We start from the raw sequence: 57,671 nt of genomic DNA on the forward strand, positions 1-57,671 counted from the left end.
GATGCCGACCTTGCCGCCGGAAAGCGCAAAGAGCAGCAGCGTCATGCCGACGGCGAGGGCGATGAGGCCGGTAAGCGCGGTCATGGCCGCGACCTTCAGCGTCAGCGGCCCCCTCGGCTTCACGGACGGGATCGGCAATTGCAGGAGGATGCTGAGGCAGAAGGCGGCGACGCCGACGCGCAGCAGCGAGGCGAGGACAGGGTCGATGCCGGTCGCCATGACCGGCCGGGCGACGATGGAGCCGATGGCCTGGCCCGTCGCCGCGCCGATACCAAGGGCCACGCCGATCCACAGCGGCCCCTTGACGGTCTCCCACTGGTGCATTTGCGCCCGGCGCTTGCCGAAGAGGATGGCGAGGAACACGCCCGCTGCGGTCACCGCGATGCCTGCCACGGCCAGCGGCGGCAACGTTTCGCCGAGCGCCAGCCAGCCGAGCAGCGCGGTGATCGGCGCATTGAGGGCGAAGAGGATGCCGGAGCGGCGCGGGCCGAGGCGATTGAGCGTTTCGAAAAGCAGCGTGTCGCCGATGAAGATGCCGATCAGCCCCGACAGGAGGAGCGGCCCGGCATTCGCCGGCTCCAGCTCGCGCCAGACGCCTGTGGCGAGCACATAGAGCGCCAGAAGGCCGGTGACGAAGATCTGGCGCGCCCGGTTGAAGGCCGGCGCGCCGAGATGGCTGGCCGGCCCGGCCGAGATCAGCCCCGTCACGGCCCAGCAGGTCGCGGCGCCCAGTGCAGCAAGTTCATGGATTGGCATGGTTTTCCGATATGTCGTCTGGCTCTGGCGATGGTTGTTGCGCCCGCGCACCGTTTAAGCGCGGCCGGGCAGGCCGCGTCCAGCGCCGTTTCCGTCAATCAACAGGGTGTTGGGCTCCCTCAGCCGGCGGCATAGTCGGCATCGGTGACGTGCTCCAGCCAGTCGACGACCTTGCCGTCCTTGACCTCCTGGAGCGCGATATGGGTCATGGCGACGGCCGGGGAGGCGCCGTGCCAGTGTTTTTCGCCCGGGGCGAACCAGACGACGTCGCCGGGGCGGATCTCCTCGACAGGCCCGCCCGCGCGCTGCACGCGGCCGAGGCCGGAGACGACGATGAGGGTCTGCCCGAGCGGGTGCGTATGCCAGGCGGTCCGCGCGCCCGGCTCGAAGGTCACCTGCGCGCCCTGGACCCGCTCCGCGTCGAAGGGGTTGCAGAGCGGATCGATGCGCACGGTTCCGGTGAACCAGGCCTCCGGGCCTTTCGCGGATGGGCGCGTTCCCGCGCGTAGAATGTCCATGGGCTCTCTCCTGTCGCTCGATGTGCCGGCCCAGTCTCTGGATAGCAGCGGGAGGCCGGCAAGAACAGCCCGCGCATCGTCATGGCCGGCGGGATATGGTAGAACCGGCCGAAAGGCGGGCCGGCGGCGCCGTGCCGGAGCGATTGCGCGGGAGGTCTCGAATGACGCTGCAGGATCCGATCGTCATCGTCGGCTCGGCCCGCACCCCGATGGGCGGTTTTCGGGGCGATCTGGGGGGCGTTGCCGCGCCGGAACTCGGGGCGGCCGCGATCCGTGCGGCGCTGGCGCGCAGCGGCATCGCGGCGGAGGCCGTGGATGAAGTCGTGTTCGGCTGCGTGCTGCCGGCCGGCCAGGGGCAGGCGCCCGCCCGTCAGGCGGCGCTCGGCGCGGGCCTGCCGTTTTCGGCCGGCGCGACCACCGTCAACAAGATGTGCGGCTCGGGCATGAAGGCGGTCATGCTGGCGCATGATCTCATCGCCGCCGGCAGCGCCTCGGTCGCCGTCGCCGGCGGCATGGAGAGCATGACGAACGCGCCCTACCTGCTCGACCGCGCCCGCGGCGGCTATCGCATCGGGCATGGCCGCATCCTCGATCACATGTTCCTCGACGGACTCGAGGACGCCTATGACAAGGGTCGTCTGATGGGCACCTTCGCCGAGGATTGTGCCGAGGCCTACCAGTTTACCCGCACGGCGCAGGACGATTATGCCATCGCCTCCCTGACCCGCGCCCGCCAGGCCATCGAGACGGGTGCGTTCCAGGCGGAGATCGCACCTGTTGCCGTGAAGGCGGGGCGGGCCGAGGCCCTCGTCGAGCAGGACGAGCAGCCCGGCAAGGCGAAACCGGAGAGGATCGCGACGCTGAAACCGGCCTTCCGCGAGGGCGGCACGGTGACGGCGGCGAATGCGTCCTCGATTTCCGACGGCGCGGCCGCGCTGGTGCTGATGCGCCGCTCCCGGGCCGAACGGGAGGGGCTGGCTCCACTCGCCACGATCGTCGGCCATGCGACGCATGCGCAGGCGCCCCATCTCTTCGCGACCGCGCCGGTCGGCGCCCTGCGCAGGCTCGGGGAGCGCACCGGCTGGAATCTCCGGGACGTCGATCTCTTCGAAATCAACGAGGCCTTCGCCGTCGTCGCCATGGCGGCGATGCGCGATCTCGATCTGCCGCACGACAAGGTCAACGTCCATGGCGGGGCCTGCGCGCTCGGCCATCCCATCGGCGCATCGGGCGCGCGGGTACTCGTCACGCTGCTGGCCGCGCTGGAGCGCCACGGCCTGAGGCGCGGCATGGCGACGCTGTGCATCGGCGGCGGCGAGGCGACCGCGGTCGCGGTGGAGCGGTTGTAAGCCGTTGTGGGCAGGAGAGGCGTATCAGATGCCGCCCATGCAGAGGTATTTCATCTCCAGATAGTCCTCCAGCCCGTGGCGGGAGCCTTCGCGGCCCATGCCGGATTGCTTGACGCCGCCGAAGGGCGCGGCTTCCGAGGACATGCGCCCGGTATTGATGCCGACCATGCCGTATTCCAGGGCTTCGGCGACCCGCCAGACGCGGCTGAGGTTGGAGGCGTAGAAATAGGCGGCGAGGCCGTAGATCGTGTCGTTGGCCTCGCGCACCACCTGATCGGCATCCGTGAAGCGTATGATGGGGGCGAGTGGGCCGAAGGTCTCCTCCTGCGCGATGCGCATGCCGCGGGAGATGCCGGTGAGCACGGTCGGCGCGAAGAAGGTGCCCGCGCCGGCGATGCGATTGCCGCCACAGCGGATGCGGCCGCCCTTGTCCACGGCGTCGGCGACATGGGCCTCGATCTTGGCGAGCGCCCGCCCGTCGATCAGCGGGCCGATGGCGGTGTCGGGCGCAAAGCCGTCGCCAACGGCAAGCGTGCCGACGCGGGCGGTGAACTTCTCGGCGAATTCGTCGTGGACGCCGGCCTGTACATAGAGCCGGTTCGCCGAAACGCAGGTCTGTCCGGCATTGCGGAATTTTGCCTGGATCGCGCCGTCCACGGCCGCATCGATATCGGCGTCGTCGAAGACGATGAAGGGCGCGTTGCCGCCGAGTTCCAGGCTGAGCTTCTTCACCTGGTCGGCGCATTGCCGCATCAGGAGGCGGCCCACCTCCGTCGAGCCGGTGAAGCTGATCTTGCGCACCTGCGGATTGAAGCAGAGTTCGCGCCCGACGCCATCGCCCTCCGCCGCATAGACGAGATTGACCACGCCGGCCGGAAAACCGGCCTTGCCGGCAAGCGCCACCATCGCGCCCGCCACCAGCGGCGTCTGCTCCGCCGGCTTCAGCACCACCGTGCAGCCGGCTGCCAGCGCCGGCGAGATTTTTCGCGCGACCATAGAGGCCGGGAAATTCCAGGGCGTGATCGCGCCGACGACGCCGATCGGCTGCTTGATGACGATCATGCGCCGGTCGCGCGAGGGCGCGGGGATCGTCTCGCCGTAGACGCGGTTGGCCTCCTCCGCATACCATTGCAGATAGGCGGCGGCATGCGAGACCTCGGATTTCGCCTCGGCGAGAGGCTTGCCCATCTCGGCGGTCAGGATGGCCGCGAGGTCGTCCGTATGGCGGACGATCAACTGGTGCCAGCGCCAGAGCGTGTCGGAACGCTCGCGTGCCGTGAGGCCGGCCCATTCGGCCTGCGCCTCGCCGGCCCGGTCGATGGCGGCCCGGGCGCCGTCCACGCCCATGTCCGGAATGTCGGCCAGATGCTCGCCGGTGGCGGGATTGACGACCGCGAAGGTGGGCGTGCCGTCGGCAAGGCCGAGCCAGGCGGGATCGACGATCGCGCCGAACAGCTCGGGGTTCTTCAAGCGGCGGATGAGGGTGTGCGACAGGGCCAAGCGGTGTCCTCCCGATGAGGCGTCATTGACGAAGCAATAGGAGACCAGCCGGCCGCCTGCAATCGGGACGAGGCATCGAAACCGTCTCGGAGACAATATCGTCCGGGGCCCGGCCTGCAAGGCAGGCCCGGGCGCTACGGGAATAGGGCTGCGCGAGACGGCGGCAAACTTGATATTGCGCCTGCTTTCGGCAAGATGGCGGCCGGGTCAAGGAATGGCGGTGGGTTCGTTCGAAGGAGAGGCGGTGAGCGCTGGATCGGGAAGGGAGAAGCGCGCCGTCGCCGCGCAGGTGGCCGGGCGGATGACACGGGAGGCATGGGTCGAGGCGGGTGTCGCGGCGCTTGTCGAGGAGGGCATCGCCAATGTGAAGATCCAGACCATCGCAAAGCGGCTTGCGGTCTCCCGCTCCAGCTTCTACTGGTTTTTCGCGGATCTGCAGGACCTGCAGAAGGAATTGCTCGCCTATTGGCTTTGCAAGAACACAAGCCCCATCATCGAGCGCGCCCTTCGCCCGGCGTCCACCGTGACGGGGGCGGTGTGCCATATCTTCGAATGCTGGGTGGACCCGGCGCTTTTCGACCCGCGTCTCGATGCGGCGGTCCGTTCCTGGGGGCAGGTGGACACGGCGATACGTCAGGCTGTCGATCAGGCAGATGAGCAGCGTGTCGAGGCGCTGACACGCATGTTCTCGCGCTACGGCTACGCCGCCGAGGAGGCTTTCATCCGCGCGCGGGTCCTCTATTTCACACAGATCGGCCATTACACGCTCGGCATGCGCGACGACCGCGAAATGCGCCTGCGCCTCCTGCGCGCCTATCTTCTCAGCTTCACCGGGCAGCAGGCCCTGGACGACGAGATTGAGGCCTTCGCGGCGCTGATGCGGCGCGTTCAACCCGGCGGTTGACGCTTTCCTTCGCTCTGCCGCAAACTTCTGGACATAAGTGTCCAGAGGCGCTATCGATGATGGCAGACCGGATGCATGGCATCCTTCTTCCTTTCCGGGGTAGCGCATGAAGCAGCACTTGGCCGCGCCGTTCCATCACCGTCCGCCGGCATGCGCGGCGATGGGCGTCCTGCGATGACGCGGCATTATTCCGCTCTTTCGCTCTTCAAGGAGGGGCTTTTCGGCCAGAAGGGCTGGCAGCAGGCCTGGCGCTCGCCCGAGCCGAAGCCGCGCTACGATATCCTGATCATCGGCGGCGGCGGACATGGTCTGGCGACGGCCTATTACCTTGCCAGGACGCACAATATCCGCAACGTCGCGATCATCGAGAAGGGCTGGCTCGGCGGCGGTAATACCGGACGCAACACGACCGTCGTGCGCTCGAACTACTTCTTCCCGGAAAGTACGGCGCTCTACGACATGGCGCTGCGCCTCTACGAGACGCTCGGCCGCGACCTCAACTACAATATCATGCTGTCGCAGCGCGGCATTATCACGCTCGCCCATAGCGAAGCCGAGATGGAGATGGCGGCGCGCACCGTCAACGCGATGCAGATCAACGGCACGGACGCCGAACTGTTCGATATCGAGGACGTGCGGCGGGTCCTGCCGCTGCTGAACGTTTCGCCCGGTGCGCGCTATCCGGTCTTCGGCGGCGTCTGGCAGGGCAGGGCCGGCACGGCGCGGCACGATGCGGTCGCCTGGGGCTATGCCCGCGCCGCCGACCGGCTGGGCGTCGACATCATCCAGTCCTGCGAGGTGGAGGAATTCATCGTCGAGGGCGGGCGGTGCCGTGGCGTGAAGACCAGCCGGGGCGAGATCCGCGCCGAACGGACGGGCATGGTCGTCGCCGGCCATTCCTCGCATCTTGCGGCGAAGGCCGGCTTCTGCCTGCCCATCACCTCCTACGCCCTGCAGGCCTGCGTTTCCGAGCCGGTAAAGCCCGTGCTCGATACCGTCGTCCTGTCGCCCGGCACCGGCACTTATGCCAGCCAGTCGGACAAGGGCGAACTGGTGCTCGGCGGCGCGCTCGACCGGGTGCCTTCCTATGGCCAGCGCGGCAACCTGCCGGTGCTGGAGGATGTCGTCGCGGGTCTCCTCGAAATGTTCCCGAGCTTCCGCCAGCTTCGGCTGATGCGGCAATGGGCCGGCATCGTCGACGTGACGCCCGATTCCTCGCCGATCCTCGGGGAAAGCCCGCTGCCGGGCCTTTTCCTCAATTGCGGCTGGGGAACCGGCGGCTTCAAGGCCATCCCGGCCGGCGGCACGCTGCTCGCCCATCTGCTCGCGACGGGAAACCATCACGATGTCAGCCGCCCCTTCGATCTCGACCGCTTCACGCGCGGCCGGCTGATCGACGAGGCGGCCGGCTCCGGCATCGCGCATTAGGAGGCGTCCATGCAGCTTTTCCCATGCCCCTTCTGCGGACCGAGAAGCGAGAGCGAATTTCATTTCGGCGGCGACGCCGGCAACCATCGCCCGGAAGGTTTTCGCACCGTGACGGATGGCGCGTGGGCCGCCTATCTCTATGAGCGCAACAACCTGCGCGGGGCGGCAAGCGAGATCTGGATGCATATGGCCTGCGGCGAGGTGTTCCGCATGGAGCGGGACACCGTGAACCATCGCGTGGCGGGGACCCTCGCGCTTGGGCAGGGAGGCGGCGATGACGGCATGGCGCACTGACGGCGGCTCGGCGATCGACCGGTCACGGCCGCTTTCCTTCACCTTCGACGGCCGGACGGTCGAGGGCTTTGCCGGCGATACGCTTGCCTCGGCGCTTCTGGCTGGTGGCGTTCGCGTGCTCGGCCGCAGCTTCAAGTATCACCGCCCGCGCGGCCTCTGGGGCGCGGGTGTCGAGGAGCCGAACGCGCTGGTCGATATCGCCGGCGGCATGCCGAACACGCGCGCCACGCTGGCGCTCGCCGCCGATGGCATGGCTGTGCGCAGCGTGAATGCCGAGCCGAGCGCGCAGAAGGATCGCCACGCCTTCCTCGATGTGTTCTCGCGCTTCATTCCGGCCGCCTTCTACTACAAGACCTTCATGTTCCCGGACTGGCACCTTTTTGAGCCACGCATCCGGCAGATGGCGGGCCTCGGGACAGTGGACGTGGCGGCGGGCGGTCCTGCCTTCGCCGAGCAGGTGAACCATCATTGCGACGTGCTGGTGGTCGGCGCGGGGCCTTCAGGCCTTTTGGCCGCACGCACGGCGGCGCGCGCGGGAAAACGCGTCGTGCTCTGCGACGATGGCCGGCAGGTCGGCGGCAGCCTGCTTTTCCGTGAGGCGACCATAGAGGGGCGCCCCGGTGCCGAATGGGCGCGGGAGGTGGCGGCCGAGCTGGAGCAGACCGGTGCCCTGGTGCTGACCGGCACGACGGCCTTCGGCATTTACGATCACCACCTCGTCGGCCTCAGCCAGAAGGTGGAGGGTGACGCGTCGGATCGGTTGTGGCGTGTCCGCGCGGCGTCGATCGTGCTTGCCACGGGCGCCATCGAGCGGCCATTGCCCTTCGGTCACAACGACCTGCCGGGCGTCATGTCCACGGAGGCCGCACTGGTCTATCTCCGTCGTTTCGGTGTCGTCGCGGGCCGCAGGATCGTCGTCGCCACGAACAATGGGCTGGCCTACGAGACGGCGCTGGCGCTCGCGGCGGCCGGCGCCGAGGTGACCGTCGTCGATTATCGCGCTGACGCCCCGTCGCCCGCCGGACTGCGGGTGCTGAAGGGCGTGACCGTCGCGGCCGCGCTCGGCCGTGGGACGGTGACCGGCGTCAGGCTTTCCGACGGTACGGTGATGGAAGCGGATGCGATCCTCGCCTCGGGCGGTTTCACGCCGACGGTGCATCTCTTCTGCCAGGCGCAGGGCAAGCTGGACTGGCGCGACGATATCCTCGCCTTCGTTCCCGGCCGCCCTGTCGATGGCGTCGAGGTGGTGGGCGCGGCGGCGGGGCGGTTCGCGCTTCCGGCCGTGCTTGCCGACGATACGGCGCAGGAGCTCGGCATCGTTGCGGCCTGGCCGAAGCCGGGGGCGCGGGAGCGGGTCTGGATCGACCTGCAGAACGATGTAACGGCCAAGGATGTGGAGCTTGCGGTGCGGGAGAATTTCGTCTCCGTCGAGCACCTGAAGCGCTATACCACGCTCGGCATGGCCACGGATCAGGGCAAGACCTCCAATGTCAACGGTCTGGCGCTGATGGCCGAACTGACGGGCCGGCGCATCCCTGCGGTCGGCACGACGACCTATCGGCCGCCCTTCACGCCGGTTCCCTTCTCCACCTTCGCCGGCGCGCGGTCCGGCACGCGCATGAATCCGCTGCGCCGCCTGCCGCTCGAACGGGAGCATCGCGCTGAGGGTGCCGTTTTCCGCGCCTATGGCGGCTGGCTGCGCCCGGCCTTCTACGGCCCCGGCGTACCGGACGAATGCATCCAGGCGGAGGCGAAGGCCGCACGTGAGGGCGTCGCGCTCTTCGATGGCTCGCCGCTCGGCAAGATCGAGGTCATCGGGCCGGATGCCGCCCAATTCCTCGATTTCATCTATTACAACACCATGTCGACGCTGGCGCCCGGTCGCTGCCGCTACGGCTTCATCCTCACGGAGGCGGGTGTCGTCTATGACGACGGCGTTCTGGTCCGGCTCGACGAGAACCGTTTCGTCGTTTCCTGCTCGTCCTCGCATGTATCGGGCGTGCACGGCCTGCTGGAGGAATGGCGGCAGGACCGTTTCGATCGGCGGCGGGTCTTCATCCACAATGCGACGGCCGAAATGGCGACGCTGACGGTGACCGGCCCGCGGGCAAGGGACCTCATGGAGACGCTCGGCCTCGATCTTCCGCTCGACGATGTGGCCCTGCCGCACATGGCCGTGGTCTGCGGCCTGCTCGATGGCGTGGCGGTGCGGATCGCCCGCGTCAGCTTCACGGGGGATCGATCCTACGAGATTTCCGTGCCGGCCGACAGCGCCGCGGCGGTCTGGGCGCGGTTGCGGCAGGCGGGCAAGGCCTTCGGCGCGACTCTGCTCGGCCTTGAGGCGCTGATGATCCTGCGGGCGGAAAAGGGCTATATCGTTGTCGGCAAGGATACCGACGGCACGAGCCGGCCGATGGATTTCGGCCTGACCGCGCCGCTGGAACGCAAGAAGGTGGAATTCATCGGCCGTCGTTCACTGGTCACGGAAGACGCGGCGCGGCCGGATCGCCGCCAGTTCGTCGGGCTGGAGACGGTCGACGGCCTGGGGCTGCTGCCGACGGGTGCGCATGGCGTGGAGCGGGAAGCGGGCAAGACGCGCAGCACCGGCTACGTCACGTCGAGTTATTTCAGCCCAGCCCTGCAGAGGCCGATCGCGCTGGGATTGATCGAGCGCGGCCTCGCCCGCATGGGCGATATCGTCGAGCTGCAGCATCTGCGTGAGATCAGGCGCGCGCGTATCGTTCCTTCCTGCGCCTTCGATGAGAGCGGGAGCCGCCTTCATGTTTGACCTCGCCCGCAAATGGCAGCCCGAGCCGGATTGGGCCGATGCCTGCCTTGCCGGTCCCACCCTGCAGGTCCGCGCTTTGGGGCATGTCGGACAACGCCTCGTCAGTGGGGATGTGGAGGGCTTCCTCGTCCGCCACGATCTGGGACGGGACATCGGTGCGCTCGGATTGGCCCACGGGGACCGCTATGCGGTACGCGTCGCGCGCGACCGGCTGCTCGCGGTCGGGCTTTCCGCGGTCGAGCTATCCGATGGATGGCATGACGAAGGCCATGCGGTCTCGACTGTCGGTGCGGCCATGCGCGTCTTCGAGGCGAGCGGCGCAGGTGTCCGCGATCTCCTGGCGCGGGCGGTGACGGTCGATCCGGATCACCCCGGCCCTTGCGCCGCCATGCCGTTCGGCGGCGTGATGGCCGTGGTCTATCGGCATGGCGATGCCGGGACCCTGCGCATTCATGTCGACAGGGGGCTTGCCAGCTATCTTTGGGAGTGGTTCGAATGCCAGCCACTCCTGTCGCAGGGGTAGGAATGTCATTCTGGAAGGAGCGACCCGCGCTGTTGCGGGCACAAAAGGGAGTTGAGGATATGAGACGCATTCTGATCATCGGCACGGCGCTTGGCCTGCTCATGGGCACGGCGGCGCGCGCGGAGGACCTGACCTTCGCCGTGGCCGGCCCGCTGACGGGGCCGCTCGCCACGATCGGCGACCAGTTCAAGCAGGGCGCGCAGGCTGCCGCCGACGCCATCAACGCCAAGGGCGGCGTGATGGGCCGCCAGATCAAGCTGCAGTTCGAAGACGACCAGTGCGATCCGAAGCAGGCTGTGTCGGTCGCCAACCGCATCGCCGCCGCCGGCATCAAGTTCGTCGATGGCCATGCCTGCTCCGGCTCGAGCATCCCGGCCTCGGCGGTCTATGCCGAAAACGGCACGCTGATGATGAGCCCCGCCTCCTCGAACCCGGTCATGACGGACGATGCGGCCGCCAAGGGCTGGACGAACATCATGCGCCTCTATACCCGCGACGATGCGCAGGGCGCCTTCATCGGCCCATGGATCGCCAAGGAATATGCCGGCAAGAACGTCGCCGTCCTGCACGACAAGACGGCCTACGGCCAGGGCGTCGCCGACGCGGTGCGCTCCACGATGAATGCCAGCGGCCTCAAGGAAGTCCTCGCCGAAGGCATCAACGCCGGCGAGAAGGACTACAACGCGCTCGTGACGAAGCTGAAGGACGCCAAGGTCGACGTCGTCTATTTCGGCGGCTATCACCCGGAAGCCGGCCTCATGCTGCGCCAGGCGGCCGAACAGGGCTACAAGTTCCAGCTCATCATGCCCGATTCCATCGCCTCGCCGGAATTCTGGCAGGTCGCCGGCCCGGCCGGCGAAGGCACGCTGTTCGTCTTCCCCTCCGACCCGCAGGCAAAGCCCGAGGCGAAGGAAGCGGTCGAGAAGATTTCCGCCGGCGGCTTCAAGCCGGAAGGCTTCACGCTCTTCTCCTATGCCGTGATCCAGGCCTTCGCCCAGGGCGTCGAGCGAGCCGGCTCGGACGATCCGACCGAAGTCGCCAAGGCGCTGAAGAACGGCCAGCCCATCGACACCGTCGTCGGCACGGTCACCTTCGACGAGAAGGGCGATCTGAAGAACGCCAGCTACGACATCAACCGCTGGAGCAATGGCACCTACGCTCCGATCGCCAAGTAAGAGCGCAAGGCAACGCGACTATGGAAGGCCCGGCTGGTTGCCGGGCCTTCTTCATGCAGACGTGCCAGCGCGATCGCGGCCCTTCCGTAATGTCCGTTGGCCAAGCGCCGGAAAGGTCAATAAATCCTGAACGCCGCCCATCGGAATTGTCTTCCGCACGCCGCGCTTTCCTTAAGTATTTCTGGATATAAGAGGTGAAGTCGTCCATCGTTGAGGAACCTTGCAACGTGTCGTCGCGGATCGACGCCGGAAGGCGGGCAGGGCTGAACATTTATCTGCTGGCGTTGGCGCTCGCCTGCCTCGTTCCGGTGGTCGCGGTCTCCGGCTTTGCAGCCTGGCGCACCGGCGCGGCATACAAGAGCACCGCCGCCACGCGCCTCAGCGATACCGCCCTGACGCTGGCGAGCGCCATGGAGGCCGACATCGAGGGTCGATACACGGCCCTCAGCACCTTTGCCGCGCTCTGGCCGCTGACGACGCAGACGGGCGAACTCGTCCTGCGATCGAGCCGCTTCGAGGGCATCGGTCTCGACGGCGAGGTCGAGATCGTCGAATGGGACCACGGCATGCCGAGAGGCGTGCACAGGGCGCCGGTGCTCGACGTGGCGATGCAGGCGATCAGCCGGGACATGCCGGCCATATCCAACCTCGTGCCCGGACGCACCGCCGCCGACCACCGGATTTTCCTTGCGCTGCCCGAAGGCGACGGCCGGCAGCGCGCGGTGGTGCTGGCAATCTCCCCCACCCAGTTGATCCGTACCCTTCAGCAGCGAAACGAGGCGCTCGGCAGCATCCTCGTCGCCGTGACGGATGGAAACGGGCGGATCGTCGCGCGCTCTCACGATCCCGAGCGCGCTATCGGCAAGCGGGCGCCCGATTGGGAGAAGCTGGAAGCGCTGGGCACCGATAGCGGCTGGTTCGAAGCCAGGACGACCGAAGGGCAAAGCATCATCCTTGCCTTCGAGAAGCTCCAGAGCACACCCGGCTGGACGCTGGTCGTCGGGGAACCCCTCGATGTTTTCAATGCCCGCTGGCAGGATCCGCTGCTCGGCCTGATCCTGGGCGCGCTCTTTGCGGTCGCTCTTGCAACCGTCGCGGCCATATTGATCGGCCGGCTCATCCTGCGCCCCGTGCGCGCGCTGGCGGCGCACAGTATGGCGATAGCGGAAGGGCAGCAGCCCGTCGGCCTCTCCGCCATCCCGTCTTCGTCCGTCCGTGAGTTCGAAACCCTGCGCCTGAGCGTCGAGGCCGCCGAACGAACCATGCGGGAAGAGGATCGCCTTATCCGCACCGTGGCGCAGGCCGGCGCGCTCATGCTGTGGCGCTGGACGGAGAGCGACGGCCTCATCTGGGTCGAGGGCTGGGAGAAGCTGACCGGCATGCCGGACGGCGAAGCCCTCAAGGGCGGCTGGCTGGACCGCGTGCACGCCGACGATCGCCAGCGGGTACTCGATGTGGCGGGCAGGCAGGTGGAGAAGCGGGCGCTGGTCGACGTCGAATTCCGGGTGTTCGTGGATGGCGGCCGCTGGCTGTGGGTGCGCGGCAGGGGTGGTCCGGTCTTCGACGACAGCGGCAAGGTGCTTCAATGGGCGGGCGTTCTGGAGGATATCGATGCGAGAAAGCAGGCGGAGGCGCAGATCGCCCATATGGCGCACCATGACGCCCTGACCGGTCTCGGCAACCGAATCCTGCTGCGCTCCCGTCTGGAACAGGCGATCGCGGAGGCTGCCTCCGGACAGGTCAGCGCTATCCTCAGCATGGACCTCGACCGGTTCAAGCAGGTCAACGACACATTGGGGCACCCCGTCGGCGACGCGCTGCTGTGCGCCGTTGCCGGGCGGCTGCGGGCCACGACCCGGGAGAGCGATCTCGTCGCGCGCATCGGCGGCGATGAGTTCGCCATTATCCAGACCGGCGCCCCGCAGCCGGAATCGGCGGCGGCGCTCGCGCACCGGCTGGTCGAGGCGGTCGGTGCGCCCTACGAAATCGACGGCCACGTCGTCGAGATCGGCACCAGCATCGGCATCACCTTCATCGCTACGGCGGATATCGATGCGGACGAATATCTCAGCCGGGCGGACAAGGCCCTCTACTATGCCAAGCAGGACGGCCGCGGCCGGGCGACCCTCTACGAGGAGGGGCACATGACGGACGAAATCAACCGCCTGCTCGCGAAGTTCGACAAGCTGAAGCGGCGCCACCAGGACGCCGCCTGAGAGGTCCGGTACGCCACGCTATTCGGACGAGGACGCGATGGTCGCGCCGAGGCTGCGGTGGGGCTGGACCTCGATACTGATCTGGTCGCGCCCGCGCATCTTGGCGGCGTAGAGCGCAAGGTCCGCCCGGCGGTAGACGTCGCCGGGGTCGTCGCTCCGCGCGATCCAGGCGAGGCCGGCGGAGAAGGTGTAGCGGAAGCTCGCCTGCTCGGAAACGGGCCGGGAATGGCGTACGGCCACCAGCATGCGCTGCACGATGGTCTCCGCATCCGCCATCGTCGTGGCCGGCAGGATGAGCATGAATTCCTCGCCGCCAACGCGGCCGAGTATGTCCGTCTTGCGTACATGGCGCTGGATGGTGATGGCGAAGTCCTTCAGCACTGCATCCCCGACGCCATGGCCGAAGCGATCGTTGATGTATTTGAAATTGTCGATATCGAGGACCGCAAGGCAGCCGACATCCCCATCGGCCTCGCCGGGGGAGCCGACGAGTTCGCCGAGCTTGCCCATCACGTAGCGGCGGCTGGGAAGTCCGGTCAGTTCGTCGGTCTGGGAGGCCTTGATTGCGAAGTCGCGATCCTGCCGCAGCGCGCGCTCGTCCGCCCGGATGGAGCTTATGTCGCTGGCGACGCAGAGCATCCAGCCGTCCGGCTGCATCGTCTCGGTCATCCAGAGCCAGCGGCCGTCGTGCAGGTCGGTCTCGAAGGCGCGGAAGCCGTTCTTGCCGCGGCGCGCCTGCGTCGAGCGCAGCCAGGACTCGAAATCCGCCGCCGCGATGACCGTGCCCTGGCGGGCGTGATAGTTGCGGCGCATGAGGTCGGACCAGAGTAGGTCCTCCCCGTCCGATACGAACCAGGCGGCGCGAAAGGCCCGGTTGGCAAACCGCAGGCGATCTTCCGGGTCGAAGACCGCCACGAAGTTACCGGCATGTTCCATCAGCCGCGCCAGTTGCAGCGTCATTTCGGTAGCAGCCAAGACATCATGTCCCCAGGGTGATTCCTGCATGAAATCTAGGTGTGTTCGCTGAACAAAACGTTAGAGCGGTTTTCCTCGCCGGACGGGTCTTGTCCGGGAACGGCACATTTTCGGATGTTCGGGGAGGCCTCGTCTCAGCGCTCGAAGGGTTCTCCCAGCGAGGCGACGCCGTTGAGCTTCAGGAGGCGGCGGTCGGCGGAGATAATGCCGAGCACGAGGATCGTCACGAGGTAGGGCAGACTGGAAAGAAGCTGCGAGGGCAGGTTCAGGCCGGCGGCCTGCGCGGCGAGGCTCATCAGCGACACCGCGCCGAAGAGGCAGGCGCCGAGGAAGACGCGGCCGGTGAGCCAGGTGCCGAAGACGACGAGCGCGATGGCGATCCAGCCTCGGCCTGCGATCATGCCGTCGGCCCACATCGGGGTGTAGACCGAGGCGGCATAGGCGCCGGCGAAGCCCGCCATCATGCCGCCGAAGGCGACGGCGGCGACGCGCACGGCGATTACCGGATAGCCGACCGCATGCGCGGCCTTCGGGTTCTCGCCGACGGCGCGGATGACGAGGCCGGTGCGGGTGAAGGCGAAGGTGGCCCAGACGGCGAGTGTGGCCAGCAGCGACAGCCATACCACGATATCCTGCACGAAGAGGCCGCCGATGACCGGCAGGTCGGCGAGGCCTGGAATGGCGATCTTCCCGATGCCCTTGATCGTCAGGCTCTCGTAGCTCTTGCCGAAGAGGGCCGCGAGGCCCTGGCCGAGAATGCCGATGGCAAGGCCCGTCGCCACCTGGTTGGCGCGGAAGCCGAGTGTGATGAAGGCGAAGACCAGTGCGAGCAGCGCGCTGCTGACTCCGGCCGCGACGAAGCCGAGGACATGACCGCCACCGTGGTAGACGATGACGAAGGCGACGACCGCGCCGAGCGCCATCAGCCCCTCGACGCCGAGATTGAGCACGCCGGCGCGCTCCACGACCAGTTCGCCGAGCGCGGCGAGCAGGAAGGGCGTGGCGGCCGCCAGCATGCCGGCCAGGATGAATTCGACGGCGCTCATGGGGTGCTCCGCGCCGCGGCGTGCGGCCATTCGAGGCGATAGCGCACGAAGGCCACGGCCACCAGATAGGCGAGCAGCAGGCTGCCCTGGAAGACGCGGACGGCGGCGATCGGCAGGTTGGCCGAGACCATTGCATTGTCGCCGCCGATATAGATCGCCGCCATCACCAGCGAGGAGACGATGATGCCGATGGGATGCAGGCCGCCGAGATAGGCGACGATGATCGCCGCGTAGCCGTAGCCGGTGGAGATGGAGCGCTGGAGCTGGCCGAGGGGACCTGCGACCTCTGCCGCGCCCGCAAGGCCCGCCGCAAAGCCGCCGATCAGCAGCGACAGCCAGATCGCCCCGCCTTCGCTGAAGCCGGCATAGCCGGCCGCGCGCGGCGCAAGCCCACCCACCTGCAGCTTGTAGCCCATGAAGCTCTTCTGCATGAAGACCCAGGCGGCAAGCGCCAGGGCGAGCGCGATGAGCAGCGAGACGTTGACCCGCGTGCCGGGGAAGAGCGTCGGCACGATGGCGTCGTACTGGAACATCACCGACTGCGGGAAGTTGAAGCCGGCGGGGTCCTTCCATGGGCCGAGCAGCAGGTAGTAGAGAAGCTGTGCGGCAACGAGGCTGAGCATCAGCGAGACCAGGATCTCGTTGGCGTTGAGCCGGACGCGCCAGAAGGCGGTGATCGAGGCCCAGAGCGCGCCGCCGAGCGCGCCGAGCAGCAGCATGGAAGGCCAGATCCAGCCGCCCGTCGCCTGCGGGAACCAGACCGGAATGGCGGAGGCGAAGATCGCGCCGAGGATGAACTGGCCTTCGGCACCGATATTGAACACCTTGGCGCGGAAACCGATGGCGAGGCCCTGCGCGATGAGCAGCAGCGGCCCGGTCTTCAGCAGCACTTCCGAGAACGAGGACCAGGAAAGGAAAGGCTCCAGCAGCATGGCGTGGACGACGGCGACAGGATCGCGGCCCATCAGCATGTAGAGACCGAGATTGAGCGCTATGGCGACGGCGAGCGCCAGCGGCGGCGCGAGCAGCGTCGCCTTCAGCGAGGCGCGCTGGCGGCGCACGAGGGTGGGCAGGAAGCGCGGGCTCATGCTGTCGCCTTTTCCGGCCTTGCGCCGATCATGTAGCGGCCGATTTCCTCCACCCTGGTGTCGCGCTTCACGAGCGGCGGGCTGAGGCGGCCGTGATAGAGGACCTGGATGGTATCGGCGACTTCGAACAGTTCTTCCAGCTCCTCGGAAATGACGAGGATCGCCATGCCGGCATTGCGCAGCGCCACCAGCCGGCGGCGGATGGCCGAGGCTGCGCCGATATCGACGCCCCAGGTCGGCTGCGCGACGAAGAGTAGCTTGGGCGCCAGCATGATCTCGCGGCCGACGATGAATTTCTGCAGGTTGCCGCCGGAGAGCGCACCGGCCTCGGCCTCAGGGCCGGGCGTGCGCACGTCGTAGTCGCGGATGCAGGCATTGGCGAAGGCCGTCGCCTGCGCCCTGTCCACGAGGCCGTGCTTCAGGAGCTTCAGCGGATGGGCGGTGAGAAGGCCGTTCAGCACCAGCGACATTTCGGGCACGGCGCCGCGGCCGAGCCGGTCCTCGGGCACAAAGGCGAAGCCGCGCTCGCGGCGGGCGGCCGGACCGAACGCGCCGACATCCTCGCCCATCATGCGGACGCGGCCGGCCTCGGCCCGCGCCAGCCGGGTTTCGCCGGAAATCAGCGCGGCAAGCTCGCTCTGCCCGTTACCGGAGACGCCGGCAATGCCGACAATCTCGCCCGCGCGCACCGTGAGGTTGATATCGGAAAGGGTGACGGCGAAAGGATCGTCCGGCGTGTGACTGAGGCCGTCGATCTCGAGCTGCTTCGCCCCGCCGGCCATCGGCTCGGCAGGCATCGGCTCGGGCATGTCGCGGCCGATCATCATGCGGGCGAGGTCGTGGGCGTCGTGTTCGCGCGGGTCGATATTGCCGGTGACGCGGCCGGCGCGCAGGATCGTCGCCCGGTCGCAGATCGCCCGGATCTCCTCCAGCTTGTGCGAGATGAAGAGGATGGAGACGCCGCCGTCGCGCAGGCGCCGGAGCGTATCGAAAAGCTTGTCGACGAGCTGCGGCGGCAGAACCGAGGTCGGCTCGTCGAGGATCAGCAGTTTCGGATCGGTCATGAGGCAGCGGATGATCTCCACCCGCTGCCGCTCGCCGACCGACAAGGCATGGACATGGGCGAGCGGATCGACCTCAAGCCCGAAATCCTGGCCGAGTGCACGGATGCGCTCGACGAGGTCGGCCTTGCGGCCCGGCATGACGAGCTGGATGTTCTCCACCACCGTCAGGGTCTCGAACAGCGAGAAGTGCTGGAAGACCATGCCGATGCCGCGCCGCCGGGCCTCGGCGGGCGAGGCGAGGGCGAGCGTGTCGCCCTGCCAGAGGACGGTGCCTTCGTCCGGTTGCTCGACGCCGTAGATCAGCTTCATCAGCGTCGACTTGCCCGCCCCGTTCTCTCCGAGGATCGCATGGATCGACCGGTCGGCCACGTCCAGGTCGATCTCCTGGTTGGCCTTGATCGGCCCGTAGCTCTTCGAAATGCCGCGAAGCGACAGGAGGGACTGCAACATGGAGGCTTACTGCGGCAGCGGCGTGGTGACGCCCTTGACGTGCCAGTCCATGGCGACGATCTCGGCGTCGGTCATGACGACGCCGGCCGCCACGCCCTCGCTGCCGTCCGCCTTGGTGAGCGGGCCGGTGAAGGGCGAGAAGCTGCCGTCGGCGATCTTCGCCTCGGTCTCCTTGATCTTGGCCATCATGTCGGCCGGGACGGCCGGGTTCCAGTCGACGACCTGCACGACCTTGTCGGCAACGCCGAGGAAGGCGTTCGCGCCCTTGAAGGTGCCGGCAAGATGCGCATCGACCGAGGCCTTGAAGAAGGGCGACCAGTCGGTGGCGACGCAGCCGAGATAGGTCTTCTCGGCATATTGCTTCATGGAGGAGTTGAGGTTGAAGGAGAAGACGCCGGCCTCCTCGCAGGCGGCCACGACCGAGGGCGTGTCCTGTGCGTTGGAGAAGATGACGTCGCAGCCCTGTGCGATCAGCGCCTTGGCGGCTTCCTGCTCCTTGGCCGGGTCGAACCAGGAATTGACCCAGACGACGGAGACCTCGATATTCGGGTTCACGGCCTGCGCGCCCAGCGCGAAGGCGTTGATGGAGGTGATCAGTTCCGGAATGGCGAAGGCCGAAACGGAACCGAGCTTGCCGCTCTTGGAAAGGGCGGCGGAGGCCATGCCGAGCAGGTAGGTGCCCTGGAAATACTTCGCGGCGAACGGCGAGAAGTTCGGTGCGACCTGATAGCCCGAAGCGTGCAGCACGGTGACGCTCGGATCGCGGCGGGCGATCTGCAGCGCGCCGTTCTGGTAGCCGAAGGAGCCGGCGATCAGGAACTTGTTCCCGTCGGCGACGGCCTTGGTCATGATGCGGTCGGCGTCGGGGCCTTCCATGATGTTTTCCAGCACGGTGACCTTCACCTTGTCGCCATAGGCGGCCTTCACCGGCTCGAGGCTGGCGGAAAGGGCATGGCCCCAGCCCACGTCGCCGATGGGCGAGGGCACGACGAGCGTGATGCCGAGCGGTTCGTCGGCGGCGAAGGCGAGGCGGCTTCCGAGTGCGCCGGCAAGGCCGGTTGCGGCAGCGGCCTTCATCAGGTTTCTGCGGGTCAGGTGGGTCATGATTGTTCCCTTTGTTGATTCTTTCAGAATTCCACGGTGGCGAGCGCCGCTTCGGCATTCGCGGCAAGCTCTGCCTCGTCGAGGCCCGGAAACGCGCCGTCCTGCCAGACGATGCGGCCGTTGATCATCGTCATGTCCGTCGCCATGCCGATGCCGACGCGGGGCAGGAGGCTGAGCGGGTCGTGCCGGGTGCCGACATAATCCATCCGGCGCGTGTCGATGGCGAAGAGATCGGCGGCCATGCCGGGCGCGAGCCGGCCGATATCCGCCCGACCGAGCAGGCTTGCACCGCCCGTCGTGCCGTAGCCGAGGAAATCGGCCGGAACCGGCACGGGATGCTTTCGCGTCGAGGCGACGAGGCATTGCAGCATATAGGCCGAGTGCAGGCAGTGCATCAGGTTGGAATTGTCGTTGGAGGCCGCGCCGTCGCAGCCAAGTCCGATACGCAGACCGAAGGCGGCCATGGCGGGAATGTCGGTCACCTCGGCCCCGACGAGATAGACCGGCTCGGGGCAGTGGGAAACGCCCGTGCCGCTCGCCGCCATGGTCTTCAGCTCGTCATGGGTCAGTTCCCAGCAATGGGCATAGAAGGCGTCCGGACCGGCAAAGCCCAGTTCCTCCAGGTAATCCACGGTGCGCATGCCGTGGCGCGCCGCGATGACCGGGCTTTCGCCTTCGCCGACATGGGTGTGCAGGAAGACGCCGCGGTCCCGCGCCAGCGCCACGGATTCCACGAAGGTCTCGCGGTAGCAGTTGACCGGCTGGCAGGGCGCGACGACGACCTGGCGCATGCTGAAGCGGCCGGCATCGTGATAGGTGTCGATCAGCCGGGCGCAATCGGCGATGAACTCGTCCGTCGTCTCCAGCATGGCGTCGGGAATGGTCGAGCCTTCCGATTTCGGCAGCGTGTTGCCGCCGCGGCCCGCATGGAAGCGCATGCCGAGAAGGTCGGCCGCCTCGAACTGCCGGTCGACCAGCCGTTTTCCGGCATGGCGCGGAAAATTGTACTGGTGGTCGAAGGCGGTGGTGCAGCCGTGCTTGATCAGCTCGGCCATGGCGGTGACGGAGGAATGGTAGAAGCAGTTCTCGTTGAGCTGCGAGAAGATCGGGTAGATGCGGTCCAGCCACTCGATGACCGAAAGCTTCGTCCAGTCGAGATCGGCGCGGTTGCGCACGAAGCACTGGAAGAAGTGGTGATGCGTGTTGACGAGGCCGGGATAGACGAACCAGCCGTCGGCATCCTGAACCGCGGTGCCGGCGGGAAGCGGGCCGGCGGTAAGGTTCGCGCCGATGGCCTTGACCGCCGGTCCCTCGGTCAGGAGATCGACATTGCGGCGCACCGTGGGGCCGTTGCCGTCGTCGACGATCACGGCCGCGCAGTTCTTCAGCAGATGGCCGGCCATTCAGCCCTCGCTCGCTTCGTACTGCGGTTCCGGCTTCAGGTCGTGCAGCCGGTGGATGCCGGGCATCTCGATGAAGCCGGGCAGGGAGCGAAGCCGGCGGGACCAGAGGCGGATCGCCGGATAGGGATCGAGCGGCACGCCGCCGTCCGGGGCGAGCGCCACATAGGGGAAGCAGGCGACATCGGCTACGGTCGGCCGGTCGGCGGCAAGGAAACGCTGGCCGCGCTCGGTCTGCTCGACGAGGCCGAGTTCCAGCTCGCGAAGGGCGGCGATGCCTTGCGACTGGAGCGCGCCGATATCGCCGGGCCTCAGCAGCATCTCGTGCAGCCGTGCGCCGCCGAGGCTTCCGGTGAGCCGGCCGGAGAAGGAGAGCCATTGCTGAATGCGGGCTGCTTCCCGCGGCGTGTCGCCGGCGAGCCAGTCCGGCGCGGCTTCGGCGGCCAGATGGACGAGCATGGCCGAGGACTCGGTGAGCAGCAGGTCGCCGTCCACCAGGATGGGGATCGAACCGGCCGGGTTGAGCGCCAGCAGCTCGGGGCCGCGATGCTCCAGGCCGGGATGGAAATCGACGGCGCGCAGGTCGAGTGTGACGCCGGTCAGCGCCGCCATCAGCCGCACCTTGTAGCAGCTCGGCGAGAGAATGTAGTCGTAGAGCTTCATCATTGCGCCACCAGTTGCGCGCCGTAGGTATAGTTGTGGCGTTTCAGCCAGCGCCGGTAGGCGACGGAGGTCAGGTCCGCGCGGGTCGGCATTTCCATGCCGGGATCGAGCGGCAGGAGCCGTGGCACCTGGTTCTCCAGGATCGAGCGATCCTGCAGGAAGATCGTCTGCTGGAAGTGGATGAGGTCGGTCATCGGCGTGTCGTCGTCGAAGAGCGCCATCCAGGGCCAGACGTCGCAGAGGTCCTCGTCGAGCGGCTGCACGAAGAGCGTGATGACGTCCCATTCGCTCGGCCGCGGCGGGCAGGTCTTGTAGAGGACGGTGGAGGTGGGGGCGGCGACGCGATACATGTATTGCGTGTTGATGCCGCCGCTGGCCGACTTGGCGGCCTGCGGCTGGTAGAACTCCACCTGGGTCGCCCAGACCTCGTCCACGTCCTCGCGGATCTCGACCTTGTATGCCTGCACTTCCGTATGCGGCTCGGCGCCAAGGATATCGGTGTGCACGAAGGGGAAATGGGCGATGTCGAGGAAGTTCTCGACGGCGCGCAAGGGCGAGCAGCGCACGCGCACCACGCCGACATCGACGAAGCGCCGGCCCGGCTGGTCGGCCTCGGGAATCGCGAAAAGCTCCTTTTTCGGCGCGCCCAACGAGGTCCAGACATGGCCGTAGCGCACGCGCACCGGCAGCGCGCGGCCAGTGCTGTCGGTCACGCTGGCGCCGCCATTGCCGTCTGCGGCGACCTCGATCGGCTCACCCATCAGCCTCGTCTTGCGGCCTGACGGCCCGAGCTGGGCGAAGATGCCGACCGGATACCATTCGTCGAGCATGGCGCCTATGGATCCTGCGGTCATTGCGCGGCTCCCTTCTTCTGGAGGTCCTCGGCCGTGCGCCGTAGGCCCTCGGCGGCGCGGGCGGCCGCGATGCGCGCGGCTGGCCCGGCGTCGGCCGCGACCAGCACATGGATGAGTGTCTCACCCTCCCGCGTGGACGACAGCAGAAGGCTTGTGGTTTCCGTTTCCACGAAACCTCCGGCGTTCGCCCGGGCACCGGCTGCGGCCTCGATCGCGGCGATGTCCGCGAAGGCGGTGAGCGAGCGCAGCGGAACGCGGCCTGCAAGAGCCGGCGGCTCCCCGGCCGGCTCGCCGACGGCCACCCAGACCACGCCGTCCGCTTCCGTGACGGGATGGGTGACGGTACGGATCGCCTCGGGTGGCGTCAGTCCCGGATGGGCGGGAATGCGCAGACAGTTGCCGGCCGGGCCGTAGCTCCAGCCGTGATAGATGCAGGACAAAGCCTCGCCGCGCACGAAGCCGTGCGACAGGCTCATGCCACGATGCGGACATCGGTCGGCCGAGGCCGAGACACGGCCGGACTGGCTGCGCCAGAGGGCGAGGGGACCTGCCGGGATATGGGCTGGAATGACGGTTGCCGCCGGCAAATCCGAAGAGAGGGCGACCGGCACCCAGGAGCCTGCCGTATCGGAGTGCATCGTTATATTTTCCAAATTACATCAATCACTTGACCAGTGGTTGCATTGCGCGCTTCCACACGCTTGCGCGCCTGCTTCCTGCACGTTTGCACACCCGTTTCGCCTTGGCAAGAATGATTGAACGGTGGCCGGGCGGCTGGGGCGTTTCTATTCACAGCCGTTGTCGATGGGCCTGCGGCTTATCGTTTCGACCCATACCTCGATGGGGCCGAGCGAGCAGCCGACCTCCATCATGTCGATGAGTTCTGGCGGGCCGGCCACGTCCAGTTCTATCCGGTCGGGACCGGTATGGGATATGGTCTCGAAAAGCCCGAGCCTTGCGGCATGACGCCGGATCCACGGCACGAAGGTCTCCGCGTCGAGTTCGCCGAGGATCGTCATCCGCTCCCGCAGCCGGCTCTGGTTTTGCTCTGTCATGAAAAGTCCCGGATGGTTGCCATCCCCCATCATAGTGCCTTGGCGGGTTTGCGGAAGAGGCGATCGCTTCCTCCACCGAAGACCGGGACGCCGCCTTGCATAACCTCCGGGAAAATGCACCTCTGGCGTCGCGCCGGAAATAATCTCCGTCCGTTGACCGTCTGTGTAGATACGAGGCCCGTCTCAGCCGCGCCGCCATTCGATCCTTTCAAGAAGCTGCATTCATGCCCTCGTCTCTCCCCTTCATCCGCATCGCCGCCGTTTTTCTCTTTACCCTTCTGACCTTTCCAGCCTTCGCGCAGGCTCCCACGCAGGAGGCGGGCCGCCGTTCTGATGCCGTTGCGGCCGAGATGCTGGCGCTTTCCGACAAGGGAGACGTGCAGGGCGCGCTGCGCATGGCGGAGGCGGCGAGCGCTCGCTTCAGGAAAGAGGGCGAGGCGTGGCTTTCCGCAAGCTATGCCGTCTCGGCCGCCACCTATGCGCTGCGCATGGGCGATGCCGCCCATGTGGACGCCGCCTATTATCCCCGCATGCGGTCGCTTCTGGCGATCCTCGAGCCGGTGGAGGAAACGCGGGCCAACCTGCTGATCGAGACGCTGATGGATGCCAAGGGCCGCCTGAAGCAGAGCCGCAAGCAGGACGAACTAGCGGCGTTCTATGAAAAGCGTATCCGCAGGGCGCACGGCGCGGGCACCGAGCCGGATATCGACGCACGGATACGCACGGCCTACAGCGTGCTCGAAAGCGGCCGTCTGGACGATGGCCGCAAGCGGCTGTGCGCGGCGCTCGCCGCCTCGGCGAAGACCGGGCTTCATGCCGTGACGCTGAGACACTACACGGATGCGGCCCGCAGTTTCCACAAGAGCGGCCTCAACGAGGACGCGGCTGCATTGTTCAAGGAGGCGGAAACGACGCCGGCGGCCAGCGCGGATGTCAGGGAACTGGCCGACTTCTACCTCGCCTATGCCGAGTTCCGCACGGCGGTGCCGGACGCGCAGCAGCATTTCGTGCCGCTCTATACGATGGCGACCAATCTCTACGCCCGCTTCTACGGCCATGAATCCGAGCAGCTCATCCATGCGAACGACAAGCTCGCGACGGCGCTTTCCGGCGTCGGGCAATACGGCACGGCCATCGATCTCGAACGGCGCAAATACGAGATCGCGCAGTCCTCGCTCGGCGCGGACAACACGATTACCTGGCGCATCGCCAACAATCTGGCGGATATGCTGCGCGGCCTCGGCTCGCCCTCGCGCGCCCTGCAATACGATCTGGAGGTCCTGGAGAACCGGACCCGCCACTACGGCCGGAACCACTTCAACACGCTGGTCAGCGCCAACAACACGGCGCAGAACTATCTCGACCTCGGCGACCATGCGAATGCGCGCCGCTACTTCTCGCTTTGCCTCGATATTTCAAAGGCTCTCGGCGATCCGGTGACGATAGCCGGCATGGAAGCCTGGGTCGACTATGCCGATCTTGCCTCCGGCGCCCGGCCGCTCGATGCGACCGCCGTCCGCCGCATGAATGCCCTCATCACGGATTCGACCTACCCGGCCATCCTCAGCATGAAGGCGGCCTACCTGCTGGCGGACCATTTCGCGCGGGAAGGCGATGCGGCACGGCGGCTCAAGCATCTGCAGCAGGCCTACAGCATCGCCGCGGGGGAGATGAGCACGGGTCACCCGCTTTCCTTCGCGGGCCGCATCGCCATTGCGAACGCCAGGGCCGAAACCGATCCGAAGCTTGCTGCGGAAGAGTTTTCCGGCATCGACCGCGACATGCTCGCCTGGGTTTACCTGCAGGTCTCGGTCGCCGGCGGCCGGGAGGTGGGCGAGGCTGTGCGCGCCATGGCCGACGACATGCTCTACGATTACGCGCGGCTTGCCGAACGCGACCCCGCGGCCGTTCCGGCCTTTGCCGATGCCGCCCAGCGCTGGCCTTCGCTGGCGACCGACGACGCTGACAACGTGCTGAAGCTTTCCCGCATGATCGACCCGGCGGATAGGCAGACCGCCGGCCTGCTCGACCGCATCGACCGCCTGTCGCGCATCACCCGGGAAACCTTCGCGGCGGATGTGGAGCAGGATCTGGCCTATAGCTATCTCACCGAGACGAAGCGTCTGGAGGGCGAGCTCAACGATCGTCTCGTCTCGCGCTACGATCTCGACCGCGAAAAGGTGCTGGCCAGCACGTTGCCGACGCCGCGCGACCTTCTTGGCGCGGACCAGGCGCTCGTCCAGTATTTCACGACCCGCAAGTGGCGCGCCGACCGGGATGCGGCCGACGCCATCGCCGACACGCGGCTCTATGCCATTGTGTGGCGCAAGAATGCGGCGCCCGTCCTGCGCGCGCTCGGCGATCCGCGCGATCTCCTGGCGAGCGACGCGCAGCTCGTCGCCGCGCTCCAGACGCGCGAGCGCAGCGGCGGAAATCGCGGGCTGCTGGTCGATATCGGCGAGCGTGCCTTCGCCCGGCTGCACTCGCGGCTCATCGCGCCGGTCGAGGATGTGCTCGCGGGCACTGAGACGCTCTTCATCGTGCCGGACGGGCGGCTTTTCGCCTTGCCTTTCTCCCTGCTGGAGGACCCGAAAGGCAAGCTTCTGGAGGAGCGTTTCACCCTGCGGCTGCTGACGGAGCCGGAGGCGCTCTACCGGGCGGTGACGGATGGCGCGCTGCCGGCGCAAGGCCGGGTGGTCCTTGCCGGTGGGATCGATTATGCGAAGGACGGAGAGGCGGGGGCGACGCCCCTGCCGGGCACGCTGCGCGAGGTCGAGGCGATCGGCCAGGCGCTGGCCGGCCCGGGCGTCACGGTGGAGACCCTGACTGGCGGAGAGGCGAGCGAGGCGGCGTTGCGCGCGCGCATGGCCGGAGCGGCGGTGGCCCATCTCGCCACGCACGGCGCCTATGGCAGCCCGAGGAACGGCGGTGCGAGCAATGTCGATACGCTGTGGCAGAGCGAGGTCATCCTCGCCTATTCCGGTGACGCGCGCGCCATGCACCGGGACGAGACCGACGGCCGGCTCTACGCTTTCGAGCTGATGGGCTGGGACCTCTCCGGTCTCGATCTCCTCGTGCTGTCCGCCTGCGAGACGGGGCGTGGCGACGAAGCCTTCGTCGGCGGCGTGCGGGGCCTGCCGACCGCGGCGAGCCTTGCCGGCGCGAAACGCGCGCTTCTCACCCTCTGGCCCGTTGCCGACGACGGCACGGCCGATTTCATGGTGCGGTTCTACGAGCACCTGAAACAGGGGCGGACCTATGCGGCCGCCCTGCGCGACACGCGGCGGGACGCCATCGAGGGGAAAATCCCGACGGCGCACGACCCGCTTGTCTGGGCCGCCTTCGTGCTTTTCGAGAATTAGGGCATTGCCGCGGATGCCGCCCGAGGGGGCGTCCGCGGCGCCGGCCTTAAGCGGCGTTCAGCTTCTTCTCGCAGCGCAGCAGCATGCCGTAGAGGTCGCGGGGCTCATCAGGGTCGGCGAGAAGGTCGAGTTCGGCGAACATGCCGTGCTCGGAGATCTTGTCCCGCACGTAGCGCAGCGCCGAGAAGTCCTCGATGGCAAAGCCGACGCTGTCGAAGAGCGTGATCTGGTCGGCGCTCCGGCGGCCTTCGACCTCGCCGGTCATCACCTGCCAGAGTTCGATGACGGGGTGCTCGGGGGCAAGCTGCTGGATTTCGCCCTCGATGCGCGTCTGAGGCGGATATTCGACGAAGATGTCCGAGCGCAGCAGGATATCCTTGCTGAGTTCGGTCTTGCCGGGGCAGTCGCCGCCGACCGCGTTGATATGCACGCCCGGGCCGACATGGTTGTCCGAAAGGATCGTCGCGTACTGCTTGTCGGCGGTAACGGTGGTGACGATGTCGGCGCCCTCGACGGCTTCCTCGACCGAGGAGCATTCCACGATGGTGAAGCCGAGGCCGGCAAGGTTACGGGCGCATTTGCGCGTTGCCGAGGCGTCGAGGTCGTAGAGGCGCAGCGTGTCGATGCCGAGGAGCGATTTGAAGGCGCGGGCCTGGAATTCGCTCTGTGCGCCGTTGCCGATGATGGCCATGGTGCGGGCGTTCGGGCGGGCGAGGTACTTCGCCGCGACGGCCGAGGTCGCCGCGGTGCGCAGCGCGGTCAGGATCGTCATCTCGGTCAGCAGCATGGGATAGCCGTTGCCGACATCGGAAAGAACGCCGAAGGCCGTCACGGTCTGGCGGCCGTCACGCGTGTTCTTCGGGTGGCCGTTGACATATTTGAAGCCGTACAGCGTGCCGTCGCTGGTCGGCATCAGCTCGATGACGCCTTCCTGCGAATGGGAGGCGACGCGCGGGGTCTTGTCGAAGACCGGCCAGCGGCGGAAATCCTCCTCGATGACGGCGGCCAGTTCCGTCAGGAACCGGTCGATGCCGACCTTCAGGACCAGCTTCATCATGTCGTCGACGCTGACGAACGGAACGACGTTCAGTTTCGGTTCGGTGGTCATGTTTCCTCCAGTAAGAACGGCAGAGTTCAGCCTGCGACGGTCGGGCGATCCATCACCCGCTTGCCCATCAGGCTGGCAACGAGATCGACGAGCAGCTTGGCGGTCTTGCCGCGCTCGTCGAGGAAGGGATTCAGCTCGACGATGTCGAGGCTCGATACGAGGCCGCTGTCGTGCAGCATTTCCATGATCAGGTGCGCTTCGCGGAACGTCGCCCCGCCCGGCACGGTCGTGCCGACGGCCGGTGCGATTTCGGGCTCCAGGAAGTCGACGTCGAAGCTGACATGCAGGAGGCCATTTACGGCGCGGACCTTCTCGATGAAGGTGCGCACCAGGACGGCGACGCCATGCTCGTCGATCACGCGCATGTCGTGCACCGTGATGCCGGTCTTGCGGATGGCGGCCTGCTCGGCCGGATCGACGCTGCGGATGCCGATCATGCAGACGTTTTCCGTGGGAACGGCATGGGCGAGCGCGGGGAAATAGCCTTCGAAGCCCGGCTGACCCGTGTAGTAGGAGACCGGCGTGCCGTGCAGGTTGCCGCTGGCGGTCGTCTCGAGGCTGTGGAAGTCGGTATGGGCGTCGAGCCAGAGCACGAAGAGCGGACGGCCGAGTTCGGCGGCGCGGCGCGCAAGGCCCGGAACGGTGCCGGCGGAGATCGCATGGTCGCCGCCGAGGAAGATCGGCATGCCGGTCCCGCCATGCTCGTAGGCTGCGGCCGACAGTGCCTCGACCCAGGCAACCGTCTCGCCGAGGTGATGCACGGCCTTGTTCGGATGCGGCATCTGGTCAAAGGCGCGCGGGGTGAGATTGCCGATGTCCTTGACCGTGTGGCCCAGTTCTTCCAGCGCCGTGCGAAGGCCGGCGATGCGAAGGGCGCTCGGCCCCATCTCGCAGCCGAGTTGTCCTGCACCGATTTGCAGGGGGGCGCCGATCAGCGTGCAATCCATAGTGTGCTCCCATGTGGTTTTCCCCACTCTAGAATCCTCAAGTGGCAGATTGAATATTGAATTTTGGCATCTCGGAATGCCATATCGATCAAATTGTAAAGCCTGGAGATCAATCTGGCATGGACGACCTCGACCGCAAGATCGTGACCCTGTTGCGCGGTAACGGCCGCCGTAGCGTTTCGGACCTCGCGCTTGAAACCGGCGCTTCACGGGCGACCGTGCGCGGGCGCATCGAGCGCATGGAGCAGGACGGAACCATTCTCGGCTATACGGTGATGCTGCGGGCAGACGCGTTGGAGGATGTCGTGCGCGGCGTCATGATGATCGAGATCGAAGGTCATGTGACGGACCGGGTGATCCGCACGCTCGGTGGCTTTCCGGAGATCGCGCAGATCCACACGACGAACGGCCGATGGGACCTGCTGGTCGAGCTCAGCGCGGCGAGCCTTGCCGAGTTCGATGCCGTCCTGCGCAAGATCCGTCTGGTGCCCGGCATCACGGGAAGCGAGACAAGCCTTCTCCTGTCGACACCCCGCTCCACGAAGGCCAAGCTGTAGTTCGGCCGGCATGGCGAGGCAATTCAGAAAACCTTTATAAGATAATGAATTCAGGTGGTTGAAATTACTTTTCTTTAATGTCTTTACGCCAATTCAATTGCGCCCTAGCGGATGCAAGAAAAGAGCCGCGCGCAGAAAGTAACTATTCCTTAATTTTTCGTTTTACGAAATTATAGAGACGGACTACCCTTCACATCGCCGATCAAGGACGACTGTGGGGAGTTCATATGAGTAAAGTCTCTATCGGTTTTTTCGACGATCATCCGATCCTGCTAGAAGGGTTGGTGAATATCTTCTCAAGGTTCAATGACTTCGCCATCGTCGAGAGAGGTGCATCTGCTGCCGATGCGGTAAGGGCCGCCATGACCCGGCAACTGGATGTGATCGTTCTCGACCTCGCAATGCCCGGTGACGTTTTTGACGCCATCGCGACCATCTGTCTTGAAAGGCCTGATACGAAGACGATCGCCTTCACCGCCTCCGTCGGGGTGGACAGCGCGGTTCGGGCGCTCGATGCCGGCGCCAGCGGTTATGTCATCAAGGGCAGCACCGCCGAGGAACTCTACAGCGCCATCCACGCCGTACTGCGCGGGGAGACCTTCATCACGCAGAGCTTCGCCACGAAGGTGATCAGCGCCCTGCGCGATGCGACCCTGCGCCGGGCCGCGGCCCAGGCAATCCGTCTCAGTATCCGGGAAGAGCAGATCGTGCGCCTTCTCCTGCGCGGCAAGACCAACAAGGAGATCGCGACGCGCCTGCAGATCAGCGAAAAGACGGTCAAGCACTACATGAGCATTCTGATGCAGAAGCTAAGCGCCCGGAACCGGATCGAGGTTGTCCTGGCGGCCCAGCGGCTGAACCCGGACTTCGGCATTTCGCCCGAGATGCGTCGGAACTGACTCCATCATGCGCGGATCGACCGGCAGCGCGGCGGTCACCACCGTTCCGCTGCCGGGCACCGTGGCGACCGAGAGGCTTCCGCCGAGCGCGCGCAGCCTGCGCCGCAGGCCGGTCACGCCAAGGCCGGGGACTTGCCGCGGGGGCGCTTGTTCGCGCGGCTCGCTGCGCGCCGGGCCGTTACGGATGACGATGGAGATTCCTTCGTCGCTCCAGGCGGCCGAGACCTGCCTGTCCGCGCCGCCCGCATGCTGGAAGGCGTTGTGAAGGCTTTCCTGGATGACCCGGAAGATGCAGATCTTGTAGGCGGGGGGAAGCTGGGCGGGCAGCGGGCCGATATCGAGCGCGACGCTCGTGCCGGTCAGCGTTTCGTGCCGGTCGACGGCAAGGCGCACCACCTGCTCCACCGCGAGGTCCTCCAGCTCCGGCAGGACGAGGCCGGTGGCCATGTCGCGCAGGTCATGCACCACCCCGCCCGCCAGCCTGGCCGATTCCGCGCAATCCTCCACGATGCGCCGTGCGTCGGTGCCGACTGTGCTCAGCTTCAGCACCAGCAGCGCGAGCGACTGGATCGGCCCGTCATGCAAGGTCGAGCCGATATCGGTCAGAAGGTCCTCGTTCGCCTTGATCGCCTGCAGCTTGGCGAGGTCGGACTGGCCCCGGAGCTTCTCGTTCTGGCGCGCGAGCGCGCTTGCCTTGGCCGCGCGCCGCTTCAGCCGGTCCCGCTGCTCGACGATAATGCGGTTGCTGCGCCGCGCGAGCAGAAAGAGCATGCCCATCATCATCACCGAGACGGAAGCGGTCGTCGACCAGATGGTGGTATTGGCCGAGGAGATCTGGTCGATCAGCGGCTGCGCGTTCTTGTAGAACTCTCCCACGGCGATGATGGCGCCGGTCTCCAGGCTGTGCAGGGGGGCATAAACCTCGAACAGGGGCATGCCCCGTGCGCCGAAATGCCTGCCTACATCGTCCGATACCTGCTCCACATGGCCGATGACCTCCCCGCGAAAGGCGATCTCGGCGCCCGACAGGTCCGCCCTGGTGCCGATGGTGGCCTTGTCCGTGCTGTAGAGGATCGTTCCGTCGCGCCGCCAGATACGGGCCATCTCGACGTCGTTGTCCACGGTGGCGATATGCATCAGCCTGTCGAGCTGGGCGATGGTCTCGGCAGGAAGCAGCGTGTCGTCCGATATATCCTGGACGAGCGGGGCCACGAAGGCCGTCATGTAGAAGGCGTCGGTCTGCGCGGTGGAGCTGATGCTCACCGCCTTCACATGGGAGCTGACGAAGAGCGCCAGGATGGTCATCATCCCAAGCACGATCGTCCCGGAAATCAACAGGAAACGCGCATAGACGCTGACGCGGAGGGTTTCCCCGAGACGCTTCTGCCAGGACTGCATATCAGACCAAAGTCGCATATCAGGTCAGCCTAAAGTATCCGGTCGCAACATCGCCGAAGGTCCAGTCCGGGCTTGGACCTTCTCCCCTGCCGGCCAGCCCTCGATGGGATCAAGCTGCGAACATCGAACTGGAAGGGGATTTGCCGGGGCAAGCCGCGCCGCTACCGCGACGCGCATTTCGAGCGATCCTACACCAGTCTCCACGAATTTACACCGTCCTCTTGCGGACGGCGCATGTGGTTTCAACCGGCCGTTTGCGCCTGGTGCGCCTGCGGCCCGATTTTCGCGGCCCGAGGGGCATGGAGGGTATCATGGCCATACATCTCAACCAGCACGATCTCACATTCATCCTGAAGCAGATTAAGATCGCCGAAGCCCACTCCAACGGAACGCCGATCACCGAGATCCGGCTGGATGCGCAGGGCAACCCCATCACGGACCGCGCCTGGTACACCAACCCTCTGACCTTCGACGCGGCCGCCGCGCGCGCCGTGCCGGACGCCAAGACGCCCTTCGGCCTGAGGACGGTCGACGGCAGCTACAACAACCTCCTGGAAGGACGCGAACTCTGGGGAGCGGCCGACCAGCCGATGCCGCGTTACCTCGACCCGAACTATATCGACGGCGGCGCGGAAACGCCCTTCTCCCTCGGCCCCGGCCCGCTCGGCCCCGTTACGAATACCAACTATGGCGTCGATGGCACATCCACCTTCCCCGGCACCGGTTTGAATGGCGGCCATACCGGCAATGTCGTGGATACCGATCCGCGCGTCATCTCCAACCTCGTCGCCGACATGAGCGCGAACAATCCGGCCGCCCTCTATGCGGCGCTCGTCTTCGCGGAATCGGCCGATCCCTATGCGGACCTGGCGGAACTGATGGCCGCGCGCGTCACGCAAGCGCAGGCCGCCGCCATGGCCGTCACGGCCCAGACGGCCTTCGACGCCGCGATGACGGTGCTGAACGCCGCCACTACCGCCTATGCGGCCAATGCCGACCCGGCCGCGGTCGCCGGCCTCATCGACGCCATACAGGATGCGGCCACGGGCGTCGCCGAAAGCGGCCTTGCGCTCGACCGCGCCAATGCGCTGGCGGCGGACCCGAATGCCGGTTTCCTCGCGCTCGCCGAGGAGAAGGGGCTGGTCATCCAGAACGGCTCGCTCGTCATCCCGAACGTCGCGCCCGACGAGGGTATTTCCGCGCCATTCAACGCCTGGATGACTTTCTTCGGCCAGTTCTTCGACCATGGCCTCGACCTTATCAGCAAGGGCGGCAATGGTTCGATCTTCATTCCGCTGAAGGCTGATGACCCCTTGATCGCCGGGGCTGACGGAATACTCGGCAATGCCGACGACCTGCCGCCTTCCATGCGCTTCATGGTGCTGACCCGCTCTGAGACCGTTTTCGACGAGAACGGCGTGCCGACCCAGCGCAACACGACGACTCCCTTCGTCGACCAGAACCAGACCTATACCTCGCATGCCTCCCATCAGGTCTTCCTGCGCGAATATGTCATGGGACCGAACGGGCCGGTCGCCACGGGGCGGCTCTTGGGCGGGCAGGACGGTGGGCTTGCCACATGGGACGACGTAAAGGCGCAGGCGAAAAACCTTCTGGGCATCGAGCTGACCGACGGCGACGTGCTCAATATCCCGCTGATCCATACCGACGCCTATGGCGAGTTCATCCGCGGCGCCAACGGGCTGCCGCAGATCGTCACCGGCATCAACCCGGATGGGACGCCGTCGAGCCTTGTTTCGGGCAGCCTGCCGGTTGCGGTCAACACGTTCGCCGCCGGGGCCGTGCGCATCGGCCATGCCTTCCTCGACGACATCGCGCATACGGCCAATCCGTTCAACAGCCAGACGGGCGCGCTGAAGACGGCCGACGCGGACAATGTCGTGAACGATCTCAATGCCGATGGCCGGATCGACGGAACCGAAACCCCGCTGCCCGCCGGCCAGTATGACGATGAGTTGCTCGGCCGCCATTTCATCACCGGCGACGGGCGCGGCAACGAGAATTTCGGCCTGACGGCCGTCCACCATATCTTCCACTCCGAGCACAATCGCCAGACGGTGATCCAGAAGCTGACCATTCTGGAAGAGGGTGACCTCGCCTTCGTCAATGAGTGGCTGGCGGTCGATATCGACGCGGCTGCGCTGGCATCGATCAAGGCAAGCCTGCAAGGCACGATCGACAAGAACGCCTATATTGAGAACAGCCCCCTTGTCTGGGATGGTGAGCGCATCTTCCAGGCCGCGCGCTTCGCGACGGAGATGCAATACCAGCATCTCGTCTTCGAGGAGTTCGCTCGCAAGGTCCAGCCGGCTGTCGATCCCTTCGTGTTCAACTCGGTGACCGACATCAATCCGGCGATCTTCGCCGAGTTCGCCAATGTCGTGTACCGCTTCGGCCATTCCATGCTCACGGACAGCCTGCCGCGGGCGTTCTTCTCCGCAGATGCCGCGACCAACCATCTCGACGTCGTCGACGAGGGCCTGATCAAGGCCTTCCTCGATCCGGTGGATTTCGACCGCGACGGCGGTGTCTCGCATGAGGAGGCCGCCGGGGCCATCGTTCGCGGGCTGACCAATGTGCGCGGCAACGCCATCGACGAGTTCGTCGTTGATGCCCTGCGCAACAACCTGCTCGGCCTGCCGCTCGACCTTGCCGCGATGAACATCGCCCGCGGCCGCGACACCGGCATGCCTTCCCTCAACCAGGCCCGCGAGCAGCTTTTCGCCGCGACCGGCCACAGCTTCCTGAAGCCCTATGCGAACTGGACCGAGTTCGCCGTCGGCCTCAAGAACCCGCTCTCCGTGGTCAATTTCATCGCGGCCTACGGCACGCATGCCGCCATTACCACCGCGCTGACGCTTGCCGACAAGCGCGCCGCCGCGTGGGAATTGGTGTTCGGGGTGGAGGCGGACGGCGTCACAGTGTCCGATATCGCCGACCGGGTCGCCTTCATCAACGGCGCGGGCCAATATGCTACCGACAAGGGCGGCCTCGACAATGTGGATCTGTGGATCGGTGGCCTTGCCGAGAAGATCCTTCTCTTCGGCGGCATGCTCGGCTCCACCTTCACGGCGATCTTCGAGGCGCAGCTCGAGGCGCTGCAGGATGCCGACCGCTTCTACTATCTGACCCGTACCCAGGGCCTGAACTTCATCGATGCGCTGGAAAACAACGCCTTCTCGAAGATGATCATGGCGAATACGGACATCACCATGCCCGGCGCGGACGGCATCCGCGGCACGGCGGACGACGAGGTGCGTCACCATATCGGTATCGATTCCTTCACCAAGTACGACCATGTCCTCGAGGTCAACGTCCAGTACCAGCAGGACTACAACGGCGCGGCAGCCGGCAAGGACCCGCTCGGCAACGACGCGGTGCTCGAGGCGCTCGGCCTCACCAAGGTGGAACGCGACATGCCGACCGCCTTCCAGGGATACTACCAGAACTATCTGCGCTTCTTCGGCGGCGAGCATGTCGTGCTCGGCGGCTCGGCCGGCCGTGACGTGCTGATCGGCGATCTTGGCGACGACGCGATCTGGGGCGATGCCGGCAACGATTATATCGAGGGCGGCCAGGGCGTCGATCTCATCATGGGCGGCGCCGGCGACGACGTGATCCTGGACGAGGGCGACGACGGCGACTTCATCAAGGGCGACGCCGGCGATGATGTCATCTCCAGTTCCAACGGCCTCGATATCCTGATGGGCGGCGAGGGCAAGGACGTCGTCTTTGCCGGCGTGGACAGCACGGAAATCTTTGCCGGCGAGGGCGATGACTTCCTGCTCGGCGGCGACGGCGCGGATTTCCTGCTCGGCAACGAGGGCGACGACTGGCTGGAGGCCGGCGGCGGCTTCGACACCACGGCCGGTGACAATTCCGAGCTGTTCTTCAATTCGACCATCCTCGGCCATGACGTGATGTTCGCCGGTTCCGACGAGCACGATTTCGACGCGGAATCAGGCGACGACATCATGGTTCAGGGCGAAAGCGTCATGCGCAACGAGGGCATGTTCGGCTTTGACTGGGCGAGCTATCAGGGCGCCCAGTTCGACGCGGACGCCGACATGCGCATCCGCATCTTCACGACCGAGGAGCAGGATATCCTGCGCAACCGCTTCGACAAGGTCGAGGCGCTTTCGGGCGGCGACGGCAACGACAACCTGCGCGGCGACGACCGGGCGGCCGGCGACCTGCCGGCGGTGCCGACCGTCAACAACACCGAGGCCCTGTTCTTCAAGGACGAACTCAGCCAGGCCGGACTCGCCCGCATCGAGGGCCTGCGCGCGCTGCTTGGCGACCTCGTGTCGGACGTGCCGGAAGGCAACAGCGAGGCCGTCGTGGCCTTTACCGGCGGCAACATCCTGCTTGGCGGCGGGGGAAGCGACCGCCTGCAGGGCAATGGCGGCGACGACTTCATCGACGGCAATGCGCGGCTCAATGTCCGCATCCGCATCGTCGGTCTCGGCGAGGAGAACGACGCCGATAACGAGATCGCCACGATCTACTCGCTCAAGCATACGTTCACCGGCAACGAGGGGACCTTCGTTCCGATAGCGTGGATCGGCAAGACGATGTTCGAGTTGCTCGTCGCGCGTGAGATCGTACCCAGTCAGATGCATATCGTACGTGAAATCATCGCTAATGACGGTGATGATTCTGATATAGACACGGCCGTGTTCAACGATAATCTGCAGAACGACGACGGCAGCTTCAACTACACGATCACGGCCAATGGCGACGGCACCGTGACGGTCACGCATGTGAATGTCAGCAATATCGACGACGCCGTCACCGGTCGCCCGCTGATTTCGGACGGCGTCGATACGCTGCGCAATATCGAGCGGCTGGAGTTCCGCGATCAGGTGGTCGTGTTCACGCCGCCGCAGCTCTATCTCCAGCGCACGTCGGCGACGCGCTCGGAGACCTTCAACTCGACGAGCTACACGGACAATGACGGCATATGGACCGACGACTGGGCGGAGACCGGCGACGACGGAAGCTCGACCTCGGACAATGGCCAGATCCGCATCAGCAACAACCGGCTCGAATTCGACGGCGCGAGCCAGGGCGTCGGCAACGGTGCGGTCATCCAGCGCGGCGTCGCCGGGCTGGCCGGCGCGGTCTCGGCCACCGTCTCCTTCGACTACGGCGAGAACATCGAGGCTGGCGAGACCGTTCTGGTCGAGTTCTCCCGTGATGGGAACCCGGCCAACCTGCAAACCCTCGTGACCATCGGCAGCACATCCGGCAACAACACCTCCACCGGCACGCTGGCCCTGACCGGGCCGTTCACGGCAGGTGCGTTCATCCGGTTCACGGTCTCGGCCATGGACAACGACAACGACGTCGCCTGGGTCGACAATCTCAACATTACCGGCGTCACCGCGCAGAACGTACACTATCAGGCGACCTTCACGGAGGGTAACGGAACGGCGACCGGGGCTGATGTTCCCATCGCCAGCAATCCGCTGATCGTGGAGAACGACCGGATCGTCTCGGCCCGCGTCGTCCTTACCAATGCGCAGGCCGGCGACAGCTTCGATATTCCGGGCAACCTGCCGGGCAATATCAACAGCAGCGTGCAGGCCATCGGCGGACAGATCGTCGTGACCCTCACCGGCAACGAGCCGAACATCGCCAACTGGCAGGCTGCCCTCCAGGCGATCGAGTTCCGCAACAACTCGCAGACCCCGAGCAGCATCCCGCGCGTCATCCAGGTCACCGTCAACGACGGTTTCCTCGACAGCAACATTGCGACGACGACGATCAACGTCGTTCCCGTCAACGACGTGCCCAATGCGGGCAACGATGCCATCCTGACCAATTTCACCGGCAATTTCAGCGTTCCGGTCTGGATGCTCCTGGCCAACGACACCGACGCCGACGGACAGGCGTTGAACATCACGAATGCGACCGAAGGGCAGGGGCAGTTTGCCGTCGCCCTGGCGGCCGGCGTGATCAACGTGACCCGCACGACGACAGACGCCCGCCAGTTCACTTACACGGTCTCTGATGGCACCGCCACGGATACCGCCAATGTGAGCGTGCAGGTGGACACGACCCCCACCAATGGCGGCAACGGCGCGGAAATCCTGCTCGGCGACGCCGCCGGCACGGTGTTCAACGGCAATGGCGGCAACGATATCATCATGGCCGGCGGCGGCAACGATACGGTCTCCGGCGGCACCGGCGACGACCTCGTCGTCTGGAATGCCGGCGATGGTCGCGATTTCGTGGACGGCGGCGGCAATACCGACACCATGCGCGTCGTCGGCAATGCGACGGCGGAGACCTACAATATCTACACACGCGCCGCCTGGCTCGCGCTTGCCGGGAACACGGCCGCGCAACTGAACGCCAATACCGAAATCGTCATCGCCCGGGGCGCCACGAACAATGCCGCGATCATTGCCGAACTCGACAATATCGAGGAGATCGTCATCGACGGCATGGGCGGCGGCGACACGTTCAATGCGGTCGGCAATTTCGGTGGCACCAGCCTCCTGACCAGCACCATCACGCTGAACGGCGGCAGCGGTGACGATGTCGTGAACTTCTCGGCCCTGTCCTCGGCCCACCGCATCGTCTTCCGTTCCAACGGCGGCAACGATACGGTCATCGGCAATGTCCGACCGCAGGACGTGATCCAGCTTGCGCCCGGCGAGGATATCTCCAGCTATTCGCTGGCAAGCAACGGCAACGGCACGCAGACGTTCTCGAACGGCACGCATTCGATCACCTTCACCGGAACGGTGCCGCCGCAGTTCCAGAACGGTTCGTCGACTGGCGGAACGGCTCTCGACGACGAGGACCTGGAAGATCTGCTCGACATGGTGCGTGATCCCGCCTTTGACCGGGATTCCTCCGGCTACGGCAACAATGCCGGACATCCCCACTGGGGCGCGGGCGGCAATCCGTTCATCCGGCTGACGGAGGCGCACTATACGGACGGTGCTTCGGGAATCCGTGAAACGGCGCTCACGCCGCGGGAAATCTCCGACATCCTGTCGAACCAGGACAATGACGGCAACGGTGTCGAGGAGAGCATTCCGAACAGCTTCGGCGGGACGAGCCTGCTGACCTTCTTCGGCCAGTATTTCGACCACGGGCTCGACTTCGTGGCCAAGGGGCAGCCGGGCTATGTCGCCATCGGCTCCTCCTCGTTCCCGATCGACGCACCGCGCTCCAACATCGTGCCCGGCACGGGCGTCAACGGCGTTCCGGCCGAGTACATCAACAACACCTCGCCCTATGTCGACCAGAACCAGGCCTACGGCTCGCACAACGCGATCACGGACGTCCTGCGCAAATGGGAGGTCGGCAGCAACGGCCAGGCCGTGCAGACCGCCTACCTGCTGGCGGGCGACGTGGACGCCACGGGTCGGGCGCTGCTGCCCACGCTCAGCCACCTGCGCGACAACTACCGCGTGATGACCGGCGGCGGCGAGCTGACATCGGAGGATATCTCCAACTTCGACGGCTCCGGCCAGCCGCTGCTGATCGACTTCATCCCGGTCTATTCCAGCCCGGGCCAGCTCGATCTCGACGCCATCGGCCATTACTTCATCGCCGGTGACGGCCGGGCCAACGAGAACGTGATGCTGACCTCCATGCACACGATCTGGGCCAGGAACCACAATTACTGGGTCGACCAGATCAAGGCCCAGACCGATGGCGCATGGACCGAGGCCGAATATTTCCAAGCGGCCCGGATGATGAACATCGCCGAATACCAGCGCGTGGTCTTCACCGAATTCGCGACCGCCATGGCCGGCGGCTTCGACGGCGACGACGAGCATGGCTTCGAGGGCTACGACCCGGATGTCGATGCCTCCATCTCCGTCGAGTTCTCCCAGGCGGCCTACCGCTTCGGCCATTCGATGCTCAATGAGACGGTCAGCTACGTCGATGGAAACGGCCAGCTCCAGCAGATCTCGCTGGTCCAGGCCTTCCTCAATCCGGGCCAGTTGTCGAGCCTCGGCATCGACGCGCTGATCGCCGGCTCGGTCGAGGTGCCGCATCAGGCGATCGACGTGGATGTGGTCAACGCGCTGCGCAACCAGCTCGTCGGCCGGCCGCTGGACCTTGCCGCCCTCAACATCTTCCGTGGGCGGGACATGGGGATCGCGCCGTTCAACACGGTGCGCGCCGAACTCTACGAGAAGACCCATCTGACGGCGCTGCGTCCCTATACGGGCTGGGCCGACTTCGCCCAGCGCAACGCCATCTCCACTGCCATGCTGGCCAAGCTGCAGCAGGCCTATCCCGACGGGTTCGAGACGATGGACCTGTGGGTGGGCGGTCTCATGGAAAAACCGATGGCCGGCCAGCTCGGCTCGACCTTCGGCTATATCTTCCTGGAGCAGCTCAACCGCCTGCAGCACGGCGACAAGCTCTACTATCTGGAGATCTTCGACGACTCCATGTTCACCGGCGAGAACAGTATCACCTTCGCCGAGATCATCAAGCGCAACACGGGTCTCACCGGACTTCCGGAAAACGTCTTCGACACCGACGGCTCCAATGCCGCGGACAGCGACGACGACGACATTTTCGGCAATGTCGACGATGAGGACGACACACCCGACAACGGTAACGACGATGATGACGGCGACAATCCCGATGACGGCGAGGACGACGAGGACGACGACCAGCCGGACGAGGATGACGACGGTGACGATGAAGACGACGATGAGGAGGAGGATGACGACGACGACGACGATGAAGATGAAGATGAAGATGAAGATGAGGACGACGACACTCCCGGCGGCGGCGATACCGATGACGACGATGATGGCGATACGCTAGACGATGACGATGATGGAGACGGTGTCGTCGTGCCGCCGGCATCTCCCTCGGTTCGTGTCGGAACGCCGGGCGCGGATGTCCTGACGGGCGCTGCCGGCGCGGATACCATCATCGGCCACGAGGGTGACGACGTCCTGACCGGTGCCGGTGGCGCGGATATCATCCGCGGCGGGACGGGCGACGACTTCATCGACGGCGGCGATGGCCGCGACGTCATCTTCGCCGGCGCCGGCAATGACGACGTGTTCGGAGGGGCGGATGCCGACATGGTCTATGGCGAGGCCGGGGATGACCGCATCCTTGCCCAGGGCGGCGACGACCTGGTGAATGCGGGCGCCGGCAACGACACGGTGTTCGGCGGCGAAGGCAACGACCTCTTCGTCGCGGAAGCGGGTGACGGCAACGATACCTACTACGGCGACGACATGAACGGCGGCGTCGGCATCGACACGCTGGACATGGCGTCGATCACCGCGGCGATCACAGCCGATCTCGGCACGGGCTACATGATGCGCGGCAGCGTCTCCAGTACCCAGACGGGCACGGACACGCTCTGGAATATCGAGAACATCGTCACCGGCTCCGGCAACGATACGATCACGGCGAGCGCGGCGGTCAACATCATGGACGGCGGGGCTGGCAACGACACCTTCCGCTTCCTCTCGGCAGCCGATGCCAACGGCGACACGATCCTCGGCTTCCAGCCGGGCGACCGGCTCGACCTGTCGGCCGTGGACGCCAACGGTGCGACGAACGGCAACCAGACCTTCACGCTGGTGACAGGAGCCTTCACCGACCGGGGCCAGTTGCTGGTGACCTACGAGACCCGCGCCGACGGCGACTACACGGTGGTTTCCGGCAATACCACGGGCAATGTCGATGCCGATTTCAAGTTCAGCATCAAGGGAACCCATAACCTCGCGCAGAGCGACTTCAACCTCTGATCCGCAGAGACCAGAGCCGCGGGGCCGCCGACAAATATCTCGTTCGGCGGTTCCGTCCAGCAACAAAGGATGGTTCAGGGGATATCGACATGCACGCCAAGGACGCCAGGAACGCATCGCTGAGCAAGGGGGGCGAGCAGCTCACCCGGGGATTCCGCGGTGTCTTCCTCTTTCTCTTCACCACCTCCGGCATCATCAACATGCTGGCGCTGACCGGCTCCATCTACATGCTGCAGGTTTACGACCGGGCGCTGTCGAGCGGCTCGGTGGCGACGCTGCTCGCCATTTCCCTGCTTGCCGTCGGCCTCTACTTTTTCCAGGGCCTGTTCGACATCATCCGCTCCCAGGTCCTCGTGCGCGTCGGCGCGAAACTCGACCGCAAGATCGCCCCGCTTGCCCATGAAGTCGCGGTCGACATGCCGCGCTTCGGCTTTTCCACCGCAGAGGCGCTGGAACGCGGCCGCGACGTCGATACGGTTCGCGGCTTCCTCGGCAGCCAGGGTCCCATTGCGCTCTTCGACCTGCCGTGGATGCCGCTGTTCCTCGCCTTCGTCTATATCCTGCATCCCTTCCTCGGCGCGCTGACCATCGGCGGCGCCTTCGTGCTCGCCATCCTGACCGTCGTCACCGAGCTGATGACGCGCCGCTCAACCAAGGCGCTGCACGAGGCGGTGATCAACCGCAACACGATCGCCGATTCCAACGCGCGCAACGCCGATATCCTCAAGGCCATGGGCATCGCGCGCCGCGCGGTGCGGCGTTTCGACAAGGCCAACGACGCGCATCTACGGCTGCAGACCCGCACGAACGACATCAGCGGTACCTTCGGGGCGATCTCGCGGGTCCTGCGCATGATCCTGCAATCGGCCGTGCTGGGCCTCGGCGCCTATCTGACCATTCGCGGGGAACTGTCGGCCGGCGCGATCATCGCCGCCTCCGTCGCCTCCGCCCGGGCGCTTGCCCCCATCGATCTTGCAATCGCCAACTGGAAGAATTTCGTCTCCGCGCGGGCCGCCTACAACCGGCTCAAGGAGACGGTGGTGGCGCTTTTGCAGGCGCGCCGGCCCATGCCCCTGCCGGTACCCGTCCGCTCGCTCAAGGTGGAGAACATCACCGTGGCCGCGCCTTCGTCCGGGCGCGTGCTGCTCGCCGATGTCAGCTTCGAGCTGAAGGCCGGGCAGGCGGTCGGCATTATCGGGCCGAGCGGCGGCGGCAAGACGACGCTGGTCAAGGCGCTGACCGGCGTCTGGCCGGTGCTGCGCGGCAGCGTGCGCCTGGACGACGCTGAACTCGAGCAATGGTGCGACGAGGCGCGGGGCAACTATATCGGCTACCTGCCGCAGGACGTGTCCCTCATGGACGCGACCGTCGAGGAGAACATCTCGCGGCTGAATGCGGAGGCCGACTCGCGCCATGTCGTCGAGGCCGCCAAGGCCGCCGGTGTGCATGAGATGATCGTGCGCATGCCGGAAGGCTATCTCAGCCGGATCGGCCCGCTGGGCGCGGCCTTGTCCGGCGGCCAGCGCCAGCGCATCGGGCTTGCCCGGGCGCTCTACGGAGGCCCCTTCCTGCTGATCCTGGACGAACCGAACTCCAATCTCGACGGCGAGGGTGAGGCGGCGTTGGCTGCCGCCATTCAGGGCGTGCGGGCACGCGGCGGCATCGTCGTGGTGATCGCCCACCGTCCGAGCGCGCTTGCGGCCGTCGATCTCGTCGCCGTGGTGCAGAATGGAAAATTGACCGCCTTCGGCCCGAAGGAGAGCATTCTCGGCGGCGAGCAGCGCCGCATGGAACCCTCCGTCGATCCCGATGGCAAGAAGGAAAGGCGCGCACAGGTTTCCGCGCGGTTGCTGGCATGATCATCGAAGCGAAAGGCACCCAGACGGAGCCGAAGCCGGTGCCATCGGCAAGTCGCTACCTCCTGAAGAGCATGGATCGGCAGTCCCATGGTCCGAAGGTGGTTCTTCTCTTCCTCGTGGGCCTCGTCCTCTACCTGAAGTCCATGTTGCCGGTCTGGCTGACCGAGCCGCGTGCCGAGAAGTTCGAGCCTGTCGACGATAGGACGTCGGCGGGCGAGGCGGAGGAGCCGATGGAGGAAATCGAGCCGCTCGCCGCCGCGAAGCGGGCGGAGGAACCGGACGACGCGGTGACGACCGGTTCCGTCCTGCCGAAGGGCACCGTCGGGTCTGCCAGCGCGCAGATTATCGAGCTGTTCGGCGGCTCGGCTCCCATGCCGCCTGCCGTATCGCTTTCGGATTTCCTGACGCCGGAAAAACCGCTGGCGTGGCGCGACCCTTCCCTGCCTTTCGTCCCGGTGGATTCGGCGAACGACAACAGGCGGAGCGGCGGTGCTCCGACGGGTGGCGGTATTCCGGAGATCGACGACAACGACGGCCCGCCGCCGCGCGTCGTGGACGAGGATGATGATGACGACGACGATAGCACCAACCGCGCGCCGCGCGTGACGGGACCGGTCTATCTCATGGACATCACCGGCTGCATCGCCCTGGCGATCTCGCTGTCCGACCTCCTGCGCAACGCCTCCGACCCCGATGGCGATACGCTGGCGATCCGCAACCTTCAGGTCTCCTCGGGCAACCTCGCCGTTTCGCCCGGGGGAGGGTGGGTCTTCCAGGCGGCGGCCCAGATGGAAGGCCTCGTCACCATCACCTATCAGGTGACCGACGGGGCGCTTTCGGTCACCCAGCGGGCGATTTTCAAGGTCGTGCCGGAAAACGTGGTCATCGGCACGGATGCCGACGACCGGATTCTCGGATCGGTCTGCCGTGACACGATCGACGGCCGCGACGGCAACGACAATATCGATGCGCGCAGCGGCGACGACACCGTTTTCGGCGGCGCGGGCGACGACCATATCGTGGCGGGCGAAGGGCACGACACGGTCTATGCCGGCGCCGGCCATGACATCGTGTTCGGCGGGGCCGGCAACGATCGGCTCTCCGGCGGCGACGGCAACGACCGGATGTTCGGCGAAGAGGGCGACGACATCCTCTTCGGCGATGCCGGCGACGACGTTCTTTCCGGCGGCGCAGGCGAGGATATCGTCATGGGCGGCGAAGGAAACGATCTTGCCCGGGGCGATGCCGGGAACGACCGCATCGACGGTGGGGCCGGCGACGACGAGCTTCATGGTGACGCGGGCGACGATGTCCTCCTCGGCGGCGAGGGCCACGACGTGATCCACGACGGGGCCGGAATGGATGTCGTGCAGGCCGGTGCCGGCGACGACCGGGTGGTGGCCGCCCTCGACGCGGTGGCGGATGTCTACGACGGCGGCGAGGGAAGCGATACGCTCGATTATTCCGCCGCGATCGAGGATGTCTTCATCGATCTCGTCAATGGCACGGCCTGCGGCATCGAGATCGGTGAGGATACGATTTCGGGGTTCGAGGCTGCCATCGGCGGGGCGGGCGACGATCACTTCCTGGCCGGCGGGCAGACGCCCGCACTTCTCGAAGGCGGGCTTGGCCGGAACATCTTCGAGTTCGCCCAGGAGCCGGTCGCCGCGGTTGCGGTCTTCGAGATCGCCGATTTCAAGGCGGGCGACAGGGTGAAGATGAAGAAATACGACATCTTCGAAAAGGTCTTCGACGAGTTCGAGAACGAGTTCGCCAAGATCTACGGCGACCATGTCGACGAGGATGATGTGCGCATCCGCTACCGCAACGAATACAACGAGACGGCGGCGACCGACCACACCGTCATCGAGGCCGATTTCGACCGCGACGATACCTATGAAACCACCATCCTGCTCAACGGACGCTATGCGCTGGTCATCGTGGAGGCCATCGCCTGAAGCAGGGCATAGCAAGGGGATATGGCCATGATGATGAAGCCCAACAGCATCCATCCCGCTCCGCTCGAAGAGGAGGAGGACGAGCAGCCGTTCCGTTTCGGCCGGCATATGGCGGCCGGCCTTTCGCTCGCCGTCCTGCTTCTGGCGGGCATCGGCGGCTGGGCGGCGACCGCGGAACTGACCGGGGCGGTCATCGCCTCCGGCTCGGTCGCCGTCGACCAGAAGCTGAAATCCGTGCAGCATCGCGACGGCGGGATCGTTCGCGCGATCGCCGTGCGCGAGGGCGACTTCGTGGAGGAGGGGCAGGTGCTGCTGTCGCTGGAGGACGCCCAGACCAAGGCGGAGCTGTCCATCGTCCGTTCGCAGATGATCGATCTCGGCGCACGCAGGGCGCGGCTTCTTGCCGAGCGCGACGGCCTTTCCCGCATCGATTTTCCGCAAGGTCTGATGGCCGAGGGACCTGAGGCGGACATTGCTATGGCGGGCGAAACGCGGCTCTTCGAGGGTAATCTGGAGCATCGCCGCAGCCAGAAGCAGCAGCTCGATCTCGGCATAGCCCAGATCGACGACGAGATGGCGGGCCTGGAAGCCCAACGTGTTTCCAAGAGCGACGAAATCACGCTGATCTCCGCCGAGCATGAGAAGGTGCAGCGCCTTGTGCGCAAGCAGCTCGTGGAGCACGGCCGCCTCTACACCGTGGGGCGCGACCAGGCGCGTCTTGCCGGCGAGCGCGGCGAGATAACGGCCGCCATCGCGCGCGCCGGGACCCGCAAGAACGAGATCCGCATTCAGATCATTGCGGTAGACGAGCAGGCGCGGACCGAGGCGCAGCGCGAACTCGGCCTCGTGGTGACAAAGCTTTCCGAGCTTCAGGATAGGCGTGCGGCCATCGAGGACCGCCTTTCGCGCACGGAACTGCGCGCCTCCATCTCGGGCGTCGTGAACGAGCTGAAGGTCTACACGGTCGGCGGCGTCGTCAGCCCCGCCGAGGTGCTGGTGACCATCGTGCCGGACAATGCGCGGCTCACGATCGAGGCGCGCATATCGCCCGCCTCCATCGATCAGGTCGCCGCCGGCCATGCGGCGCGCCTGCGCTTCTCGGCCTTCAATCAGCGCACCACGCCGGAGCTGGCGGGAACCGTCGCCCAGATATCGCCGGCGACGAGCCGCGACCCGGCAACGGGCGAGACCTACTATCTCGCCCGGATCGACGTGACGCCGCAGGAACTGGACAAGCTTGGCGCCGCCCGGCTGCTGCCCGGCATGCCCGTGGAAGTGTTCATCTCGACCGAGCGCAGGACCGCGCTTTCCTACTTCGTCAAGCCGCTGGCCGACCAGTTCGCCCGGGCCTTCCGTGAGCGATAGGATGATATGTCCGCCGGCCCCTTCGGGCGCCGGCGGACGGCGTCTCCAAGGTTACTTGCGCGCCCAGATGGCGTGCTCGATCTTGCCCTTCAGTTCCGGATAGGCATCGGGATCGAAGCGCGGCTCGCCGATCTTCTTCTGGTCGAAGTAATCCTTCGTCAGCTTCGCCACGGTGCCGGAGAGCAGCACGATGGCGACGAGATTGACCGAGGCCATCAGGCCCATCGCCGCATCCGCCATGTTGAAGACGACGGCCACCGTCGTATAGGCGCCCCAGATGACCATCAGCAGCACGGCGACGCGCAGCGCGGCGATGGTTCCCTTGTTGTCGAGCTTCAGGAAGACCATCGCATTCTCCGAATAGGCGTAGTTGCCGATGATCGAGGTGAAGGCGAAGAAGAAGATGGCGATGGCGATGAAGTAACGGCCGGCCTCGCCGATATGGGCGACCATGGCCTCCTGCGTCAGCGGCGTGCCGGTAAGTTCGGAGCCGGGCGTCATCACGCCGGAGAGCAGGATCATGATGCCCGTCGCCGTGCAGATCAGGATCGTGTCGATGAACACGCCGAGCGCCTGCACGAAGCCCTGGCTGGCCGGATGGTGCGGCGAAGGCGTGGCGACGGCCGCGATATTGGGCGCCGAACCCATGCCGGCCTCGTTGGAGAAGAGGCCGCGCTTGACGCCGTTCAGCATGGCGCCCGCCACCCCGCCGGCCGCCTGCTCGATGCCGAAGGCGCTCTTGACGATGAGGGCGATGATGCCCGGCACCTCGGTGATGTTCGCCAGCACGACATAGACCGCCATGCCGAGATAGACGACGGCCATGAAGGGCACGACATATTCGGCGACCTGGGCGATCTGCCGGATGCCGCCGAAGATCACCACCGCCGTCAGCACGGCGAGGGCGACGCCGACCCAGAGCTTGTCGATGCCGAAGGCGCCCTGCATGGCGTCGGCGATGGAATTGGCCTGCACCGCGTTGAAGACCAGGCCGAAGGCGATGATGAGGCAGACAGAGAAGATGACGCCGGCCCAGGGCGCATTCAGCCCGCGGGAAATGTAGAAAGCCGGCCCGCCGCGATACTGGCCGTCATGGTCGGTGATCTTGTAAAGCTGAGCGAGCGCGCTTTCCGAATAGGCGGTCGCCATGCCGACGGCCGCGACCACCCACATCCAGAACAGCGCGCCCGGCCCGCCGAGGAAGAGGGCGACGGCGACGCCGGCAAGGTTGCCCGTGCCCACGCGCGAGGCGAGGCTGGTGCACAGCGCCTGGAACGGGGTGATGCCGCTGGCGTCGCTGGCCGGGGCTTTCATCACGGAGCGGAAGAGTTCCGGAAAATGGCGGAACTGGATGAAGCCGAGGCGCAGGGTGAAGTAGATGCCGACCGCGATCAGTCCATAGATGAGGACATAGCCCCAGAAGATGGTGTTCAGGAAATCGATGATGGCGTTGAGAACGGTCACTGTGGCCTCCCTGCAGCACGGACGGCACACGGAGGCCATCGACGACCATACGTGTTCGCCGCTGCATCCGGTGCGCGTGATTTGAGATGAACTGACGTACCGATACTTGCATGGTGGGGACGATGCCGCAACCTGCAAAAAAGAGCCTTGCCGCAAGGCGGGCGAGCCGTTGCGCCATGACCGTCCGGCCGTGTAAGGAAGCGCGTCTTCCACCAGTACGGAACCCATGATGGCTGCGCTCTATGCCGATTACGTCGCGGATCTGAGAACCCTGTTCTGCGAACTGGATCGCCACCCCGATCTCTTCCAGACATTCGATGTGCGTCTGGAGTTGGCGGCGGCGGGCGGGCTTGTCGTCTACGAGACGAGACGGCGCAAGGGGCAGACGGACAGCCTCTACTACGGCCGCGCGACGGCGGACGGCGACAACCGGCAGCTCTCGCAGGCCGCCGCCTTCGCGGCGCTCGACCGCTTCTTCGCGCTCGGGCAGTTCGCCGCGCTTTCCGGCGGCGGGGCGGAGCGGGCGCTGGATGCGCGCTATCCCCATTGCGCCGTCAATTTCTCCTACCGCAAGAAGGGCCAGCCGAGTGCACGGTCCATGCTCATGGTCTTCATCGGTTTCAACGACGAGGCGGATGCGCAGCAATATGTGGCGGCTGCGGAAGGCGGATCCGCCTTCGTGACGGAGCGGCCCTGCCGCGGAGCGAAAGCCTACGAGTGGAAGTAAGGCGGGACCGCCGCGCCGGTGTCATTTCCGGCGCACGTCAAACCCGAGCGCTTCGGCGATGACGATCGTCTGATCGATCGTGATGATCGCCTCCTTGAGCTTGACGTTTTCCGGATCTATCGCCGTCAGGTCGCTGCCGCGCAGGTCGCAGCGCGAGAAGTCGGCGCCGTGCAGCCAGGCACCGGAGGTCCGCGTCCCGGATGGAGCCGCCCTCGCAGACCGCGCCCGTCAGGTCCGTCTCCCGCAGACGGGTGCCACTGAACGTCGCGCGGCGCAGGTCCGCGCCGGGCAGGCCGGTGAAGGACCAGTCCCCGTTGACGACCTTCATATTGTCGAACTGGCACCGGTCGAACATGCTGCCGACGAGCTTGCATTCCGTGAAGATCGTGTCGAAGAAGTTGCACGAGAGGAAGGTGCAGTTCACGAAGGCCGCGCCTTCATGGATGGAGGCGCTGAAGCGCACGCGCCGGAAGGTGCAGGCATTGAAGACGCTGCCGACATTGCGCCCGTCCGTCAGGTCAAGCTCCGAGAAGAGCGTGCTCTCATAGTGCTCCCGTTCGAGTTCCTTGCCGTACCAGTCCGCTCCGGCGATCGTTTTCGTTGTTGGCGGCGGGGGCTCGCCAATCGTCTCTCTGCCATGGTCTCTCCCTCAGCCCGGCGTGTAGCCGTGACGGGCGAAGAAGCGGTCGAGCTCCCGGGGCTGCGGCGCCTCGCCGGTATAGATCGCGATATATTCGGGGATACGCTTCATGCGGGTGGCGATATCCTCGCGGGACTGCATGGAGATATAGCCGATCTGCACCAGATAGGTCGTGCGGGCGCGCACGTCGGCGGCTGCTTCCGTAAAGCCGAAACGCACGAACATGCGGCTGATCGCCTCCAGCCGCGCCTGATCCGCCTGCCGAACCTCCTCAAGAATCTCTTCCGATTGCAGCGCCCAGCTTCGCACCGCGAACTCGAACTGCGCGTCGAACAGGTCCTGGTCCAGCCAGCAGTCGAAGACGTTCAGCATCGCCTCGGCGATGGTCTCCGCATAGGCCTCGGACCGCTTCACCATGTTGCCTGTATTCTTCTCCCGCCAGCGCGCCACCAGCGCGGCCAGCAATTCCTCGCGATCCTTGAAGAACCAATAGAAACTCGTGCGGGAGAGGTTGAGCCGCTTGGCGAGCGGCAGGATCTTCACGGCCTCGACGCCGGATTCCAGTAGGGCATCGTAGGCAGCCTCCAGCCATCCCTCGTGGGAGCCCCGCCAGCCGCTGTCGTTCGTCGCCTGTTCCATGCCTGCTCGTAGCAAATCGGCCACCCTGCCACAAGGGGACTGTACATCTATGTTCTTAATATTGACATAGGTGTACATTTTGCCTTAGCGTCGCGACATCACCCTAGTCGGAGCCAGTCGCATGTCGAATGATCCCCTCCTTCAGCCGTACCGCCTGAAGCACCTGACCCTGCGCAACCGCATTATCGTCACCTCGCACGAGCCGGCCTATCCCGAGGACGGCATGCCGAAGGGGCGCTACCGGGCCTATACGGTGGAGCGCGCCAAGGGTGGCGTGGCGCTGACGATGACGGCCGGCTCCGCGGCGGTCTCGAAGGACAGCCCGCCGGTCTTCAACAACCTGCTCGCCTACAAGGACGAGATCGTGCCGTGGATCCGCGAGATGACCGACGCCGTGCACGAGGCGGGTTCGGCCATCATGATCCAGCTCACCCATCTCGGCCGCCGCACCCGCTGGGACAAGGGCGACTGGTTGCCGGTGCTTGCCCCCTCGCACCAGCGCGAGGCCGCGCACCGCGCCTTTCCGAAGAAGCTGGAGGATTGGGATATCGAGCGCATCATCAAGGACTTCGCCGACGCTGCCGAGCGCATGAAGGCAGGCGGCATGGACGGCGTCGAGCTGGAGGCCTACGGCCACCTTATCGACCAGTTCATTTCCCCGCTCACCAATGAACTCGACGGCCCCTATGGCGGTTCGCTCGACAATCGCATGCGCTTCTGTTTCGACGTGTTCCGGGCGATGCGCGAGCGGGTCGGCGAAGATTTCATCCTCGGCGTGCGCTACACGGCCGACGAATGTCTTCCCGGCGGCACGGGCAAGGCCGAGGGCCTTGAAATCTCGCGCCGTCTCAAGGAAAGCGGCCTCATCGACTATCTCAACGTCATCCGCGGCCATATCGACACCGATCCCGGCCTCACCGACGTCATCCCCATTCAGGGCATGGCGAGCGCGCCGCATCTGGATTTCGCCGGCGAAGTGCGTGCGGCCACCGATTTCCCGACCTTCCATGCCGCCAAGATTCAGGACGTCGCGACCGCCCGCCACGCCATCGCCGCCGGCAAGGTCGACATGATCGGCATGACGCGCGCGCACATGACCGACCCGCATATCCTGCGCAAGATCATCGAGAAGCGCGAGGACGACATCCGCCCCTGCGTCGGCGCGAACTACTGTCTCGACCGCATCTATCAGGGCGGTCTTGCCTTCTGCATCCACAATGCGGCGACCGGCCGCGAGGAGACGATGCCCCACGTCGTGGCGAAGGCCGCAGCCCGCAGGAAGGTCGTGATCGTCGGCGCGGGGCCGGCCGGGCTGGAGGCGGCGCGCGTCTCGGCCGAGCGCGGCCATGAGGTCGTCGTCTTCGAGGCGGCGAGCAATCCCGGCGGCCAGATCCGCCTGACGGCGCTCAGCGAGCGGCGGCGGGAGATGATCGGCATCATCGATTGGCGCATGAGCCAGTGCGAGAAGCTGGGCGTCACCTTCCACTTCAACACCTGGGCGGAAGCCGACACAGTGCTCGCGGAAAAGCCCGACGTGGTGATCGTCGCGACGGGCGGCCTGCCGCATACCGAGGTGCTGACGAAGGGCAACGAACTGGTCGTCTCCTCCTGGGATATCATCTCCGGCGACGTGAAGCCGGGAACGAACGTGCTGGTCTATGACGATGCCGGCGACCACGCGGCGTTGCAGGCGGCGGAGGTCGTCGCGAAGACCGGTGCGAAGGTCGAGATCATGACGCCGGACCGCGCCTTTGCGCCGGAGGTCATGGCGATGAACCTCGTACCCTATATGCGTGCTTTGCAGAAGCTCGACGCGACCTTCACCGTCACCTACCGGCTGGAGGCGGCGGAACGGCGCGGCAACCAGCTCATCGCCCATATCGGCAGCGATTACGGCGGGGTTTCGAAGGAGCGCGCCGTCGACCAGATCGTCGTCAATCACGGCACGGTGCCGCTGGACGATCTCTATTTCGAGCTGAAGCCCGGCTCCATGAATCTGGGCGAAGTCTCCTACGACGAGCTGCTGTCCGGCGCACCGCAGACCGTCGAGCGCAATCCCGATGGAGCCTACCAGCTCTTCCGCATCGGCGATGCCGTCGCGGCCCGCAACACTCATGCGGCGATCTACGACGCGCTGCGCCTCGCCAAGGATTTGTGAGCTAACTGGCGGCCCGGCGGGCCGCCAGTTTCTCGATCCAGTCGGCGCCGATCCGCCAGCGCTTCAGCACGGAGACCGGGTCTTCCGCGTCGAGCCGTGAACAGATGCGGTAGACCTCCAGCACCTCGGGCGTCATTTCGCCGCGTTGGCAGAAATACATGGCTGCCGCATAACGCGCCCGTCCGGACCATTCGGAACCGGGCGGCATGGAGATGATCTCCCAGTTGCGGCGGGTCTCCTCGTCCATCAGCGAAGGCCCGGCGGGGTCGCCGTGCGGCGCGCCAGCTTGACGAAGGGGCGCGGCACGATCTTCGCGCGCTTCATCATCTTCTGGTATTTCAGCTCACGCAGGGCGTAAATCTCCACCCACAGGTCGTCCGTGAACTTCGAGCCGTAGGGTCGTTCGAGGCTGGCGATGGCGATATTGCGCTTGGCCGTCGGCGACCAGATCGCGGCGGTGACAAGGCCGGCCTCGTGTTTCTGCCGGTGATAGACGATGGCATGTTCCGCGGGAACGTTGCCTTCGATTTCCAGGCCGACGAGGATATGCCGGAGCGTGCCCTTGCGCCGGGCGTCGAGGATCGCCCGGCGCCCGTTGAAATTGGGCTTGTCGGGATCGACCAGCCAGTCGAGGCCGATTTCGTCCGGCATGCGCACCCTGTCCGAGCGCAAGGCGGCTTCGGCGGTCACGAAATCCGCATTGGCGACGATGAAGCCGGTCTCGATGCGTGTCTGGTTGAGCGCGCCATAGCCGATGGCGCGGATGGCATGCGGTTCGCCGGCCGCCCAGAGCCGATCCCACAGGGAAAGCGCCGTGGCGCGGGGCACGAAGAGTTCGTAGCCGAGATCGCCGGTAAAGCCGGTTCGCGAGATCGTCACCGTGCCGCCGTCATGTGGGAAGGTGGCGATGTCGAAGGGCTTCAGCCTCTCCACGCCGGCAAAGCCGGCATCGCGCAGCACGGCATAGCTGGTCGGGCCTTGCAGGGCGAGGCCGGCGACCTCCTCCGTCTCTTCGCGGATATCGACCGTAAAGCCGAAGGCGCTGTCGAGGAGCCAGGGCAGGTGACGCTCTTGGCAGCAGAGGCGGAATTCCTGTTCGCCGAGGCGGAAGAGCGTGCCGTCGTCCAGCACATGGCCATGGTCGTCGCACCAGGCGGTGTAGTGCACGCGGCCAGAGGCGAGTTTTCTGACGTCGCGCAGGGTCAGGCGGTTGAGGTATCGTTCGGCATCCGGGCCGGTGATGCGGTATTTCACCATGGGCGAAATGTCGAAGAGCGCGGCGGTCGAGCGGATGGCGAAATATTCCAGCTCCGCATCGAAGAGCGAATGCGGGGCCTTGTAGCCGGCCCAGTCGTACCAGTCGTTGACCTCGCTCAGCGCCGCCAGCCGTTCGTGGAACGGTGTCTCGAGGCGCGGCGTGCGGATATGGTCGCGGGCGGCGCGGCGCAGGTCCGCGGCGGATTTCGTCATGGCGTTCATGCCTTCGCTCCCGAAAGGATGTGGCGGGCCGCGTTCCAGCCCGGCAGGCCGGAAATGCCGCCGCCCGGATGCGCCCCGGCACTCGCGAGATAAAGCCCCTCGATGGGCGTCCCGTAGCCGGAGGCGGCGCCCGTCGGGCGGTTGACGAGAAGCTGGTCGGCCTGCAATTCGCCATGGTGCCAGTGGCCGCCGGGCAGATTGTATTCCGCCTCGATGTCGACGGGCGTCATCAGTTCGGCCGTGACAATGGACTTGCCGATGCCCGGCGCATGCCGCTCCAGCGTTTCCAGCACGACCTTGAGGAAAGCCGGCTTGCCCGCCTCCCAGCCCGCCTTGAGGCGATAGGGCGCATATTGCACGAGCGCCGAAAGCGTGCAGCCGCCGGAAGGCGCGAGCGTGTGGTCGGCAAGGCTCGGCACGGTGATCTCCATGACAGGATCGGGCGAGAACTCACCGTATTTCGCCGGGTTGAAGGCCGTTTCGACGTGTTCCATCGAACGCACCAGCACGACGCGCCCGCCTCTGGCCTCGGCCGAGAGGCCCTCGAAATTCGGGATTGCATCGAGGGCAAGGTCCAGCTTGGCGACATTGCCATGACTGCGCACGTTCTTCACCGAACGCACGAAACCGGTGCCGCTTTCTGCCGGATCGACGAGGTGGAGGAAGGTCGTCTGCGGATGGATGGCCGAGACGACGATTGGCGCAGTGATCTCCGCGCCGTCACGGGTGACGACGCCGCTCGCCCGGCCGCGATCGGCAAGGATGCGGCCTACCGGCGCGCCGCAGCGGATGGTGACGCCGGCCTTTTCCGCCGCCTTGAGGAAGGCGGGGGCGATGCTCGCCATGCCGCCTTTCGGCACGAACTGGCCGCCGGTGCGGCCGGCGACATCGCCCGTCAGGCGATAGTAGAGGCCGAGCAGGGAGGTGGGCGAGCGCGGACCGAGATGGATGCCGAGTGTCGCGTCGAAGGCGAGGAGGCCCTTCAGGCGATCGTCGGAAAGGTATTCGTCCGCGACGTCGGCGACGTTCATCAGCAGCATGCGCAGGAAATCGCGGCCTTCGCTGCGGCCCTTGCGGATCAGGCTGAAGCCGGTCGCCGCGAAGGTGGAGAGGTCGCCCAGCGAGATCGCGCCGATCTGCGGCGGCGGACGGCGCAGGAACCGCTTCAGGAGGCTGGCCTGGAAGACGAGTTTTTTCCGCAGCGCCGTGAAGGCGGCCGCTTCTTCGGCGGAGACGCCGTCGATGCTCTCGCCATAGGCGCCGTGAAGCGTGACGGCCCGGCCGGAGCCGTCGAGCACGCTGGTCGGCAGCAGCCTGTTGTCGCCCGCAAGGTCGAGGCCGAGGTCGCGGACGACCTCGCCGTCCAGCCGGTTGACGAGATGGGCGAGGCCGGCGGAGCGGAAGCCGGGCGACAATTCCCGGCCGCGCATGGCGCCGCCCGGCTCGTTCGCCGCTTCCAGCACGAGGACGCGGCGACCGCCCTTGGCGAGGCGCGTGGCGGCGGCGAGGCCGTTGTGGCCCGCGCCGATGACGATGGCATCATATGACGTCATGGGCTTTGCTCATCTGTTCGGGCGCGCGCTTCAGGTCGCGCAGGATCTCGGCGGCGGCGTTGCGGCCGGGTGCCCCCATCACCCCGCCGCCCGGATGGGTGGAGGAGCCGCACATATAGAGCCCGGAAATCGGGCTGCGGTATTGCGCATAGCCGGGCACCGGCCGGTTGAAGAGAAGCTGGTCGAAGGTCAGTTCGCCCTGGAAGATATTGCCTTCCGTCAGGCCCACCTCGTTCTCGATCTCGCGCGGCGTACGCACTTCCATATGCACGATGCGGTCGCGGAAGCCGGGCGAGTAATCGGCGATCTGGCTGATGACGGTTTCGGCGAAGGCGTCGCGGTCCGCATCCGTCCAGTCGCGGCCCTCCACCTTGGGCGGGCAATATTGCACGAAACAGCTCATGAAGTGCTTGCCCGGCGAGGTCATGGTCGGGTCGAGCAGGGTCGGGATCATCATGTCGAGGAAGGGGTCGGCCGACCAGCGCCCGGCCTTCCAGTCGTCATAGCCGCGCTCCATGCGCTCGATGGAATCGGTGAAATGCATGTCGCCGCGAATGCAGGTCGAGCCCTCGGGCAGAGCGGGGAATTCCGGCAGGCTGTCGAGCGCGATGTTCACCTTGCCGGAGGAGCCGCGCATCTTGAAGTGCTTGACGCGGTGGACGAATTCGCCGGGCAGCGTGTCCTCGTCGACGAGCTTGAGGAAGGTGCGCTTCACGTCCGCATTGGAGACGACGAGGCCGGCGCGAATCTCGTCGCCGTTCGCGAGGACCACGCCGCTGGTACGCCCGCCGCGCGTCAGAATCTTCGACACTTCGGCATCGGTGCGGATCGTGCCGCCCGAGGCGAGGAAGGAGCGGGACAAGGCCTGCGTGACCGCACCCATGCCGCCGCGCGCATAGCCCCAGGCCCCGACGGAGCCGTCCACCTCGCCCATATAGTGATGCAGCAGCACATAGGCCGTGCCCGGAGACATCGGGCCGAGCGCTGTGCCGATGATGCCCGACAGCGCGAGATAGGCCTTGATGACATCCGTCTCGAAATATTCGTCGAGGAAGTCGGAGATCGACATGGTCCAGAAACGCAACGTCTCGGCCATTTCGTGCGGGCTGAACTCGCCGAATTTCTTCGCGAGATAAAGCAGTTCCGAAATGTCGCGCGGGCGGAAGCCGAACGGGTCGGGCGCGGTGCGCATCAGGAGCGGCTGGATGAAGCGGCACTGGCGCGTCACGTCACGGGCATAACGCTCATAGGCCTCCGCGTCGCGCTTCGAATAGCGGGCGAATTCGCGGCGGTGGCTGTCATGGTCGCGGTAGGAGGCGAGATAGTCGCCATCGCGGGTGAAGACGGCACCGCCCTCATAGGAGATGACCTGCAGGCCGTGCTTCGGCAATTCGAGATCGCGCATGATCTCCGGCCGGAAGAGGGAGCAGACATAGGAGCAGTTGGAATAGAGGAAGCCGGGCGTCAGTTCGCGGCTCGTTGCCGCCCCGCCGACCCAGCCGTTCTTCTCCACGACGAGAACGTCGAGGCCGGCACGCTGGAGATAGCAGGCCGTGACCAGCCCGTTATGGCCGCCTCCGACGATCAAAGCATCGTACTTTCGCATTCTTGATGCCTCCCTTGTTTCTAAAAGCTGCATCAAAAGCAAAATGTTGTCTAGATATTCTGAATGAATATTCAGCAAGGATGTTGCAATCGCCTGATAATGCGCTAGAATTTCGAGCCATGAAGGAAAGGCCGGCCAGTCGGCCACGGCACCGGAGCGCCATGCAGAAGGTTCTTGACAGCCGGGAGCGTTGTCCCGCTCATCGATGTGGCGGCAGGACGGTCGCGGGTGCTTGCCCGTGACCGAGATGGCGGATAATCCGAGAGACAGGGCAGCGGTGAAGATGCGGGCAGGCTTGGCTGAACAGGGCGCGGGCGACGGCGAGAAGCGGGGGCGCAAGGCCTCCAAGGAGACACGGCGGCAGCAGCTCATCGAGGCGACGATCGATTCGCTTGCCAAGCGCGGCTATTCCGACACCACGCTCGCGGATGTCGCCGATGGCGCCGGCCTTTCCCGCGGCATCGTCAACTTCCATTTCGAGAGCAAGGAAAACCTGCTGGTCGCCACCCTGCAATATATGGCGGAGGAGTATGGCGACCACTGGGCTTCGGCGCTGGAGCGGGCGGGGCCGGGCCTTGCCGGCCGTCTCTGGGCCATCGTGCATGCCGATTTCGACCGCAAGATCTGCACCAAGCGCAAGCTCGCGGCCTGGTGCGCCTTCTGGGGTGAGGCGAAGTCGCGGCCGACCTATCAGGCGCTCTGCGGCGCGCGTGACGTGAAGTACCAGGAGACGGTGATCCAGCTTTGTGCCGGGTTGAAGGCGGAGGGCGGCTATGCCTATGAGCCGGAGCCGATGGCGCTGTCGCTCTGCGCCATGCTGGAAGGGCTTTGGCTGCGCCTGATGATGGGCGACGGCACCACGCGGGAAAAGGCGCTGGAGGCGGCCATCGCCTTCGTCGTCACCGCCTTCCCGGCGCATCTGGCCTTGCAAGGACCGAAATCACGATAGGGAACCCGAAACGGGAGGAGTACGGCATGAAGACTGCAGATACGGCCAAGGCCCATACGATCGCGGCGCTCGCCGCC

The 57,671-nt window shown here is 66.0% G+C and carries 41 protein-coding genes and 1 pseudogene (2 of these 42 cut by a window edge); 19 read left to right on the top strand and 23 right to left on the bottom strand.

The genetic code is table 11. The features are described 5' to 3' along the window. Window positions 1-756 carry the 5' portion of a DMT family transporter gene (locus tag MOE34_RS22790; protein WP_242224351.1) on the bottom strand. Its footprint begins 138 nt before the window's first position, so only the first 756 of its 894 coding nucleotides appear in the window; its start codon is at window positions 754-756; the stop codon falls past the left edge of the window. Between the two features lie 119 nt (window positions 757-875). Further along, a complete protein-coding gene (locus MOE34_RS22795) occupies window positions 876-1,274 on the bottom strand; it encodes a (R)-mandelonitrile lyase (RefSeq protein WP_242224353.1) in 399 nt (132 codons plus the stop codon). Between the two features lie 161 nt (window positions 1,275-1,435). On the opposite strand from MOE34_RS22795, the gene MOE34_RS22800 reads away from it, so the two are divergent. Next, window positions 1,436-2,623: an acetyl-CoA C-acyltransferase gene (locus MOE34_RS22800; protein WP_242224355.1), complete on the top strand. Its 1,188-nt coding sequence runs from the start codon at window positions 1,436-1,438 to the stop codon at window positions 2,621-2,623. A gap of 24 nt (window positions 2,624-2,647) precedes the next feature. Here the strand turns inward: MOE34_RS22800 and MOE34_RS22805 are convergent, their stop codons facing one another. Continuing rightward, window positions 2,648-4,123 (bottom strand): NAD-dependent succinate-semialdehyde dehydrogenase, encoded by a 1,476-nt coding sequence (locus MOE34_RS22805; protein ID WP_242224356.1) that lies wholly within the window; start codon window positions 4,121-4,123, stop codon window positions 2,648-2,650. A 244-nt stretch (window positions 4,124-4,367) separates the two neighbouring features. Here MOE34_RS22805 and MOE34_RS22810 point away from each other — a divergent pair, with 244 nt between their 5' ends. From MOE34_RS22810 to MOE34_RS22840, 7 genes are all read left to right on the top strand, one after another. Next, window positions 4,368-5,027, top strand: coding sequence for a TetR/AcrR family transcriptional regulator (locus tag MOE34_RS22810; RefSeq protein WP_242224358.1), 660 nt, complete (start codon window positions 4,368-4,370; stop codon window positions 5,025-5,027). A gap of 174 nt (window positions 5,028-5,201) precedes the next feature. Beyond that, window positions 5,202-6,455: a sarcosine oxidase subunit beta family protein gene (locus MOE34_RS22815; RefSeq protein WP_242224924.1), complete on the top strand. Its 1,254-nt coding sequence runs from the start codon at window positions 5,202-5,204 to the stop codon at window positions 6,453-6,455. Window positions 6,456-6,464: 9 nt separating this feature from the next. Continuing rightward, window positions 6,465-6,749 (top strand): sarcosine oxidase subunit delta, encoded by a 285-nt coding sequence (locus tag MOE34_RS22820; RefSeq protein WP_242224360.1) that lies wholly within the window; start codon window positions 6,465-6,467, stop codon window positions 6,747-6,749. Continuing rightward, window positions 6,730-9,537, top strand: a complete 2,808-nt coding sequence (locus tag MOE34_RS22825) for a 2Fe-2S iron-sulfur cluster-binding protein (protein WP_242224361.1) — start codon at window positions 6,730-6,732, stop codon at window positions 9,535-9,537. Before MOE34_RS22820 ends, MOE34_RS22825 begins: the two co-directional genes overlap by 20 nt. Next, window positions 9,530-10,060, top strand: a complete 531-nt coding sequence (locus MOE34_RS22830; protein WP_242224362.1) for a sarcosine oxidase subunit gamma family protein — start codon at window positions 9,530-9,532, stop codon at window positions 10,058-10,060. Before MOE34_RS22825 ends, MOE34_RS22830 begins: the two co-directional genes overlap by 8 nt. Window positions 10,061-10,119: 59 nt before the next feature. After that, complete coding sequence (locus MOE34_RS22835; protein WP_242224363.1) at window positions 10,120-11,235, top strand: ABC transporter substrate-binding protein; 1,116 nt, start codon at window positions 10,120-10,122, stop codon at window positions 11,233-11,235. A 227-nt stretch (window positions 11,236-11,462) separates the two neighbouring features. Beyond that, window positions 11,463-13,451, top strand: coding sequence for a diguanylate cyclase domain-containing protein (locus tag MOE34_RS22840; protein ID WP_242224364.1), 1,989 nt, complete (start codon window positions 11,463-11,465; stop codon window positions 13,449-13,451). Window positions 13,452-13,469: 18 nt separating this feature from the next. On the opposite strand, the gene MOE34_RS22845 is transcribed toward MOE34_RS22840, so the two are convergent. From MOE34_RS22845 to MOE34_RS22890, 10 genes are all read right to left on the bottom strand, one after another. Further along, window positions 13,470-14,456 (bottom strand): GGDEF domain-containing protein, encoded by a 987-nt coding sequence (locus MOE34_RS22845; RefSeq protein ID WP_431522457.1) that lies wholly within the window; start codon window positions 14,454-14,456, stop codon window positions 13,470-13,472. Window positions 14,457-14,560: 104 nt separating this feature from the next. Beyond that, window positions 14,561-15,472 (bottom strand): ABC transporter permease, encoded by a 912-nt coding sequence (locus tag MOE34_RS22850; RefSeq protein WP_242224365.1) that lies wholly within the window; start codon window positions 15,470-15,472, stop codon window positions 14,561-14,563. Continuing rightward, on the bottom strand, window positions 15,469-16,560 hold the full coding sequence (locus tag MOE34_RS22855; protein ID WP_242224366.1) for an ABC transporter permease: 1,092 nt from the start codon (window positions 16,558-16,560) through the stop codon (window positions 15,469-15,471). The genes MOE34_RS22850 and MOE34_RS22855 overlap by 4 nt, the downstream gene beginning before the upstream one ends. Continuing rightward, window positions 16,557-18,074, bottom strand: coding sequence for an ABC transporter ATP-binding protein (locus MOE34_RS22860; RefSeq protein ID WP_242224367.1), 1,518 nt, complete (start codon window positions 18,072-18,074; stop codon window positions 16,557-16,559). Before MOE34_RS22860 ends, MOE34_RS22855 begins: the two co-directional genes overlap by 4 nt. A gap of 6 nt (window positions 18,075-18,080) precedes the next feature. Continuing rightward, a complete protein-coding gene (locus MOE34_RS22865; protein WP_242224369.1) occupies window positions 18,081-19,178 on the bottom strand; it encodes a BMP family ABC transporter substrate-binding protein in 1,098 nt (365 codons plus the stop codon). A gap of 23 nt (window positions 19,179-19,201) precedes the next feature. Next, on the bottom strand, window positions 19,202-20,581 hold the full coding sequence (locus MOE34_RS22870; protein WP_242224372.1) for an amidohydrolase: 1,380 nt from the start codon (window positions 20,579-20,581) through the stop codon (window positions 19,202-19,204). Then, window positions 20,582-21,241 (bottom strand): glutathione S-transferase family protein, encoded by a 660-nt coding sequence (locus MOE34_RS22875; RefSeq protein ID WP_242224928.1) that lies wholly within the window; start codon window positions 21,239-21,241, stop codon window positions 20,582-20,584. Continuing rightward, window positions 21,241-22,095, bottom strand: a complete 855-nt coding sequence (locus MOE34_RS22880; protein WP_242224374.1) for an aromatic ring-hydroxylating oxygenase subunit alpha — start codon at window positions 22,093-22,095, stop codon at window positions 21,241-21,243. Before MOE34_RS22880 ends, MOE34_RS22875 begins: the two co-directional genes overlap by 1 nt. Beyond that, on the bottom strand, window positions 22,092-22,733 hold the full coding sequence (locus MOE34_RS22885) for a Rieske (2Fe-2S) protein (protein ID WP_242224375.1): 642 nt from the start codon (window positions 22,731-22,733) through the stop codon (window positions 22,092-22,094). The genes MOE34_RS22880 and MOE34_RS22885 overlap by 4 nt, the downstream gene beginning before the upstream one ends. Window positions 22,734-22,880: 147 nt before the next feature. Then, window positions 22,881-23,150: an acylphosphatase gene (locus MOE34_RS22890; protein WP_242224376.1), complete on the bottom strand. Its 270-nt coding sequence runs from the start codon at window positions 23,148-23,150 to the stop codon at window positions 22,881-22,883. A gap of 224 nt (window positions 23,151-23,374) precedes the next feature. Between MOE34_RS22890 and MOE34_RS22895 the strand changes: the two genes are divergently transcribed. Continuing rightward, a complete protein-coding gene (locus MOE34_RS22895) occupies window positions 23,375-26,512 on the top strand; it encodes a CHAT domain-containing tetratricopeptide repeat protein (protein ID WP_242224377.1) in 3,138 nt (1,045 codons plus the stop codon). Window positions 26,513-26,558: 46 nt separating this feature from the next. Here MOE34_RS22895 and ocd read toward each other — a convergent pair whose 3' ends face one another. After that, the gene (ocd, locus tag MOE34_RS22900) at window positions 26,559-27,620 is read right to left on the bottom strand and encodes an ornithine cyclodeaminase (RefSeq protein ID WP_242224378.1); all 1,062 of its coding nucleotides are present in this window, start codon (window positions 27,618-27,620) and stop codon (window positions 26,559-26,561) included. A 26-nt stretch (window positions 27,621-27,646) separates the two neighbouring features. Beyond that, window positions 27,647-28,567 carry an arginase gene (gene rocF / locus MOE34_RS22905; protein WP_242224379.1) on the bottom strand — a complete coding sequence of 307 codons (921 nt, stop codon included), beginning with the start codon at window positions 28,565-28,567 and terminating at the stop codon, window positions 27,647-27,649. A gap of 119 nt (window positions 28,568-28,686) precedes the next feature. On the opposite strand from rocF, the gene MOE34_RS22910 reads away from it, so the two are divergent. Together MOE34_RS22910 and MOE34_RS22915 are read left to right on the top strand one after the other, a co-directional pair. Next, on the top strand, window positions 28,687-29,124 hold the full coding sequence (locus tag MOE34_RS22910; protein ID WP_160787462.1) for an Lrp/AsnC family transcriptional regulator: 438 nt from the start codon (window positions 28,687-28,689) through the stop codon (window positions 29,122-29,124). A gap of 227 nt (window positions 29,125-29,351) precedes the next feature. Further along, window positions 29,352-30,023 (top strand): LuxR C-terminal-related transcriptional regulator, encoded by a 672-nt coding sequence (locus tag MOE34_RS22915; RefSeq protein WP_242224380.1) that lies wholly within the window; start codon window positions 29,352-29,354, stop codon window positions 30,021-30,023. On the opposite strand, the gene MOE34_RS22920 is transcribed toward MOE34_RS22915, so the two are convergent. Beyond that, window positions 29,934-31,439: a sensor histidine kinase gene (locus tag MOE34_RS22920; RefSeq protein ID WP_242224381.1), complete on the bottom strand. Its 1,506-nt coding sequence runs from the start codon at window positions 31,437-31,439 to the stop codon at window positions 29,934-29,936. The genes MOE34_RS22915 and MOE34_RS22920 overlap by 90 nt on opposite strands. 293 nt (window positions 31,440-31,732) lie before the next feature. Between MOE34_RS22920 and MOE34_RS22925 the strand changes: the two genes are divergently transcribed. The 4 genes from MOE34_RS22925 to MOE34_RS22940 all read left to right on the top strand — a co-directional run bounded on the left by MOE34_RS22925 (window position 31,733) and on the right by MOE34_RS22940 (window position 46,379). Beyond that, window positions 31,733-41,197, top strand: a complete 9,465-nt coding sequence (locus MOE34_RS22925) for a peroxidase family protein (protein WP_242224382.1) — start codon at window positions 31,733-31,735, stop codon at window positions 41,195-41,197. An 89-nt stretch (window positions 41,198-41,286) separates the two neighbouring features. Then, the gene (locus MOE34_RS22930; RefSeq protein ID WP_242224384.1) at window positions 41,287-43,056 is read left to right on the top strand and encodes a type I secretion system permease/ATPase; all 1,770 of its coding nucleotides are present in this window, start codon (window positions 41,287-41,289) and stop codon (window positions 43,054-43,056) included. Continuing rightward, window positions 43,053-45,014, top strand: coding sequence for a calcium-binding protein (locus MOE34_RS22935; RefSeq protein WP_242224385.1), 1,962 nt, complete (start codon window positions 43,053-43,055; stop codon window positions 45,012-45,014). The genes MOE34_RS22930 and MOE34_RS22935 overlap by 4 nt, the downstream gene beginning before the upstream one ends. A gap of 27 nt (window positions 45,015-45,041) precedes the next feature. Further along, window positions 45,042-46,379, top strand: a complete 1,338-nt coding sequence (locus MOE34_RS22940) for an HlyD family type I secretion periplasmic adaptor subunit (protein WP_242224386.1) — start codon at window positions 45,042-45,044, stop codon at window positions 46,377-46,379. A 51-nt stretch (window positions 46,380-46,430) separates the two neighbouring features. On the opposite strand, the gene MOE34_RS22945 is transcribed toward MOE34_RS22940, so the two are convergent. After that, complete coding sequence (locus MOE34_RS22945; protein WP_242224387.1) at window positions 46,431-47,843, bottom strand: alanine/glycine:cation symporter family protein; 1,413 nt, start codon at window positions 47,841-47,843, stop codon at window positions 46,431-46,433. 226 nt (window positions 47,844-48,069) lie between these two features. On the opposite strand from MOE34_RS22945, the gene MOE34_RS22950 reads away from it, so the two are divergent. Beyond that, the gene (locus MOE34_RS22950) at window positions 48,070-48,570 is read left to right on the top strand and encodes a hypothetical protein (RefSeq protein ID WP_242224388.1); all 501 of its coding nucleotides are present in this window, start codon (window positions 48,070-48,072) and stop codon (window positions 48,568-48,570) included. Between the two features lie 21 nt (window positions 48,571-48,591). Here the strand turns inward: MOE34_RS22950 and MOE34_RS25620 are convergent. Together MOE34_RS25620 and MOE34_RS22965 are read right to left on the bottom strand one after the other, a co-directional pair. Then, window positions 48,592-49,209 (bottom strand): annotated as a pseudogene (locus MOE34_RS25620) (pentapeptide repeat-containing protein). 10 nt (window positions 49,210-49,219) lie between these two features. Next, the gene (locus MOE34_RS22965) at window positions 49,220-49,849 is read right to left on the bottom strand and encodes a TetR/AcrR family transcriptional regulator (RefSeq protein ID WP_242224389.1); all 630 of its coding nucleotides are present in this window, start codon (window positions 49,847-49,849) and stop codon (window positions 49,220-49,222) included. 121 nt (window positions 49,850-49,970) lie between these two features. Here MOE34_RS22965 and MOE34_RS22970 point away from each other — a divergent pair, with 121 nt between their 5' ends. Beyond that, entirely contained in the window at window positions 49,971-52,007 is a 2,037-nt protein-coding gene (locus MOE34_RS22970) for an NADH:flavin oxidoreductase (RefSeq protein WP_242224390.1), read from the top strand. A gap of 1 nt (window position 52,008) precedes the next feature. Here the strand turns inward: MOE34_RS22970 and MOE34_RS22975 are convergent, their stop codons facing one another. From MOE34_RS22975 to MOE34_RS22990, 4 genes are read right to left on the bottom strand one after another with little or no spacing between them, the layout of a single operon-like run. Further along, window positions 52,009-52,254, bottom strand: a complete 246-nt coding sequence (locus MOE34_RS22975; protein ID WP_242224392.1) for a hypothetical protein — start codon at window positions 52,252-52,254, stop codon at window positions 52,009-52,011. Next, window positions 52,254-53,486, bottom strand: coding sequence for an aminomethyltransferase family protein (locus MOE34_RS22980; protein WP_242224395.1), 1,233 nt, complete (start codon window positions 53,484-53,486; stop codon window positions 52,254-52,256). The genes MOE34_RS22975 and MOE34_RS22980 overlap by 1 nt, the downstream gene beginning before the upstream one ends. After that, window positions 53,483-55,039: a phytoene desaturase family protein gene (locus MOE34_RS22985; RefSeq protein ID WP_242224396.1), complete on the bottom strand. Its 1,557-nt coding sequence runs from the start codon at window positions 55,037-55,039 to the stop codon at window positions 53,483-53,485. Before MOE34_RS22985 ends, MOE34_RS22980 begins: the two co-directional genes overlap by 4 nt. Next, the gene (locus MOE34_RS22990; protein ID WP_242224398.1) at window positions 55,026-56,645 is read right to left on the bottom strand and encodes a phytoene desaturase family protein; all 1,620 of its coding nucleotides are present in this window, start codon (window positions 56,643-56,645) and stop codon (window positions 55,026-55,028) included. Before MOE34_RS22990 ends, MOE34_RS22985 begins: the two co-directional genes overlap by 14 nt. Before the next feature lie 283 nt (window positions 56,646-56,928). Here MOE34_RS22990 and MOE34_RS22995 point away from each other — a divergent pair, with 283 nt between their 5' ends. Beyond that, window positions 56,929-57,594 (top strand): TetR family transcriptional regulator C-terminal domain-containing protein, encoded by a 666-nt coding sequence (locus tag MOE34_RS22995; RefSeq protein ID WP_242224932.1) that lies wholly within the window; start codon window positions 56,929-56,931, stop codon window positions 57,592-57,594. Between the two features lie 26 nt (window positions 57,595-57,620). Beyond that, window positions 57,621-57,671 carry the 5' portion of an ABC transporter substrate-binding protein gene (locus MOE34_RS23000; protein ID WP_242224400.1) on the top strand. The gene runs 1,032 nt beyond the window's last position, so 51 of the gene's 1,083 nt are visible here — the first part of the coding sequence; its start codon is at window positions 57,621-57,623; its stop codon lies beyond the right edge, outside the window.

Origin of the sequence: Shinella zoogloeoides (genome assembly GCF_022682305.1) — a bacterium.
Taxonomy (GTDB): Bacteria; Pseudomonadota; Alphaproteobacteria; order Rhizobiales; family Rhizobiaceae; genus Shinella; species Shinella zoogloeoides_B.

Coding starts and splice junctions, on each gene's coding strand:
- ocd (WP_242224378.1), bottom strand. CDS start 27,620: ATGACCACCGAACCGAAACTGAACGTCGTTCCGTTCGTCAGCGTCGAC.
- MOE34_RS22910 (WP_160787462.1), top strand. CDS start 28,687: ATGGACGACCTCGACCGCAAGATCGTGACCCTGTTGCGCGGTAACGGC.
- MOE34_RS22995 (WP_242224932.1), top strand. CDS start 56,929: ATGCGGGCAGGCTTGGCTGAACAGGGCGCGGGCGACGGCGAGAAGCGG.
- MOE34_RS22825 (WP_242224361.1), top strand. CDS start 6,730: ATGACGGCATGGCGCACTGACGGCGGCTCGGCGATCGACCGGTCACGG.
- MOE34_RS22940 (WP_242224386.1), top strand. CDS start 45,042: ATGATGATGAAGCCCAACAGCATCCATCCCGCTCCGCTCGAAGAGGAG.
- MOE34_RS22815 (WP_242224924.1), top strand. CDS start 5,202: ATGACGCGGCATTATTCCGCTCTTTCGCTCTTCAAGGAGGGGCTTTTC.
- MOE34_RS22965 (WP_242224389.1), bottom strand. CDS start 49,849: ATGGAACAGGCGACGAACGACAGCGGCTGGCGGGGCTCCCACGAGGGA.
- MOE34_RS22925 (WP_242224382.1), top strand. CDS start 31,733: ATGGCCATACATCTCAACCAGCACGATCTCACATTCATCCTGAAGCAG.
- MOE34_RS22855 (WP_242224366.1), bottom strand. CDS start 16,560: ATGAGCCCGCGCTTCCTGCCCACCCTCGTGCGCCGCCAGCGCGCCTCG.
- MOE34_RS22860 (WP_242224367.1), bottom strand. CDS start 18,074: ATGTTGCAGTCCCTCCTGTCGCTTCGCGGCATTTCGAAGAGCTACGGG.
- MOE34_RS22890 (WP_242224376.1), bottom strand. CDS start 23,150: ATGACAGAGCAAAACCAGAGCCGGCTGCGGGAGCGGATGACGATCCTC.
- MOE34_RS22975 (WP_242224392.1), bottom strand. CDS start 52,254: ATGGACGAGGAGACCCGCCGCAACTGGGAGATCATCTCCATGCCGCCC.
- MOE34_RS22915 (WP_242224380.1), top strand. CDS start 29,352: ATGAGTAAAGTCTCTATCGGTTTTTTCGACGATCATCCGATCCTGCTA.
- rocF (WP_242224379.1), bottom strand. CDS start 28,567: ATGGATTGCACGCTGATCGGCGCCCCCCTGCAAATCGGTGCAGGACAA.
- MOE34_RS22870 (WP_242224372.1), bottom strand. CDS start 20,581: ATGGCCGGCCATCTGCTGAAGAACTGCGCGGCCGTGATCGTCGACGAC.
- MOE34_RS22950 (WP_242224388.1), top strand. CDS start 48,070: ATGATGGCTGCGCTCTATGCCGATTACGTCGCGGATCTGAGAACCCTG.
- MOE34_RS22830 (WP_242224362.1), top strand. CDS start 9,530: ATGTTTGACCTCGCCCGCAAATGGCAGCCCGAGCCGGATTGGGCCGAT.
- MOE34_RS22820 (WP_242224360.1), top strand. CDS start 6,465: ATGCAGCTTTTCCCATGCCCCTTCTGCGGACCGAGAAGCGAGAGCGAA.
- MOE34_RS22865 (WP_242224369.1), bottom strand. CDS start 19,178: ATGACCCACCTGACCCGCAGAAACCTGATGAAGGCCGCTGCCGCAACC.
- MOE34_RS22895 (WP_242224377.1), top strand. CDS start 23,375: ATGCCCTCGTCTCTCCCCTTCATCCGCATCGCCGCCGTTTTTCTCTTT.
- MOE34_RS22930 (WP_242224384.1), top strand. CDS start 41,287: ATGCACGCCAAGGACGCCAGGAACGCATCGCTGAGCAAGGGGGGCGAG.
- MOE34_RS22980 (WP_242224395.1), bottom strand. CDS start 53,486: ATGAACGCCATGACGAAATCCGCCGCGGACCTGCGCCGCGCCGCCCGC.
- MOE34_RS22880 (WP_242224374.1), bottom strand. CDS start 22,095: ATGACCGCAGGATCCATAGGCGCCATGCTCGACGAATGGTATCCGGTC.
- MOE34_RS22970 (WP_242224390.1), top strand. CDS start 49,971: ATGTCGAATGATCCCCTCCTTCAGCCGTACCGCCTGAAGCACCTGACC.
- MOE34_RS22920 (WP_242224381.1), bottom strand. CDS start 31,439: ATGCGACTTTGGTCTGATATGCAGTCCTGGCAGAAGCGTCTCGGGGAA.
- MOE34_RS22835 (WP_242224363.1), top strand. CDS start 10,120: ATGAGACGCATTCTGATCATCGGCACGGCGCTTGGCCTGCTCATGGGC.
- MOE34_RS22850 (WP_242224365.1), bottom strand. CDS start 15,472: ATGAGCGCCGTCGAATTCATCCTGGCCGGCATGCTGGCGGCCGCCACG.
- MOE34_RS22800 (WP_242224355.1), top strand. CDS start 1,436: ATGACGCTGCAGGATCCGATCGTCATCGTCGGCTCGGCCCGCACCCCG.
- MOE34_RS22875 (WP_242224928.1), bottom strand. CDS start 21,241: ATGAAGCTCTACGACTACATTCTCTCGCCGAGCTGCTACAAGGTGCGG.
- MOE34_RS22795 (WP_242224353.1), bottom strand. CDS start 1,274: ATGGACATTCTACGCGCGGGAACGCGCCCATCCGCGAAAGGCCCGGAG.
- MOE34_RS22935 (WP_242224385.1), top strand. CDS start 43,053: ATGATCATCGAAGCGAAAGGCACCCAGACGGAGCCGAAGCCGGTGCCA.
- MOE34_RS22985 (WP_242224396.1), bottom strand. CDS start 55,039: ATGACGTCATATGATGCCATCGTCATCGGCGCGGGCCACAACGGCCTC.
- MOE34_RS22845 (WP_431522457.1), bottom strand. CDS start 14,456: ATGCAGGAATCACCCTGGGGACATGATGTCTTGGCTGCTACCGAAATG.
- MOE34_RS22990 (WP_242224398.1), bottom strand. CDS start 56,645: ATGCGAAAGTACGATGCTTTGATCGTCGGAGGCGGCCATAACGGGCTG.
- MOE34_RS22885 (WP_242224375.1), bottom strand. CDS start 22,733: ATGCACTCCGATACGGCAGGCTCCTGGGTGCCGGTCGCCCTCTCTTCG.